This is a genomic window from Pseudomonas sp. RP-B7 (assembly GCF_059803535.1).
Window position 1 is genome coordinate 1 of the sequence record NZ_JAPFHC010000009.1, and the last position, 56,394, is coordinate 56,394.

The window sequence follows — 56,394 nt, forward strand, 5'->3', positions numbered from 1 at the left end:
CGCTTACGATCTCTCGTTAGCGGGAGGCGAATTCTACAGCGTTACACGCTGCTGTCAACACCTCTTTTTCAACTTCCTGAGCGCTTCGATGAACTGAAGCGACCTGCTGCCGAAAACTGCGTAACTCATTGTTTACCAAGGAGTTTTCCGTTTCGACTGCGCCGGAAGTGGGGCGAATTATAGACATCCAGAATCTGCCGTCAACCATTAATTTGGTTTTTCTATCAATTAACCGAAACTGATTAAAAAACCACCAAAACAGCCTCCTGATCCCTTCTATATAGAAGAAGCGACCTAGATAACCCCTGCAGCCCTCAGAGCAGCCACATTGGCGTCCTCCAATCCAAGCACCTCACGCAACACCTGAACCGTATGCTCGCCAAGCAGAGGAGGCGCGCTGCGATACTCCACGGGAGTCTTGGACAATCGGATAGGGCTAGCCACCTGAGGCACCATTCCCGCCAGTGCATGGGGCAACGCCATCGCCAACCCACGCGCCTTGACCTGGGGATCGGCAAACACCTGCGCCAGATCATTGATCGGCCCACATGGCACGCCAACCTGCTCCAACAGCGCCACCCATTCAGCCGTCGTCCTGAACACCGTCGCCTGCCGAATCAACGGAATCAACTGTGCACGGTTGGCCACCCGCATCTTGTTGGAAGAGAAGCGCGGATCATCCGCCCACTGCGGCTGCCCAGCGGCTTCAGCAAACTTTCGAAACTGCCCGTCATTACCCACTGTCAGGATAAAGTCGCCATCGGCAGTAGGAAAATCCTGATACGGCACGATATTCGGATGCGCATTGCCCAAACGCTTCGGCGACACCCCCGTCGTCAGGTAATTCATCGCCTGATTCGCCAGGCATGCCACCTGCACATCCAGCAGCGCCATATCGATATGCTGCCCGCCGCCGTCATGATCCCGATGGGCCAACGCCGCCAGGATCGCCACGGTGGAGTAGAGCCCCGTGAGAATGTCAGTCAACGCCACGCCAACCTTGACAGGCCCGGCCCCATCATCCCCCTCGGGCCGCCCGGTCAGACTCATGAGCCCGCCCAATCCCTGGATCATGAAGTCATAGCCCGCACGCGCCGCATAAGGCCCCGTCTGGCCAAAACCGGTGATCGAGCAATAGATCAACTCCGGATTGATCTCCTTGAGCGCCTCATAGTCCAACCCATACGCAGCCAGACCACCCACCTTGAAGTTCTCGATCAGAATGTCGGACTTGGCTGCGAGGTCACGCACCAGCTTCTGCCCCTCCGGTCGCGTGAAGTCGATCGTCACAGACTCCTTGTTACGATTGGCCGACAGGTAATACGCCGCTTCACTGGTGTTTTCGCCATAGGCATCCTTAAGGAAGGGCGGCCCCCACGCGCGAGTGTCATCCCCACTGCCTGGCCGTTCGACCTTGATGACCTCAGCCCCAAGGTCCGCAAGAATTTGCCCGGACCACGGCCCCGCCAGCACTCGCGACAGATCCAGTACCCGCAGATGCGAAAGCGCGCCCATACCGAACTCCTATTAATAGAACGCTTGAAGACCGGTTTGCGCACGCCCCAGGATCAACGCGTGCACGTCATGGGTGCCTTCATAGGTGTTGACCACTTCCAGGTTGACCAGATGACGCGCCACCCCGAACTCGTCGGAGATACCGTTACCGCCCAACATGTCCCGCGCCATGCGCGCGATGTCCAAGGACTTGCCACACGAATTGCGCTTCATGATCGACGTGATCTCCACCGCCGCCGTCCCTTCATCCTTCATCCGACCCAACCGCAGGCAGCCTTGCAGCGCCAGGGTGATCTCGGTCTGCATGTCGGCCAGCTTTTTCTGGATCAACTGGGTTGCCGCCAACGGTCGTCCAAACTGCTGACGATCCAGCGTGTATTGGCGTGCGGTGTGCCAGCAAAACTCAGCTGCACCCAACGCCCCCCAGGAGATGCCATAACGCGCCGAGTTAAGGCAGGTGAAAGGCCCCTTCAAACCCCGCACGTCCGGAAAGATGTTCTCTTCCGGCACAAACACGTTGTCCATGACAATTTCGCCAGTGATCGAGGCTCGCAGACCCACCTTGCCGTGAATCGCCGGAGCGCTCAGGCCTTTCCAGCCCTTCTCCAATACAAATCCACGAATGTCGCCTGCATCGTCCTTGCCCCACACCACAAACACATCCGCAATAGGGCTGTTGGTGATCCACATCTTCGCGCCCGTCAGGCTGTAGCCGCCTTCCACTTTGCGCGCACGAGTAATCATCGCGCCCGGGTCGGAACCATGATTCGGCTCGGTCAGACCGAAGCAGCCAATCCACTCACCAGAAGCCAGCTTAGGCAGATACTTCTGCTTCTGTGCTTCGGTACCGAACTCATTGATAGGCACCATCACCAGGGACGACTGAACGCTCATCATCGACCGATAGCCGGAGTCGACACGCTCCACCTCACGGGCGATCAATCCATAGCTGACGTAGTTCAAGCCACTGCCACCGTACTGCTCGGGAATCATCGCCCCCAGCAGGCCGGTTTCGCCCATCTCGCGAAAAATGGCCGGGTCGGTCTTCTCATGGCGAAAGGCTTCGAGCACACGCGGCGCCAGCTTGTCCTGGGCGAATTGCTCAGCGCTGTCACGCACCATGCGCTCTTCTTCGGTGAGCTGTTGATCCAGCAGCAGTGGATCGATCCAGTTGAAGCTTGCCTTGCCAGCCATGAATAAGTCCTCGCGAAGATAAATCAGAAGTCGTGGATGGAGCCTAGGCCGGACGAGCGAGGAGGGCAAACGAGGTTTCTGCATAGGCTTGTGCTAATTTCTCACTTCGAAACACTAAATAGCGCCGCCTATGCGTTTTATATGTGAGGACAAGGTACATGCGCAGAAAAATTCCCAGCACCACCGCCCTGGTCAGCTTTGAAGCGGCGGCCCGCCACGAGAGCTTTACCAAGGCTGCGCAAGAGCTCTCCATCACCCAGGGCGCCATCTGCCGACAAATCGCCGGCCTTGAGGAGTTTTTAAGTGTCGAGCTGTTTCGGCGCTCGCGTCGCGGGGTCAAGTTGACGGAAGCGGGCCTGTCCTACAGCCGTCGCGTTGCTACCCAGCTGGACGCGGTGGAGCGCGATACCTTGTCGGTCATGGGCCAGCAGGGCGCCAACGTGATCGAACTGGCCGTCGTCCCTACCTTCGGCACTCAGTGGCTGATACCCCGACTCAAGGACTTTCAGCGCCAACATCCGGAAGTCACGGTCAACCTCACCAACCGCACGCGTCCGTTCCTGTTTGCCGATACCGACTTCGATGCAGCGATCTACTTCGGTGATGCCGATTGGTCCGGTACAGAATCCCACCGATTGATGGGAGAAAACCCTGTCCCCGTGTGCAGCCCACGGCTGCTGGCCAGCCGTACACAATTTGCCCCGCAGGAGATCGCGGAACTGCCCTTGCTACAACAGACCACCCGGCCTTACGCCTGGCGCCAATGGTTCAACGCCCAGCAACTGAACGTGCCCCGCGACATGACAGGCCCCCGATACGAGCTATTCTCAATGCTGTCCCAGGCAGCCATGCATGACATGGGGATCGCGCTGATCCCGCCGTTCCTTATCCAGCGGGAGTTGGATGAACACCAACTCGTGATTGCAAGTCCCGAGGCACTGACCAGTTCAAAGGCCTATTACTTGATGATTCCCGACAGAAAAGTCGAATCGGCCTCGCTGCACGCTTTCAGAGACTGGCTGATTGATCAATCACACCGCTATAGCCCCAGTATTTAAAGGACACGAGGCAATTGCTGACTTTGTAGTCAGCAAAAATCAAATCCTACAGATGTACGTATATGTCGCATTTCAGCAGACTGTACCTGCTGACCAAAGATAAGGCCCAAAGCCATGATTTTCATGGCCTTCAGCGACTCTCACAAGCCAATGCCCGACTATTCACATCAGCGATGGCAAAAGACCCGATAAATGCCTGTAGCCCTTTAAACCTCTGTATTTGAAGAGGTTATTTCAAAGCATTGCGACAATCAGTCACAGGGTGACTTGTAGTTAATTTTTCGTCACCCGTCATAATCCCTTGAAGGCCGTAAAGTTCGCCTGCAAAATGCCGCGCCCCGCTGTCATTTCAGCGGGATCGTGCTGATCGGCCGCCCCAGATGCGCCACTCACGGTGCACTGGCCTTTTTACAAAAAGATCAAAAGCAAAAAGATCATGCAGGAGATTTGACGTGCACATTGGTGTTCCTCTCGAAACCCAGACCGGTGAAACGCGGGTGGCTGCCACCCCGGAAACCATCAAGAAGCTGATCGGCCAGGGCCATAAGGTCACTGTACAAAGCGGTGCCGGCATTAAAGCCAGCATCACTGACAGTGCCTATGAAACGGCAGGCGCAACCATTGGCAGCGCCAACGATGCGTTTGGCGCCGAGCTGATTCTCAAGGTGGTGGCCCCCAGCGACAGCGAACTTGCGCTGATCAAAAGCGGCACCGTGTTGGTGGGCATGCTCAACCCGTTCAGCAACGAAACCATCGCCAAGCTCGCCGAGCGGGGCATCACTGCCTTTGCCCTCGAAGCTGCACCGCGCACCTCGCGCGCCCAGAGTCTCGACGTGCTGTCCTCCCAGGCCAACATCGCCGGTTACAAAGCCGTGCTGCTCGCCGCTCATCACTATCCGCGCTTCATGCCGATGCTGATGACCGCCGCGGGCACCGTCAAAGCCGCTCGCGTGCTGATCCTGGGCGCCGGCGTGGCGGGCTTGCAGGCCATCGCCACGGCGAAACGCCTGGGTGCGGTGATCGAAGCGTCTGACGTACGCCCGGCCGTAAAAGAGCAGATCGAGTCCCTCGGCGCCAAGTTCGTCGATGTGCCCTACGAAACCGATGAAGAGCGCGAATGCGCCGTCGGCGTCGGCGGTTACGCGCGCCCAATGCCAACCAGCTGGATGCAGCGCCAGGCCCTGGCCGTGCACGAACGCGCCAAGCAGGCCGACATCGTGATCACCACCGCACTGATCCCCGGCCGTAAAGCGCCGACCCTGCTCAGCGCCGACACCGTCGCGCAGATGAAACCCGGCTCGGTGGTCATCGACCTCGCGGCCGCCCAGGGTGGCAACTGCCCGCTGACCGTCGCCGACCAAGTGGTAGTGGAGAACGGCGTGATCATCTGCGGCCCGACCAACCTCGCCGGCGCTGTCGCCGCCGACGCGTCAGCCTTGTATGCGCGTAACCTGCTGGACTTCCTGAAGCTGGTCTTCACCAAGGAAGGGCAGTTTGAAATCAACCTCGAAGACGACATCGTCGCCGCGTGCCTGATGTGCCGCGACGGCCAAGTCATCCGCAAAAACGCCTAAGCAGGGATTCAGACGATGGAAGAGCTTATCTCCCCCGGTATCTACAACCTGATCATCTTTGTGCTGGCGATTTATGTCGGTTACCACGTGGTCTGGAACGTCACCCCCGCGCTGCACACACCGTTGATGGCGGTGACCAACGCGATTTCCGCGATCGTGATCGTCGGCGCCATGCTGGCCGCCGCCCTCACCGTGACCCCGCTGGGCAAGACCATGGGCACCCTGGCCGTGGCCCTGGCAGCGGTCAACGTGTTCGGCGGCTTCCTGGTAACCCGCAGGATGCTTGAGATGTTCAAGAAGAAAGCCCCGAAAGTAAAAGAAGAGGCGCCTAAGTAATGAGCATGAATCTGGTAACGACGCTCTACTTGATCGCGTCGATCTGCTTCATCCAGGCCCTCAAAGGCCTGTCGCATCCGACCACGTCGCGTCGCGGCAACCTGTTCGGCATGCTCGGCATGGCGCTGGCGGTGCTTACTACCGTAGGCCTCATCTATAAGCTGGGCGCTGAACTCGCAACAGCCGGTATCGGTTACGTCATTGTTGGCCTGCTGATCGGCGGCACCGCCGGCTCGATCATGGCCAAGCGCGTAGAAATGACCAAGATGCCGGAGCTGGTGGCGTTCATGCACAGCATGATCGGCCTGGCAGCGGTGTTCATCGCGATTGCTGCGGTGGTCGAGCCGCAGTCCCTGGGTATCGTCAAACACCTGGGCGACGCCATCCCTGCGGGCAACCGCCTGGAGCTGTTCCTTGGTGCAGCCATTGGTGCGATTACCTTCTCCGGTTCGGTGATCGCGTTCGGCAAGCTGTCGGGCAAGTACAAGTTCCGCCTGTTCCAGGGCGCACCAGTACAGTTCGGCGGTCAGCACAAGATCAACCTGGTGCTTGGCCTCGCCACCCTGGGCCTGGGCCTGGCGTTCATGTTCACCGGCAACCTCACTGCCTTCGCACTGATGCTGGCCCTGGCGTTCGTGCTGGGTGTGCTGATCATCATCCCGATTGGCGGCGCCGACATGCCGGTGGTGGTGTCGATGCTCAACAGCTACTCCGGCTGGGCAGCAGCAGGTATCGGCTTCTCGCTGAACAACTCGATGCTGATCATCGCTGGCTCCCTGGTGGGCTCCAGCGGTGCGATCCTGTCGTACATCATGTGCAAGGCGATGAACCGTTCCTTCTTTAATGTACTGCTCGGCGGTTTCGGCAATGCGCCGGATGCGGGTGCCGCAGCCGGCGCCAAAGAAGCACGCCCGGTCAAATCCGGCTCGGCCGACGACGCGACCTTCCTGCTGACCAACGCCGACACCGTGATCATCGTTCCAGGCTACGGCCTGGCAGTGGCACGCGCGCAACACGCGCTCAAGGAACTGACCGAAAAACTGACCCACCGCGGCGTGACCGTGAAGTATGCGATCCACCCGGTGGCGGGCCGCATGCCCGGCCATATGAACGTGCTGCTGGCCGAGGCCGAAGTGCCTTACGACCAGGTGTTCGAGATGGAGGACATCAACTCCGAGTTCGGCCAGGCCGACGTGGTGCTGGTGCTGGGCGCGAACGACGTGGTCAACCCGGCCGCCAAGAACGACCCGAACTCGCCGATTGCCGGCATGCCGATCCTGGAAGCGTTCAAGGCCAAGACCATCATCGTCAACAAGCGCTCGATGGCCAGCGGCTATGCCGGCCTGGATAACGAGCTGTTCTATCTGGACAAGACCATGATGGTCTTCGGTGATGCCAAGAAGGTCATCGAAGATATGGTCAAAGCCGTCGAGTAACACTGCTACAGCGCAATACTCAAAACCCCGGCCTCTTGTAGGCTGGGGTTTTTTATTACTGCATGAAACCCGACCAAAGGCTCTAAAACGCTGCCCGGCATTCGACCATGGTAGCGGGCCGAATTTTTTTGAAATCACTAAACTGCGCACCTTGCTTCCGTAGCCTGAGATAAGAATCCATGTACCGTGATCGCATCCGCTTGCCTTCGTTGTTAGACAAGGTCATGAGCGCGGCCGACGCCGCCGCACTGATCGAAGACGGCATGACCGTCGGCATGAGCGGCTTCACCCGCGCCGGTGAAGCCAAGGCTGTGCCCCACGCCCTGGCCGAACGCGCCAAGTCGTCGCCGCTGAAAATCACCCTGATGACCGGCGCCAGCCTGGGCAATGACCTGGACAAGCAACTGACCGAAGCCGGTGTGTTGTCCCGCCGCATGCCATTCCAGGTCGACAGCACGCTGCGCAAGGCGATCAACGCGGGGGAGGTGATGTTCATCGATCAGCACCTGTCGGAAACCGTTGAACAACTGCGCAACAACCAGCTCAAGCTGCCGGACATCGCGGTAATCGAAGCCGTCGCGATCACCGAGCAAGGCCATATCGTGCCGACCACCTCCGTGGGCAACTCCGCCAGCTTCGCGATTTTCGCCAAGCAGGTGATCGTCGAGATCAACCTGGCGCACAACCCCAACCTGGAAGGGCTGCACGACATCTATATCCCAACGTATCGGCCGACCCGCACGCCGATCCCGTTGGTGAAAGTCGACGACCGCATCGGCAGCACCGCAATCCCGATCCCGCCGGAGAAAATCGTCGGCATCGTGATCACCAATCAGGCCGACTCCGCCTCCACCGTAACGCCGCCTGACAGCGACACACAGGGCATCGCCAATCACCTGATCAACTTCCTCAAGCAGGAAGTGGACGCCGGGCGCATGACCAACAAACTCGGCCCGCTGCAGGCCGGGATCGGCAACATCGCCAACGCGGTGATGTGCGGCTTGATCGACTCGCCGTTCGAAGACCTGACCATGTATTCGGAAGTGTTGCAGGACTCCACGTTCGACCTGATCGACGCCGGCAAGCTGAGCTTCGCCTCGGGCAGCTCGATCACCTTGTCCGAGCGGCGCAATGCCGATGTGTTCGGCAACCTGGAACACTACAAGGACAAGCTGGTATTGCGCCCGCAGGAGATTTCCAACCACCCTGAAGTGGTGCGGCGCCTGGGCATCATCGGCATCAATACCGCGCTGGAGTTCGACATCTACGGCAACGTCAACTCCACCCACGTCTGCGGCACGCGGATGATGAACGGCATTGGTGGCTCCGGCGATTTTGCGCGCAATGCGCACCTGGCGATCTTCGTCACCAAGTCGATTGCCAAGGGCGGTGCGATCTCCAGCGTGGTGCCGATGGTCAGCCATGTGGACCATACCGAACATGACGTCGACATCCTGGTGACCGAAGTGGGCCTGGCAGACTTGCGCGGCCTGGCGCCACGCGAACGTGCGCGGGTGATCATCGACAACTGCGTGCACCCGGCGTACCGCGACGCGCTGAACACTTACTTCGATGCCGCCTGCGCCATCGGCGGGCATACCCCGCACATCCTGCGTGAAGCACTGAGCTGGCACATCAACCTGGAAGAAACCGGGCACATGCTCAAGGCGTGATTGATACAGATGCGGGCTGATGCAAACACAGTTTCATCAGCCCGACTCAATCACCCGCACTTCTGTAAAAAACTGTACTGCTGTACTGGTCATTTCCCACCGAAAAATCCCACATCCCTCGTTGAAAATGCCTATTTCGCACTGTTTCAGTGCAGACAGGTACAGTTGCCCCATTTCCGTACAGTACAGCACCCATAAACAGTTAACTGGCCCCTCACAATACAGGTGAACTGTATCTAGAGAGTCTTGCGCCGGAGGAGGATCATTGGCATCAGTTAAACCACTACCTAATCCCGCCACAAGCGGAAGGATGTCATCATGGAACGTACACTCAGTTCCGAACTGTTCTTCGAAGAAAAAGCTGTAAACACCCAGGCCTCCCTGCCTTTGCGCGTTCTCGCCAACCTGATGCTGTGGCAGCGCCGCATCTCCAGCCGCCACCAACTGGCTCGTCTGGATTCGCGTCTGCTGGCTGACGCCGGTATCAGCGAAGCTCAACGCTACGAAGAGCTGAGCAAGCCGTTCTGGCGCTAATTTAGCGCTCGCTGGCCCTGACCTGCCGGGTCCACTGCCAGCAACCTGATTTGTCAAAACAAAGCCCGCCCCGGGAGACCGGAGGCGGGCTTTGTTGTTTCTGGGATTGGGCTTTCTGGCGGCAAAAACAGTAGCCATACACACGGACAGGTACAGTTGAAAAAATATAACAGATAAGCAGTACAATTTGACATCGGTGTATCTGTATCGGTCAAGACGACTCCCCCAACATGGTGTTCCAGGACCTCATGAAAGAAAGGCGCCCACCATGGATACCCAAACCCCCATCTACAAACGCTTGCTCTGCACCCTTGCCAAGTGGGCGCGCCAGGCCCACGAACGGCGCCAGTTGGCGCAACTCGATCCTCGTGAACTGTCGGATCTCGGCATCAGCCCCGCTGATCGAATGACCGAGCTGTCCAAGCCGTTCTGGCGTGACTAGTCGGTCAAGATGCTTTCCGAACGGATAAGCGGCGGCTTAATATCCAGCCACCGCGTGGCGAACTGTGTAGAACAGGCGTCTGATCCCCAATGGCCGCCCTGCGCCACGTTATCCGTTCATCTAAAGGAGTCACCCCATGTCCCGTCTTCGCCTGCTGAGTGCTGCCGCCCTGTTGGCCGTGGCTGCCAACGCCAACGCGACCAGCCTGATCGTGACCACTGACTCGATCGTTGGCGCGCTCAAGGCCACCTCCGACGCCACTTCCGATGCCACCTCGTCCCTGCGTGACAACAAAGTCGTGCGCGCCGCCCGTGACGACGCCGCCAGTTTTGTCGCCAGCGAAGGCGCCATCCGTGGCGTGAAGCTGGAAAGCGCCCTGGCCCAGATCCGCCAACAAGCGCCGCAACTGAACACCGCGACTGACGCCCAACTGGCCCAAGCCATCCTGGCCATCTGACGACACACCGCATGCCTCGGCGCTGGCTCTCGCCGGGGCATTACGCTAGCCTTGACGCTCGTTTTCAGTTGTCGAGTCCCATGGCTTTTTCATACCGCCTTTTAATTGTCCCTGTATTGTTTTCCTCCTGCTGGTCGCCCACGGCTTCGGCCTTTGACGTGACCACCCAGGGCACCGTCGCGAGCGCGTACGCCACCAGCAAGGTGACTTCCGCGCCCTTCGACCGCAAAATCGTGGCCGCCAGGGATGACGCTGCCGCGTTCATCGCCACTGACGGCCAATGGCGGGGAGCACGCCTGGAATCCGCACTGGATTACCTGCGCCGCACCCACCCAAAACTAAACGCCAGCGATCGTGAACTGGCGCAAGCAATTCTCGTCCAATAAACATCTTTGTATTTCGGAGTCACTCCATGCGTAGCCCGCTGATCGCCGCCACCCTAGGCCTACTGTTGTTGGCCGACGTTGCCCAGGCGCATACCTTGGTGGCCACCAGTAACATCATTGTGCGTGCCTCCGGTCGCACCATTGATTTCACCTCGGACACCACCACCTCCATCCGCGACTCCAAAATCGTGCGCGAAGCCCACGATGATGCAGCCAGTTTCGTCGCCAGCAACGGCGAGATTCGCGGCGCACAACTGGAAGCCGCCTTCGATACCCTGCGCACCCGCGTGCCAGAAGCCCGCGACGCCAGCGACCAGACCCTCGCCGAAGCTATCCTCGCGCTGTGAGGCGCCTCGCCGCCTGGCTCCTGGCCGGGACTGTGCTGCTCTGTGCCAGCGCAGCCCAGGCCAGCCTGCAACTGCGGCTCAAGACCGATGGCTTGAGCCCCGCGCAACAGCAGGCCAGCCAGGCATTGCTCGATGAAGCGCTGCGTTCACTGCCGCCGCGCTTCGTCGAACAGTTGGACCGGCAAATCGACGTCGGCTGGACCGACAAGATGCCCGAAAACGCCTACGGCCAGGCGTCGCTGGTGTCCGAACTGGACCTCAACAGCAACCTGCTCGACAGCCTGACCGACGGCAGCGCCGCCACCCAGAAGACCAATCGCCCCCATGGCACCGTGCGCCGGGAAATGCTCGCCACCGTGCTGCATGAACTGACCCACATCTATGACCGTGCACGCCTGTGGTCCAACGACGACCGCGCACTGATCAACCGCTGCAGCCGCCAGAACAAGCTCACCGGCCTGATCGGCCTGCCCGACCAATGCCGTGGCCAGAATGACCGCCGCTTCACCCTCAGCGACGACCCGCGCCTGCTGGACCTCGCCGGCTGGCCGCAATACGTCGGCCGTCGTGGCGAGCGCGAACAGCACAACCGCCAGGTCGCCCGCAGCCCGGACATCTACGAAACCACCAGCCCGCTGGAGTTCGTCGCGGTCAACATGGAGTACTTCCTGCTCGACCCGAGCTACGCCTGCCGTCGCCCCGCGCTGTTTCGTTATTACAAGGAGCACTTCGGCTGGGCGCCGCCGACACAGGACGCCTGCGCGAAGACCTACGCCTTTCTCAACGCCGGCAACGACTTCGCCAAGACCCCGCTGGGCCAGATCGACCCGGAACGCGTCTACGAGATCGACTACCTGCTCGCCGAAGCCAACCAGAACCTGGTCAGCCGTTGGGGCCACAGCATGTTGCGCCTGGTGATCTGTGCGCCTGGCCGCCCGCGCGGTCCGGATTGTCGGCTGGATCTGGATCAGCATCTGGTTTTGTCCTACCGCGCTTTCGTCGGTGACGTACAGCTGTCGAGTTGGGACGGCCTGGTCGGCAAATACCCGTCGCGGCTGTTCGTGCTGCCCCTGGCCCAAGTGATCGACGAGTACACCAAGACCGAACTGCGTGGCCTGGCGTCGGTGCCACTGAAACTCACACGCCAGGAAATCAACGATACCGTCGAGCATGCCGCCGAAATGCACTGGAGCTACGACGGCAGCTACTTCTTCATCTCCAACAACTGTGCGGTCGAAAGCCTGAAACTGTTACGCAGTGGCAGCGCCAACCCCCAACTGACCGGCCTGGACAACATCACCCCCAACGGTTTGCTCGAGGTGTTGAGCGCCCGCGGCCTGGCCGACACCAGCGTGCTCGACGACAAACGCAACGCCTTGCGCCTGGGCTACCACTTCGACTCGTTCCGCGAGCGCTACCAGGCAATGTTCGACGTGCTGCGCAAACACCTGCCGATCAAGCAGACCCAGGTCGAAGACTGGCTATCCCTCAGCGCCGCCGAACGCCGCCCGTGGTTCGACAGCGCCGACCTGCGCACCAGCGCCGCGCTCTTGCTGCTGGAACAAGCGAGCTATCGCAAGCAACTGATGCTCGCACAGGACGAAGTCAAACAACGCTACCTGGGTGCCCGCGAGCTGAAAAACGGCGGCATGGAAAAGGCCAACAACACCCTGCAACAGATCCTCGCCAACAGCGGCTTCCTCAGCCGCCCGGCGGAGCTGCTGGGCAGCACTGGCTACGGCCTGCCGCAACCGTCGGAAGCCAAGCGCCTGGAATCGGAAAGCGCCGAGCGCCAGAAACAGCTGCAATCCCTGACCGGCGACCTGGATAAAGAGGTGAGGGCACTGCTCGATCCGGCCCGGGCCGATGAGATTGCTGCGTGTGAGGCCAACCTCAAGCAGGTGGGTGAGCATCTGAGAGCCCTGCACAAAGCCGCTGGCGGCCTCGAACTACCCTAAGAACTCCAGCCAAACATACTCCAAATGTGGGAGCGGGCTTGCTCGCGAAAGCGCAGTGTCAGTCGATGCATCATCAACTGACGGACTGCATTCGCGAGCAAGCCCGCTCCCACATTTGGATCTGCATAAATCCCAAGATTGTGCCTCTTCCCTTCATCACCTGTTTTCCCGACGAAAGCTGGCTGAAAGCTTTCCCGTCTAGGATCGCCCCCACTGCCGGCAACAGACCGGCTGTTAACAACAACAATGGTGATTCCCGATGTCCGCCCGTACCCGCCTGTTCGCCCCGACTCCACCCGTACGCCTCGTGCCTTTCGTTCTGCGCTGAGCCCCACCCGGTTCGCCATTCCCTAGCCGCGCTACGCCTGGAGTATTCCTATGCTGACTTTCCTTGGCTTTGCCATGGTCATCACGTTCATGTTCCTGATCATGACCAAGCGCCTGTCCGCGCTGATCGCCCTGATCATCGTGCCGATCCTGTTCGCCCTGTTCGGCGGTTTCGCACCCGAGATCGGCCCGATGATGCTTGCGGGCATCACCAAGCTGGCGCCGACCGGCGTGATGCTGATGTTCGCGATTCTCTACTTTGCCCTGATGATCGACTCCGGCCTGTTCGACCCGGCGGTGCGCAAGATCCTCAAAATGGTCAAGGGCGACCCGCTCAAAGTCTCGGTCGGCACCGCCGTACTGGCCCTGGTCGTGTCCCTCGACGGTGACGGTGCCACCACCTACATGATCTGCGTGGCCGCCATGCTGCCGCTGTACCAGCGCATCGGCATGAGCCCGCGGATCATGGCCGGCCTGATCATCCTCGCCGGTGGCGTGATGAACATGACGCCTTGGGGCGGCCCGACCGCCCGTGCCGCCAGTGCACTGCATGTAGACCCGTCGGATATTTTCGTTCCCATGATCCCGGCGATGGCCGCCGGCGTGGTCGCGATCCTGGTGATTGCCTACATGTACGGCAAGCGCGAACGTGCCCGCCTGGGTGAACTGCACCTGCAAGGCGACGAAATCGACCACAGCGAGATCAGCGTGTCGCAATACCCGGACGCCCGCCGTCCGAAACTGATCTGGTTCAACGGCGCGCTGACCTTCGCCCTGATGTGCACCCTGATCGCGGGCCTGTTGCCGCTGCCGGTGCTGTTCATGGTGGCGTTCAGTATCGCGATGATCGTCAACTATCCGTGCCTGCAGCAGCAGAAAGACCGCGTCGCCGCTCATGCCGGTAGCGTTCTGGCAGTGGTCGGGCTGATCTTCGCAGCAGGCATCTTCACTGGCATCCTGTCGGGCACCGGCATGGTCGATGCCATGTCCAAGAGCTTGCTGGCAGTCATCCCTGACGCGCTGGGCCCTTACCTGGCGGTGATCACCGCGCTGGTGAGCATGCCATTCACCTTCTTCATGTCCAACGATGCGTTCTACTACGGCGTACTGCCAGTACTCGCCGAAGCCGCCAGCCACTACGGCATCACTGCCGTGGAAATGGCCCGCGCCTCGATCGTTGGCCAGCCGGTGCACTTGCTCAGCCCGTTGGTGCCATCGACTTACCTGCTGGTGGCCCTGGCCGGTATCGAGTTCGGCGATCACCAACGCTTCACCCTCAAGTGGGCAGTGCTGGTATGCCTGTGCATAATGTTCGCCGCATTGCTGATGGGGATTTTTCCGCTGTTCAGCACTCTATAATCGTTCAACCCAACTGCGCCGGCCCTAAGCCGGCGCGGTCTAACACACGCGCAAAGGAATACACATGGAATGGCTGACCAATCCGGAAATCTGGATTGCCTTCTTCACCCTGACGGCTCTCGAGATCGTCCTGGGCATCGATAACATCATCATGATTTCGATCTTGGTCAGCCGCATGCCCAAGCACATGCAGGCGCGCACCCGGATTTTCGGCCTGGCCCTGGCTATGGTCACCCGGATCCTGTTGCTGCTTTCGATCACCTGGGTCATGCGACTGACCGCCGATCTATTTGTGGTCTTCGGCCAAGGCATTTCCGGTCGCGACCTGATCCTGTTCTTCGGTGGCCTGTTCCTGCTGTGGAAAAGCTCCCAGGAGATGTACCACGCGCTGGAAGGCGAAGACGAAACCCACGACGAGCCGAAGGGCGCCGGTGGCAAGTTCATCTACACCATCATCCAGATCGCCATCATCGACATCGTGTTCTCCCTGGACTCGGTGATCACTGCGGTCGGCATGGTCTCCCATGTACCGGTCATGGTCGCTGCGATCGTCGTTGCGGTACTGGTGATGATGCTGGCCGCCGGCACCATTAGCGACTTCATCGACAAGCACCCGTCGCTGAAAATGCTCGCGCTGTCGTTCCTGCTGGTAGTGGGTACGGTACTGATCGCCGAAGCCTTCGATGTGCATGTGCCAAAAGGCTACGTCTACTTCGCCATGGCGTTCTCGCTGGCAGTGGAAGCGGTGAACATCAAGATGCGCACCGCCATCGCGAAAAAGAAGAAACAGCAGGACCCAGTGAAACTGCGCAAAGACATTCCGGGTCAATAAACCCGAGCCAGTCAAAAAAGGGGCTTTATGAGCCCCTTTTTTTGTCTGCAAAAAGCTGATTTCATGACAGTTTTGTTTCAATCACCATTTCAGCTATGCGATGCTGGCGCGCACGCCATTAGCCAACTACAGCTTAACTACAAGACGTAGAGCGGCACGCGGCAACTTTCCTACGCTTCTCTTGAAGCGCACCTACACGGGGGGCCGAGCATGCTGACCTTGCTCAATCTGCTTTCCGCCGTGACCCTGCTGATCTGGGGCACGCATATCGTCCGAACCGGCATCCTGCGGGTTTACGGTTCCAACCTGCGCCAAGTCATCGGGCAGAACATGTCCAAGCGCTGGCTGGCGTTTGTCGCCGGTATCCTGGTGACCGCCATGGTGCAGAGCAGCAACGCCACGGCAATGCTGGTGACCTCATTCGTCGGCCAAGGGTTGATGGGGCTGATGCCCGCCCTGGCCACCATGCTTGGCGCCGATGTCGGAACGGCGCTGATGGCGCGGGTGCTGACCTTTGACTTGTCCTGGCTCTCGCCGCTGCTGATTTTTCTTGGAGTGATTTTCTTCCTGTCGCGCAAACAGACGCGGGCAGGGCAGTTGGGTCGCGTTGGCATCGGCCTGGGCCTGATCGTGTTGGCGCTGCAATTGATCGTCGAAGCCGCCGGTCCGATTACCCACGCCCAGGGCGTCAAAGTCATCTTCGCCTCGCTGACCGGCGACATCCTGCTGGATGCCTTGGTCGGCGCCTTGTTCGCGATGATTTCCTACTCCAGCCTGGCCGCCGTCCTACTCACCGCGACCCTGGCCGGCGCCGGCGTGATCAGCCTGCACGTGGCCATCGGCCTGGTGATCGGCGCCAACATCGGCAGCGGCGTACTGGCCTTCCTCGGTACCAGCATGCAAAACGCCGCCGGGCGCCAGGTGGCGCTGGGCAGCCTGCTGTACAAATTGATCGGCCTGCTGCTGATCATCCCGGTACTCGACCCTCTCGTACGCTGGATGGATGGCCTGGACTACGGCGTCCAAGGCATGGTCATCACCTTCCACCTGCTCTACAACGTCAGCCGCTGCCTGATCCTGCTGCCGACCATCGGCCCGATGGCACGCCTGTGCGCCTGGTTGCTGCCCGAACGGGAAGAGCTCAACGGCAAGGCCAAGCCGCGCCACCTCGACCTTGCCGCCCTGGCCACGCCAAGCCTGGCCCTGGCCAACGCCGCCCGCGAGACCCTGCGCCTGGGCGACCTGATCGACAACATGCTGACCTCAATGCAGGAAGTACTGCGCGGCAAACAAACCGCTATCACCCAGGAGATGCGTAGCCTCAGCGATGACGTCGAAGCGCTGTACAGCGCGATCAAACTCTACCTGGCGCAAATGCCCCGCGAAGACCTCAGCGAGCAGGACAGCCGGCGCTGGGCCGAGATCATCGAGTTGTCGATCAACCTCAAGCTGGCGGGCGACCTGATCGAACGCATGCTGCGCAAAGTCCAGCAGCAGAAGACCTCCCAGCGTCGCCAGTTCTCCGAAGTCGGCCTGGAAGAACTGTCCGACCTGCACAGCCAACTGATCGCCAACCTGCGCCTGGGCCTGTCGGTGTTCCTCAGTGCCGATCCGGAAAGTGCTCGCCAATTGCTGCGCGAGAAACGCCGCTTTCGCGCCCAGGAACGGCGCCTGGCCCACGCCCATGTCAGCCGTTTGCAGCGCAAGATCGTACAGAGCCTGGAGACCAGTTCCCTGCACCTGGAGCTGATTGCCGACATGAAACGCCTCAACTCGTTGTTTTGCAGCAGCGCCTATGTCGTGTTGGAAACGTCCGAGACCGGCGCGCTCTCTGCCGAAGATATTGCCGACATCACACATTCGCCCTGAACGTACGATGGCCCGCGAAGTCAGTTAAAACTGACCTCACTCGCCAGGAAGCTTGTTATGCGTCGCCTGTTATTTATCTGCCTGCTCATGGGCTCTGCCCACGCCTACGCCTTTGACCGCCTGCAAGTGGAGGGCTACACCTTGCCCAACGGCCTGCAGTTGCTGCTCAAGCCGGGCACCGAGCGTGGGCATGTGGCGATCCGCCTGGTGGTCGGTGTGGGCCTGGATGACTTCCCCTGCGAGGAAAAGGAACTGCCGCACCTGCTCGAACACTTGCTGTTCAGCGGCATCGACGGCGGCGGCGAAGGCGACCTGGAAGACCGCATGCAAGCCCTCGGCGGCGAGTGGAACGCCTACACCAGCAACGCCGATACCACCTTCGTGATCGAAGCCCCGGCGCAAAACCAGCGCAAGGTCCTCGACCTGCTGCTGGCGATCATCACCCGCACCGAACTGACCGAGGCCAATATCAATGCGGCCAAGCAAGTGGTGGAACGCGAAGACGGCGGCCATTACTCGCACCTGCAACGTCTGCTCGACCGCCAGGACCTCGGCCATACCGCCAGCAACCAACTGGCCGTCGAACTGGGGCTCAAATGCGCGGAACGCGCCGAAGTCGGCCAGCTGACCCGCGATCAGTTGGAAACACTGCGTAAACACTGGTACGCACCCAACAACATGACCCTGATCATCGTCGGCGACCTCGACAAACTCCTACCCGCCTACCTGGAACGCACCTACGGCCAACTCGACCCGGTCGACCCCAGCGAACACCCCGAGCTGCCGCAGATCCAGCACGCCGCCGCCAACCACCGCGAACTGATCCACGGCTGGGTCGGCAACAGCGCCAAGCTGCACTGGCTGTTCCCCGAGCCGGTACTGGACCAGCAGCACGACGATACCTACGACCTGCTCAAGGACTATCTCGACTGGGCGCTGTACCGCCAGCTGCGCCTCAAACACACCTTGTCCTACGGCCCCTGGAGCGAACGCGAAGTGCTCGGCGGCGTCGGTTTCCTCAGCCTGAATGCCGACCTGGAGCGGGAAAACCTCCCCCAAGCCGAACAGGTGCTGAAAAACCTGCAGGCACAACTGCTAAAGGATGGCCTCGACCCCGCCGTATTCGCCCGCGTGCAACACGCCGCCATTGCCCGACAGGCCTGGGCCGTGCAGGGCAACAGCGCCCTGGCCGATTACTACTGGAGCGCGGCGGGCGACTATAACAACGGCCACTTCAGCGACCCGGTCAAACGCATCAAGGCCGTGAGCCTGGACCAGGCCAACGGCGCCATGCGCCAAGTGTTCAAACAGCCGGGCTACTGGCGCATCGAAAAACCGCTGCTGAGCTACAACATGCTGAACTGGATCGGCGCCGGGTTGCTCGGGCTGATTGCCATTGTATTGATCAGCGTGCGGGTTTATCGCAAACGGATCGCGTAATCGGGCACCGGACCCAGGACTAAGACGTTATTCTGTCTGGGATTTTTCCTACAAAGACTGCGAACCGCCGAATGCAAAACCTGACCCGCTTGATCACCCGCATCCTCGAACTGATGAAGCGCTACCCAGGGGTGATTGCACTCGGCGGCTTTATCTCGGGTGTGTGCAGCTTCATTCTGGTGGATCGCCAGCAGGGCATGGCCAGTTGGATCGCGGTGATCATGCTGGTGAGCTGGTTGTGGCTGATGCTGGAGAACAGCTTTACCCAGCTGTTCACCAAGGTCTTCAAGCGGGAAATCCCCGAGCCGCTGCTGCGCTACGCGACCCAGATGATCCACCAGGAAAGCCTGTTCTTCGTATTGCCATTCTTTTTCGTCACCACTGCCTGGAACAGCGGCCAATCGGTGTTCACCGGCCTGCTCGGCGCGGCAGCGCTGGTGTCGATCGTCGACCCGCTGTACTACAAGTGGCTGGCACCCAAGCGCTCGTTGTTCCTCGCGCTGCACACCCTGACCCTGTTTGCCGCGCTGCTCACCGCGTTGCCGATCATCCTGCACCTGACCACCGCCGAAAGTTACAAGCTCGCCCTGGGCGTCGCCATGGCGTTGTCGATCCCAAGCCTGGCGGTGAGCCTGCCGCTGCGCAGCCTCAAGGGCTGGGGGATGCTTCTGGGGGTCACTGCCACGATTGGTTGCGCGGGCTGGTTCCTACGCAGTTGGGTACCGCCGGCCACCCTGTGGATGACAGAAGTGGCCATCAGCACCCAACTGCAAGACCGCACGCCCGGCGATGACCTCAAGCAAGTCAGCCTCGCCCAACTGCGCAGCGACGGGCTCTACGCCTACACCGCGATCAACGCCCCGCGTGGCCTGGACGAGCGGATCTACCACGTGTGGAAATTCAATGGCAAAGAGGTCGACCGCATCGCCCTGGACATCCACGGCGGCCGCAAGGAAGGCTATCGCGCCTGGACCCACAAGCAGAATTTCCCCGGCGATGCCGTCGGCCGCTGGCAGGTGCAAGTGCTGACCGAAGACGGCCAAGTGATCGGCGTACTGCGGTTCAAAGTCGTCGACGCAGCACAAACGGACAACCCAAAGTAGGTAGGTTCGTGCTATTACGTAGGAATTGTGGATAGCCAAACAAGCTCGGAGCTTATGACCAGTAGTACCACGGCCGGCGCAGCCCATCTCGATACCTCCTCCACTCCGCCGTTACTCAAGATTACGGGGGACTGGACGCTTGCCCACTACGCAAACCTGAAAAAGCTGTCGGACAAGCTCGACGGCCAATACGACGCCGGCGCACGCATCGACCTTAACGGCCTCGGCGCCCTGGACACCGCCGGTGCGTCGTTGCTGGTGGAACTGCTGGGCCCCACCCGTATCGAGCAATCCGCCGAACAGACCGATTGCAGCCTGTCTGCCGCCGACCGCGCACTGCTCAAGACCGTCTACCGCTCCCTCAATGACTTCTGCGTACCCGATAAAGCCCCAGAAGAAGCCACCGGCATCCAGGTGCTGGCACGCATTGGCCGGGCGGTGGACAAGGTCTGGATCGACAGCAAGCAATTGCTCGGCTTTATCGGCCTGATCCTGGAGACCTTGGCCCGCGGCATTTTCCGGCCCAAGCGCTGGCGCATCACGCCGATGGTCGCGCATATCGAACAGACCGGCCTGGATGCCGCGCCCATCGTCGCCTTGCTCACCTTCCTGGTCGGCGCCGTGGTGGCGTTCCTCGGTGCGACGGTGCTCAAAAGCTTTGGCGCAACGATATTCACCGTGGACCTGGTGGCGTTTTCTTTCCTACGGGAATTCGGCGTATTGCTGACTGCAATCCTGATCGCCGGCCGCACCGCCAGTGCCTTTACCGCACAAATCGGCTCGATGAAGGCCAACGAAGAAATCGACGCGATCCGCACCCTCGGCCTGGACCCCATGGAGTTGCTGGTGCTGCCACGCGTGCTGGCACTGCTGGTGTCGCTGCCGATGCTGACGTTTCTGGCGATGCTGTCAGGGATAGTCGGCGGCGGCGTGGTGTGTGCCGTGGCGCTGGATATTTCCCCGGCGATGTTTCTCTCGCTGCTCAAATCCGACATTGGCGTACAGCATTTCCTGGTGGGCATGGTGAAAGCGCCGATCTTCGCGTTCCTGATCGCAGCCATCGGCTGCCTGGAAGGCTTCAAGGTCAGCGGCAGTGCCGAGTCGGTCGGCGCCCACACCACCTCCAGCGTGGTGCAATCGATCTTTGTGGTGATTGTGCTGGATGCGGTCGCCGCGCTGTTCTTCATGGAGATGAGCTGGTGAGTCGCCTGCACCGAGCGCCCAGTGAGGCGGTGATTGAAGTGCGCGGGCTGTGCAATCGCTTTGGCAGCCAGAGCGTGCACGAGAACCTCGACCTGGATTTGTACAAGGGCGAGATCCTCGCGGTGGTTGGCGGTTCCGGCAGCGGCAAGTCGGTGCTGTTGCGCAGCATCGTCGGCTTGCGGCGGCCCAGTGAAGGCGAAGTGCGGGTGTTCGGCAAGAACCTGCCGAGCCTGGCGGAGCATGAACGTTCGTTGGTGGAACGGCGCTTCGGCGTGCTGTTCCAGAAGGGCGCGCTGTTTTCCTCGTTGACCGTCACCGAGAACGTCGCCCTGCCGTTGATCGAACACGCCGGCCTCAGCCGCCGTGACGCCGAGCACTTGGCAGCGGTCAAGCTCGCACTGGCCGGGCTGCCCCTGTCAGCGGCCGACAAATACCCGGCGTCGCTGTCCGGCGGCATGATCAAGCGCGCCGCCCTGGCACGTGCGTTGGCCCTGGACCCGGACATCCTGTTCCTTGACGAACCCACCGCCGGCCTCGACCCGATTGGCGCGGCACAATTCGACCAACTGATCCTGACCCTGCGCGATGCGCTGGGCCTGAGTGTGTTCCTGGTCACCCACGACCTGGACACGCTGTACACCATCACCGACCGCGTGGCGGTGTTGGCGCAAAAGAAAGTGCTGGTGGCGGATGCCATCGATGTCGTCTCGGAAACCGATGACGCCTGGATTCACGAATATTTCCACGGCCCCCGGGGCCGTGCGGCATTGGATGCCGCTCAACCGCTCAACGAGGTATGACATGGAAACCCGCGCCCATCATGTGATGATCGGTCTGTTCAGCGTGATCGTAGTGGTCGGCGCGATGCTGTTTGGCCTGTGGCTGGCCAAGTCCAGCATCGACAGCGCCTTCCAGGATTACGAAGTGGTGTTCAACGAGGCCGTCAGCGGCCTGTCCCAAGGCAGTTCGGTGCAGTACAGCGGGATCAAGGTCGGCGACGTGATCAGCCTGCGCCTGGACCCCAAGGACCCACGCCGCGTCCTCGCGCGCATCCGCCTGGCCGGGCAGACGCCGATCAAGGAAGACACCCAGGCCAAACTGGCACTGACCGGCATCACCGGCACCTCGATCATCCAGCTCAGCGGCGGCACGCCACAAAGCCCGGTGCTCAAGGGCAAGAACGGCAACCTGCCGGAAATCATCGCCTCTCCATCGCCGATCGCGCGCTTGCTCAACAACAGCAACGACCTGATGAGCAGCATCAACCTGCTGCTACATAACGCCAATGCGCTGTTCTCCCGGGAGAACGTCGAGCGCCTGACCACTACCCTGGACAACTTGCAGCAAACCACCGGCGCCATCGCCGACCAGCGCGGCGACATCAAAGTGGTGATGCAGCAACTGATGCAGGTGAGCAAGCAAGCCAGCGGCGCCCTGGAACAAACCACGGTGTTGATGCGCAACGCCAACGGCCTACTCAACGATCAAGGTAAGCAGGCGTTCAGCAGTGCCGAGCAGGCGATGAAATCCCTGGAAAAAAGCACCGCCACCATCAACACCTTGCTGACCGACAACAAGGACTCGGTGAACAGCGGCATGCAGGGCCTCAACGAACTGGCGCCGGCCGTGCGCGAACTGCGCGAAACCCTCGGCTCGCTGCGCGCCATCTCCCGCCGCCTGGAAGCCAACCCCAGTGGCTACCTGCTGGGCAGCGACAAGAACAAGGAGTTCACGCCATGAAGCGTGCTTATCAACTGATCGCCCCTGTAGCCCTGGCCCTGGTGAGCGCGTGCTCGATCCTGCCCAAGCCTGACCCATCGGACGTGTACCGCCTGGCGGCAGCCCCAGCGGCGACCCAAGGCACGCCAGTGGCCTGGTCATTGCGCGTGACCAAGCCCCAGACCAGCGAATTTCTCGACAGCCCACGTATTGCCGTGGTGCCCAATGGCGACCTGATCAGCAGCTATGCCAATTCGCGCTGGAGCGATCCGTCGCCGGTGCTGCTGCGCAATCGCCTGCTGGACGGGTTCCAGCGCGATGGGCGGGTAACGTTGCTGAGTACCGACGAGACCAATCTGCAAGCCGACTACGAGCTGGGCGGGCAATTGCAGGCGTTCCAGAGTGAATACCGCGGCAATGCCGTGGAGGTGGTGATCCGCCTCGACGCACGATTGGTGCGCGGCAGTGATCAGCGGATTATTGCCAGCCGGCGGTTTGAAGTGAGGCAGCCGGTGAATGACACCAAAGTGCCGGCGGTGGTGGCCGGGTTTGGGCTGGCGGGTGATCAGTTGAACAAGCAGGTGGTGGAATGGGTGGTGCAGCAGGGCAATACAGCGCCGAAACGCTGAGGGCCTCTTCGCGGGCAAGCCCGCTCCCACATTTTTGATTTGTGAATACAGTCAAATATGGGAGCTGGCTTGCCTGCGATCGCGATCTCAGCCTCAGCCTCAGCCAAAGAACCAGTAGCACACCGCGATAGCCGCAACGACACCCGCTAACTCAGCCAGCAACGCACAGCCCACGGCGTGCCGCGCCCGCTGAATCCCCACCGAGCCAAAGTACACCGCCAACACGTAGAAGGTGGTCTCGGTACTGCCCTGGATCGTCGCCGCGACCAGCGCCGGGAAACTGTCCACGCCCTGGGTCTGCATGGTCTCGATCAGCATCGCCCGTGCAGCACTGCCGGAGAACGGCTTGACCATCGCGGTCGGCAAGGCATCCACGAAGCGCGTGTCCATGCCGGTCCAGGCCACCAGGTGGCGAATCCCTTCCAGGCCGAACTCCAGCGCCCCCGAGGCGCGCAACACACCGACCGCACACAACATCGCCACCAGGTACGGCAGCAGGTTCTTGGCCACGTCGAAACCTTCTTTGGCGCCTTCGACAAACGCTTCGTACACCTTGACCTTACGCAGCGCACCGATGATCAGGAACAGCATGATCAAGCCAAACAAGGTGAGGTTGCCAAGGATCGACGACAGGCTGGCCAGCGCAGTAGCGGACAGGGTCGCCAGCAACGCCATGAAGCCACCCAGCACCAACGCGCCGGGAATCAGGTAGGCCAGCACCACAGGGTCCCACAGGCGCAGGCGCTGCATGATCGCCACCGACAGCAGGCCGACCAGGGTCGAGGCGCTGGTGGCCAGCAGGATCGGCAGGAACACCAGCGTCGGATCAGCGGCGCCTTGCTGGGCGCGGTACATGAAGATGGTCACCGGCAACAGCGTCAGCGAGGACGCATTGAGCACCAGGAACAGGATCTGCGCGTTGCTTGCAGTGCTGGGGATGGGGTTGAGCTCTTGCAGCGCCTTCATGGCCTTGAGGCCGATGGGCGTGGCGGCGTTGTCCAGGCCCAGGCCGTTGGCGGCGAAGTTGAGGGTGATCAAGCCGATGGCGGGGTGGCCGGCGGGCACTTCCGGCATCAAGCGACGGAACAGCGGGCCAAGGGCCTTGGCCAGCCAATCGACGATCCCGGCTTTTTCCGCGATACGCAGGAAGCCCAGCCACAAGGTCAGGGTGCCGAACAGCAGCACCATGACTTCCACCGACAGTTTGGCCATGGCGAAAATGCTTTCGACCATTGCCGAAAATATCCCGGCGTTGCCGCCCACCAGCCACTGCACCAGCGCTGACACCATTGCCACGACAAAGAAGCCAAGCCACAGGCCATTGAGCATCAGTTAAATCCCCCGAATGATGGGCCGAATGATAACGGGGCTGGCAGAAACGACAAACCCCGGATTTCCCGGGGTTTGTCTCACAGCGCTCGCGCTATCAGCTGCGAGTCGCCTGGGCAGCCGGAGCCGCGTCCTTGCTGCGCCAGTGCGGCAGGGAATTCCAGTAGCGCTCGCCTTTGGCGTCGTCGTACATGCCTTCCCAACGCGCGATGACCAACACGGCCAGGGCGTTGCCGATCACGTTCAGGGCGGTACGCGCCATGTCCATGATGCGGTCGACACCGGCGATGAACGCCAGGCCTTCCAGCGGGATACCCACGCTGCCCAAGGTCGCCAGCAGCACCACGAAGGACACGCCCGGCACACCGGCGATGCCTTTGGAGGTGACCATCAGGGTCAGTACCAGCATCAGTTGCTGGCCGACCGACAGGTCGATGCCATACAGCTGGGCGATAAAGATCGCCGCGATGCTCTGGTACAGGGTCGAACCGTCGAGGTTGAACGAGTAGCCGGTCGGCACCACGAAGCTGCAGATCGCTTTTGGCGCGCCGTAGGCTTCCATCTTCTCGATCACACGCGGCAGTACCGTCTCGGAGCTGGCGGTGGAGTAGGCCAGCACCAGCTCATCCTTGAAGATGCGCATCAGCTTGATCACCGAGAAGCCGAACAGGCGGGCGATCAGGCCGAGGATTACAAAGGCGAAGAACAGGATGGCGACGTAAACCAGGATCACCAGCTTGGCCAGCGGCAGCAGCGAGGCGAAGCCGAAGTTGGCGACAGTCACCGCGATCAGTGCGAATACGCCGATAGGCGCGTACTTCATGATCATGTGGGTGACTTTGAACATGCTCTCGGACACGCCCTGGAACATGGTCACCAGCGGCTCGCGCAGTTCAGGCTTGAGGCTCGACAGGCCCAGGCCGAACAGCACCGAGAAGAAGATGATCGGCAGCATTTCGCCACGGGCGACGGCGGCGAAGATGTTCGACGGGATCAGATTGAGGATGGTCTGGATGAACGCATGCTCGTGCTGCACTTCGGCAGCCGTGGCCTGGTATTTGGAAATATCGACCGTACCCAGGGTACTCATGTCGATGCCGGCACCCGGATGGAACACGTTGGCCAGCAGCAGCCCGACCACGATGGCGATGGTCGTGACAATTTCGAAGTAAAGGATGGTTTTGACGCCGATACGCCCGAGCTTCTTCGCGTCACCGACACCGGCAATGCCGACGATCAGCGAGGAAATCACAATCGGGATCACGATCATCTTGATCAGGCGAATAAAGATATCGCCCGCTGGCTGCAACACATTGCTGATCCACCAGGCCTTTTCAGCACTGAAATGGTTGAGCACTGCACCGATCGCGATCCCCAATACCAAACCGATGAGGATCTGCCAGGCGAGGCTTAGCTTTGCCTTCTTCATGTCATTACCCTTACTTCAAGTGAACTCAAGGCAAATGCGCCAGCCGCAACGCTCGAAAGCGAAAAAGTGTGAGCATCTGCCTCCATGAAAGGTCACCGCAGCGTGGCCGAAATGGCTTACTGGCAGGCGAAAAAAGGCGCAACTATTCCGATGCAAGGGAGCGGCGTCTAATGCCGTAAACGCCTACCCTATGCCGAATCGGCATGGCTTTTTTTCATAATAACTGTCCGAACGGTCAGTTCAAATGCGACAAATTGCCCGTTGAATATGCCGTGAACCTGCCAAACCCGGCTCGCTCAGAGATTCAGGACAACTTGGAAGGGATGGCAGAAATACCTGGGATTACGCGGGTGCCATGTCAGAAATGACCTATGGCACCAAGCAAATTTTATCGATAGATGGTCACGCCGACACACCAAGTAATGGTTGGAGTCGGGCGAAAAGGAAATTTGCGACTACGAGCGGCATGAGAGGCAGGGGATGAACGTCACAAGCCCGTCGCAAGTTCAGCAAGCCGTGAGCTTGTGAACCTGCGTCGACGCTTTGCAACCTGACTCGGCTCGCCAGACAGGGTCTAGTACCAATTCGGATCTTTCTTCAACTGCTCCATCAACAGCTTCTGCATGCCTTCGTCCGGCTTACCGATAAAACGGTAGTCGGCGTGCCGCGTTGGCGACTTGTCCGCCGGCAAACCGGCCGGGACTTCCACCAACAGGGCGTAGGCATCTTCCTTGTCGAGGCTGAAGGCAACGATCAGACGCTTCTTCAGACAAGTGTCGGCCGTTTCGCAGAGCGGCCCGACCAGGTATTTGTCCCCGTCTTCCTGCACGGCATTCATTTGCTCGGCCGTGCCCGACAGGTTCAGCACCCACTCCGGCAGACGCTCTTCTTTCTTCACCACGCCTTGCCAGGTTTCGCGGTATTGCGGGTCCGCCGCGAGCAATTCGTTGGCGCGGGATTGGCCGTCATTGGCGGCCATCACCAAGCCGCTACCGCCCAAGAGCAGGGCGGCAGCCAGGGTTTTAAAGGACAAAGTGGTCATTTTCAGCCTCGGCCGCGACGACCAAAGAAGAACGAAGCGATGAACATCACCAGGAAGACAACAAACAGGATCTTGGCGATCCCCGTGGCGGTGCCCGCGATACCACCGAAGCCCAGGACTGCAGCCACAATGGCGATGATCAGAAACGTGATTGCCCAACTCAACATGGTGATTCTCCTTACGCTTTTATAGAGGTCGTGCGGTACGGACGCTCAAGGTGAGCGAGCGTATGTATTGCCTAAAACACCCAACGCTCTTGGGTAGGCAGCTCGCCAGGGGTCGAATCCTGGTCAGCCACTCTCAATTGGGGTGCGGTTACACCGGCGGAAACGCTGCTGATGGAACTGAAATGGGTCTGCGTCATGAGCGGACGCTCGAAGTGCGGGGCTTGTTGCTGACTCTGCTGCCAATGCTGCATCTGCTGTCCGCCAATCAGCGTGACCATCAGGGCCAGGCTGGCAAACAGACCTTGCTGCAAGCGCAGTGGCGATACATGCAATTGGCTGAGGCTTTGGCGAGTCATGCTGATGTTCTCCCGCATTCTGATTATTCGTTGGGAGAGGTATTGCAGGGCGCATGCCAGTTTTTTTACAAAATAAAACTCAATAAAATCAATGAGTTAGATATACGACAAGGCTGGTTGGCACAGCATCCTGCACGATGCCCCCAAGGGAGCCGTGCGAATTGCACGATCACCAGCGGTCGGATCAATGGATAGAAAGCTGTCGGTGAGTTGCCGAAGTGGCAAGACGGCATGAAAACGCCATCAGGCAGGGCTTTGTAGGAAGCAGCGCAGATACCTGCACGGCACCTCCTTTTATCGATCAGAATAAACCATGCAACTTGCCCGATTATTCCGGGACTAATCACCATCATTCATAGTTAAGGAGCGCGGGACAGATGGAATCAGCCAAGGAACTTCAAGGCCGCATTCTTTTAGTGGATGACGAATCCGCGATCCTCCGCACCTTCCGTTATTGCCTGGAAGATGAAGGCTACACCGTCGCCACTGCCAACAGCGCCGCCCAGGCCGACACCCTGATGCAACGCCAGGTGTTCGATCTGTGCTTCCTCGACCTGCGCCTGGGTGAAGACAACGGCCTCGATGTGCTGGCCCAAATGCGCATCCAGGCGCCATGGATGCGCGTGGTGATCGTCACCGCGCATTCCGCCGTGGATACTGCCGTGGATGCGATCCAGGCAGGCGCGGCGGACTATCTGGTCAAACCGTGCAGCCCGGACCAGTTGCGCCTGGCCACAGCCAAACAACTGGAAGTGCGCCAATTGTCCGCGCGCCTGGAAGCGCTGGAAGGCGCAGTGCGCCAGCCCAAAGACGGCCTCGATTCCCATAGCCCGGCCATGATGGTCGTGCTGGAAACCGCGCGCCAAGTCGCCGGGACCGACGCCAATATCCTGATCCTCGGCGAGTCCGGCACGGGTAAAGGTGAATTGGCCCGGGCCATCCACGGCTGGAGCAAACGCGCGAAGAAATCCTGCGTGACCATCAACTGCCCGTCGCTGACGGCGGAGCTGATGGAAAGCGAATTGTTCGGCCACAGCCGCGGCGCATTCACCGGCGCGAGTGAAAGCACATTGGGGCGGGTTAACCAGGCCGACGGTGGCACGCTGTTTCTCGACGAGATCGGCGATTTTCCGCTCACGTTGCAACCAAAATTATTGCGATTCATCCAGGACAAGGAATACGAGCGCGTCGGCGACCCGGTCACCCGCCGCGCCGATGTGCGCATCCTCGCCGCCACCAACCTGAACCTGGAAGACATGGTGCGCGACGGCCGCTTCCGTGAGGACCTGCTGTACCGCCTCAACGTTATCACCTTGCACCTGCCGCCATTGCGCGAGCGCAGCGAAGACATCCTGACCCTGGCCGACCGCTTCCTGGCGCGCTTCGTCAAGGAATACGCGCGTCCGGCACGCGGCTTCAGCGACGAAGCACGCGAAGCACTGCTCAACTATCGCTGGCCGGGCAATATCCGTGAGCTGCGCAACGTTGTGGAGCGTGCGAGCATCATCTGCCCGCAGGAGAAGGTCGAGATCAGCCACCTCGGCATGGCCGAGCAACCAACCAACAATGCCCCGCGCATCGGCGCGGCACTGAGCCTGGACGAGCTGGAAAAGGCCCACATCGGCGCTGTGCTGGCCACCAGCGACACCCTGGACCAAGCGGCCCGCACCCTCGGCATCGACGCGTCGACCCTGTACCGCAAACGCAAACAGTACAACCTGTGAGCTGCACCTTATGAAGTTAGCGATGAAGCTGCGTACTCGCTTGTTCCTGAGTATCTCAGCGCTGATCACCGTCGCCCTGCTGGGCTTGATCCTCGGCCTGGTCAGCGTCATGCAAATGGCCAAGACCCAGGAGTCGCTGATCCGCAGCAACTTCATCACCCTGGACCTGGGCCTCAAGCTGCGCCAGAGCCTTGGCGACCAACTGATCATGATGCTGGAGCAGCGTCCCGACCCCGTGGCCCTGCAAGCGTCGAAGCAGCACTACTTCGAGCTGCTGGACCAGGGCGTCGCCCACGAACAGCGCAACGGACAAGGCACGGGCTTCGTCCAGGCCCGGAGCGATTACCAGAATCTGCTGGACGCGTTTGACCAGTTCCAGCAAGCCTCGCCACCACCGGGCAGCAAGGAAAAACTCACCGAAACCTTCAATGTGCTGCGCAACGGCCTGATCGTCGAACACAAGCAGGCCCTTGAAAACATCAGCACCAGTGAACACAAATCCCGCGAGCGCGCCTTGCTCATCGCCGGCCTGCTGGGGCTGGTGGGGCTGGCGGTGCTGATCATCGGTTTTGTCACCGCCCACGGTATCGCCCGGCGATTTGGCGGACCGATTGAAGCGCTGGCCAAGGCGGCGGACAAGATCGGTCAGGGTGATTTCGAGGTGACACTGCCGATTTCCTCAGCAGCCGAGATGAACCAGCTGACACGGCGTTTCGGCATCATGGCCGAGGCGTTGCGCCAGCACCAGGCAACCAATGTCGACGAACTGCTCGCCGGCCAGCAGCGTTTGCAGGCGGTACTCGACAGCATTGACGACGGCCTGCTGATGATCGACCGCCAAGGCCGTCTGGAGCACCTCAACCCGGTGGCACAGCGCCAACTGGGTTGGGATGAGGAACGCCTCGGCCAGGGCCTGGGTGAAGCCTTGATGCGCCCCGAGCTGGATGAACAACTGCAATTGGTGCTGCGCGGTGGCAACCTGGAGCGCGCACCGGATGACCTGGAAGTGGAAGTCGAGGGTGAACTGCGCCTGCTGACCTATAGCCTCACGCCGGTGAGCCATACCCAGGGGCATATCCTTGGCGCGGTCATGGTGCTGCATGACGTCACTGAGCAGCGCGCCTTCGAACGCGTGCGCAGCGAGTTTGTGTTGCGTGCCTCCCATGAGCTGCGCACTCCGGTGACCGGCATGCACATGGCTTTCGGGCTATTTCGCGAGCGCGCGAAATTTCCGGCGGAGTCCCGCGAAGCGGACCTGCTGGATACGGTCAACGAAGAAATGCAGCGCCTGATGCAGTTGATCAACGACTTGCTCAACTTCTCGCGCTACCAGAACGGCCTGCAAAAACTCACCTTGGGGCCGTGCGACGTGACCGATCTGCTGGAACACGCCCGTGGACGGTTCACCGAACCGGCCAATGCTCAAAAAATCGAACTGCTGGTAGAAGCCCAACCCGACCTGCCACGCCTGTACGCCGACCAGCCGCAACTGGAGCGTGTACTCGACAACCTACTGGCCAACGCCCTGCGCCATACCGCCGAAGGTGGGCAGATTCGCCTACAGGCGCGACGCCATGGGGAGCGAGTGATTATCAGCGTCGAGGATAACGGCGAGGGGATCGCCTATGGCCAGCAAGGGCGCATTTTCGAGCCGTTCGTGCAGGTCGGCCGCAAGAAAGGCGGTGCCGGCCTGGGGCTGGCGCTGTGCAAGGAGATCGTGCAACTGCACGGTGGCCGCATGGGTGTGTATTCGCGGCCGGGGCAGGGGACGCAGTTCTATATGGCACTGCCGCTGTAGCCGGTGGCGAGGGGGTTGGCCACAGCAAGCTCCCTCGCCACAAGAAGCTGCATTGCCGCAGCAAACCCGCTCGCCACGGATTAGCGGCGGTTCAGCGCCCGCAGGATCGCGGCACTCTCGGCATCGGGAGTGCCATCAAACAACGCCGGACGGAAGTGCATCTGGAACGCTGCGATCACATGGCGCGTGGCCACGTCCAGCTCGCCGGTCTGCGGTGTCTGGTAGCCCAGGCGTGCCAGCTCCTGCTGGAACCAGATGATGCTTGGCAGCTCAGCGGCATATTGCACCTGGAACCGCGCTACCGCCTGGGCGTCCGGCCATACCCCCAGGCCCTGCTCAGCCAGGCGCTTCCACGGGAACAGCGGGCCCGGGTCCAGTTTGCGCAGCGGGGCAATGTCGCTGTGACCGATGATGTTCTTCGGGTCGATGCCGTTGCGCTTGCTGATGTCCTTGAGCAACACCACCAGCGACTGCACCTGCGCTTCGGAATACGGGTACCACACGCGCCCCGTCGGCGTGTCGCGATAGCCTGGGTTGACGATTTCGATGCCGATGGAGCTGGAGTTGAGCCAGGTGCGCCCCATCCACTCGCTTTCCCCGGCGTGCCAGGCGCGCTGGCTCTCATCCACCAGCTTGTAGATCCTGCCTGAGGCGTCATCGCCGATCAGATAATGGCTGCTGACCTGGCCGTGGGTCAGCAGCGCCAGGGAACGCTCAAGGTCGGTGGAGGTGTAGTGGACGATCACGAACTGCACGCGGTTGTCGTGGTTCGAAGAGGGATGGCTGGTGTCCAGGCGCGGGCCACTGGCGCAGCCGGCGATCAGGAGAAACACAAAGGCGATGGATAAGGATTTCATGGCAGAAGGCAGTACGCTGAAGACGATAATGCAACAGTGTAACGTACCGACTGCAACCAGACGGTCAAATCACAAAATGGAACATCTTTTACGCCGCCTGCACTTGGTTGCGTCCCGCCGCCTTGGCCCGGTACAACGCTGCATCGGCGCGCTTGAGCGCCAGGTCACTGCGCTCACCTGGCAGGAACTGCGCCACGCCCATGGATACCGTGATCGTCACCGGCTCGCCTTTGAAGTGGAACGGGCACGCCTCGATGGCCGCGCGCAACACCTCGCCAGCCGCCAGCGCGTCCGTCAGCGATGAGTTGGGCATCAGCAACACAAACTCTTCACCGCCAAACCGCGCGATAAAATCGCTCGAGCGCAGACGCTTGCGCAGCACATTGGCGATGATTTTCAGCACTTTGTCGCCGGCCAAATGGCCGTAACCGTCGTTGATCCGCTTGAAGTGATCCAGGTCGAGCATGGCCAGCGACAGGCTGTTGCCCTGCTGGTGCCAGGCATTGACCTCATGGTCGAGGCGTTCACTCCAGGCCGCACGGTTGGGCAGCCCGGTGAGCGGGTCGATCAGGGCTTTCTGGCGTTGCACCTCCAGGTGCTCGCGATAGCCCTGGGCTTCCTGTTCCATGCTCGCAACACGCTCGGCGAGGCCTTTCAAACGCGCCGCGACCTCCTGCTCACGCTGGTCGCGCTGCTGCTGGTGCTGGTCCATGGTGCCGAGCAAGCCTTCAAGATGGCTTTCCAGCACGTGCTTGAGACTGTCGAGGTCGGCCGCGTCCTGGACGCTGCTTTGCAGGCCATCGACTTGTTCGCGGATCTGCGTATCCAGCTCGCGGGCAGCGTCGCGGCTGTCTGCATGACCATCGCTGGCCACTTGCAGATGCCCCTGGAACGCTTCGAGGCGTTCGTTGAGCTGCTTGAGATAAGCCTCGAACTCGTGCTGGCCGCTGTCGGTGATCGCCAGCATCAACACCGCCAGGTCATCGAGGATTGGCAGCAGTTCGTACCAGTTCAAGCCATGGGCAAGGCGTTCACGCATGGCTTCGGCCTGGGGCCGGTGGCGTTCGGGTAGCGACAGGTCCTCGAGCAGGCCGAGCAGGGTGTCTTCGATATGTTTGGCCACGGAGCTGTAGGACGGCTCGGGCGAATCGGGCAGGGCGTAAATACCGTCCGATTGCAGCTCGTCGGGGTCGGCACGCTCGAGCACCGGCGGCAGCGACAGGCTGCCGATGACGGTGAGCGCCGGGGTATCGACGGGCACCGATGGCGCTTGGACAAAGGTGGCGAGTGCGCTCTGCGGGGCAGCCTCTTCGGGCGCAGGCGTCTTGGGCTCTGGCACCGCGGCAGCGGGTAGCGGTGCTGCGGCTGCAACCGCTGGGCTGGCGACTGCCTGCACAGGGGCGGGCGGCAATGGCGCGGGCTCGGGTGCAGCCGGCGCAAGTGGCGCAAAAGCCCGCAGCGCCTCGGCCAACTCATCAGACTGCGCGGGCTGCTCGGGCACGGTCACGGGCACGGGCTTGGCGGCGGCAGGCTGCGGCTGCGGCTGCGGCTGCGGCTGCGGCTGCGGCTGCGGCGCGGCAACCGGCACAGGCTCACTCACCTGCGCCTCACTGGCAACCTCCTTGCCACCAAACAAACGTTGCAACAGTCCTGGCCCCGGGCGTGGGGTTTCGCCATCCGGCTCCAGGTTTTCCAGCGCCTGCCCTTGCAGGCTGCTCAACTCGCTGAGCAGCAACGGGATCTCGCGGGCCTGGCTCACACGGCCGTCCAATTGCTTGGCGAAGGTCTTCAGCGGGCGCGCGACCTCACGGGGCAGTGGCAGTTTCTGCAACTGCGCGACCAGGGAGGCCAACGCGGTACTCATCTGGTCGACACGGGTTTCGCGGCGCTGCTCGGAATCCAGCACGGCCTTTTCCAGGCGCGGCAACAGGGCAGCGAGGGCGGCGTCCATGTCGTCGGTGCGCACCACGTCGCGCATTTCCTTCATGCATTGGTCGACCGCACGGTCGGTCCCTTCAGCCGCCAGCGTGCTGCGCACCAGCCCTCGACGCAACAAGTCGAGGCGAGCGGCCCAACGACGCTCGAGCTTTTCTTGTTGTTCGATGCTTAGCAGGTATTTTTCTTTCCAGCGCTGGGCGTCGTCGCTCATGCAAGGGGTCCGCGGGGGCCAGGGCTCAACGCGGGCAATGCATCAGCCGTGAGCGAACCCGGCAGACGAATCTCTACCGCGACCGGCAGGTGATCGGAGATGGGCTGCGCCAGTACCTGCACGCTTTCGAGCGTGAGGGTCGGGCTGAGCAGGATATGGTCCAGACAACGTTGCGGGCGCCAGCTGGGAAACGTGGCTTCGACTTGCGGCGCCAGTAGCCCGAGGTCCCGCAGCGGGGAATTGTTCAGCAAGTCGCTGGCGTGGGTGTTCATGTCCCCCATCAGCACTTGGTGTTTGTAATTGCCGATCAGCTCGCGGATGTAGGCCAGTTGCATCGTGCGGGTGCGTGCGCCCAGCGCCAGATGCATCATCACCACTACCAGGGCTTCAGGGCCTTCGCCGAAGCGCACGAGGATCGCGCCACGGCCCTTGGGGCCAGGCAGCGGGTGATCTTCGATCGCCCACGGCCTCAAGCGGCTGAGCACGCCATTGCTGTGCTGCGCCAGGCGCCCGAGGTTGCGATTGAGTTGTTGATACCAGTACGGGAACGCCCCGAGCTGGGCCAGGTGTTCAACCTGGTTGATGTAGCCGGAGCGCAGGCTGCCGCCGTCAGCTTCCTGCAAGGCGACCAAGTCGAAGTCGCTCAGCAGGTTGCCGATTTTCTGCAGGTTGCCGGCGCGCCCATTATGGGGCAGCAGGTGCTGCCAGCCACGGGTGAGGTAGTGCCGGTACTTCTCGGTACTGATACCTACCTGGATATTGAAGCTGAGCAGGCGCAGCCGGCTGTCTGCCGGCAGGCCCGTGGATTCCAGGTGATGCTCGTTGACCTGCGGATCATGCAGGCCAACAACGCGTTCAGTACCCCAGCGGCGCATGGCGAGCCCCTTACTTGGCTGCGCGCTCTTTGGCGATCAGCTGGTCGGCGACATTGAGGACAGCTTCAGGACCACCGGCAGTACCCAGGTCAAAGCGGTATTTGCCGTTGACGATCAGGGTCGGTACACCTTGCACGCCATACTTCTGCGCCAGTTCTTTGGCTTGTTTGATCTGGCCCTGGATGGCGAAGGAGTTGAAGGTAGCCAGGAACTTGTCCTTGTCGACACCTTGGGTGGCGACGAAATCAGCCATTTCGTCTGACTTGGTCAGGCGCTTGCCTTGTTTCTGGATGGCATCGAATACCGCGTTGTGGACCTTGTGCTCCACGCCCATGGCTTCCAGGGTCAGGAACAATTGGCCGTGGGCATCCCATGGGCCGCCGAACATGGCCGGAATGCGTTTGAAATTTACGTCTGAAGGCAGTTTTTCGGCCCATGGATTGATGGTCGGCTCAAAAGCGTAGCAATGCGGGCAGCCGTACCAGAACAGCTCCACCACTTCGATCTTGCCAGGTACCGAAACAGGTACGGGGTTGGTCAATTCAACATAGGTTTTACCGGCTTCAAGCGGCACATCGGCAGCTTGCGCGGTCATGCCGAAGAGGCTGGCAGTGATGAGAGCGGCGCTGAGGATCAGATTACGCATGCTTTACTCCTGGACAAATAAAGTCGCCTCACGCGACCTTTGTTGTGACAGGTCTACGCGGACATGAGTTCGTTAGTGTAACGGCACCGGCCACAAAAAAGGGCGGCCTGGGCCACCCTTTTTATGCTTGCATCGACGGATTAATCGAGCGTTAACGTAGCGCCTGGATCAGTGCAGGCCCTGGATGTACTGCGACACCGCTTCGATGTCCTTGTTGCTCAGCTTGCCGGCGATACTTTGCATGATTTTGGTGTCGCCATCGTTGACGCGATTACCTTCACGGAAGTCCGTCAGCTGTTTGGCAACGTACTGTGCATGCTGCCCACTCAAGTGCGGGAAGCCTGCAGCGGCGAGGCCTGCGCCATTGGGCGAGTGGCAACCGATGCACGAAGGCATGCCTTTTTCCAGGTTGCCGCCGCGGAACAGTTCTTCGCCACGGGCGACCTGCTTCGGATCGGCCGCTCCCACGCTGCCTTTCTGGCTGGCAAAATATGCCGCAATGTCTGCCAGGTCCTGATCGCTGAGGTTGGTCAGCAAGCCGGTCATTTCCAGCACCGTGCGCTTGCCATCCTTGATGTCGTGCATCTGCTTGGTCAGGTAGCGTTCACCCTGGCCGGCCAGTTTAGGGAAGTTCGGCGCCGGGCTGTTGCCATCCGGTCCGTGGCAAGCACCACACACGGCGGCTTTCGCCTGGCCCGCTGTAGCGTCGCCTGCAGCATGGGCAACACCAGTGATGCCCAGGGTCAACAGCAGACTCACGATCAGTTTGTTCATCAGCTAATCCAACTACGGCTAAGGGGTTTAAGAGTTATCTACCGGGTTTACTCACCATCAAATGAATGACGGCCTGGTAATCCTCAGTACTGCAGTCCATGCACAAACCACGCGGCGGCATTGCCTTGAAACCCTGGGTCACGTGCTGCACCAGCGTGTCCATGCCCTGCGCCAGTCTTGGCGCCCAGGCTGCCTGATCACCCCGTTTGGGGGCGTTGGGCAGTTGGCCGGCATGGCAAGCCACGCAAACTCGGTTGTACACCGCCTCCGGATCCTGTGTAGCCTGAGCGCCGTAAAGCGGAACCAGGACACCAAAAGCGAGCAACCATCTGGTCATACGTCGACCATTTCAGGGCTTGAGAGCGTTTTGCGTTCTAATGCGCAATAAAGGTCTATCGCTCCCGTGAACCTCATCCTTCGCTGGGACAAAGCACACACAAAATCTGCGGCATTATATACTGGCGCTACTGAAACGGAAACGACACCGCTTGCCGCACCCTTTCTCGGCATCGCCCACATCGGAAACCTCATGCAACTCAAGAATCCCATCCTCGGTCTGTGCCAACAGTCCACGTTCATGCTCAGCGCCGCCAAAGTTGACCAATGCCCCGATGACGAAGGCTTTGAAGTTGCCTTTGCCGGCCGTTCCAACGCCGGTAAATCCAGCGCGCTGAACACCCTGACCCACGCCAGCCTGGCACGTACGTCGAAAACCCCGGGGCGCACGCAACTTCTCAATTTCTTCAAGCTAGACGATGATCGGCGTCTGGTCGACCTGCCGGGCTACGGTTACGCGAAAGTACCTATCCCGTTGAAGCTGCACTGGCAGCGTCACCTGGAGGCTTACCTGGGTGGCCGCGAGAGTTTGAAGGGTCTGATCCTGATGATGGACATCCGTCATCCAATGACCGACTTCGACCTGTTGATGCTCGACTGGGCCGTGGCCAGCGGCATGCCGATGCATATCCTGCTGACCAAGGCCGACAAGCTGACCTATGGCGCAGCCAAGAACACCCTGCTCAAAGTGCAGGCGGAAATCCGCAAGGGTTGGGGTGACGCGATCACTATCCAGCTGTTCTCGGCGCCTAAACGCATGGGCCTGGAAGAGGCCTACACCGTGCTGGCCGGCTGGATGGAATTGGCCGACAAAGGCGCTGAAATCGCCGAGTAACTTTCCTGCGGGCAAAAAAAACCCCGGACTTCGTATGGGGAGGGGAAGTTCGGGGTTCAAGTTCCGGACCGCTAGGGCGGGGTCCAGATATCTGCCAACACTTAACACAACATAGGAGCATTGAAGGGCTTCACCACCCATTCAGTAACTCTGAGTGGCACTTCACGGGTTAAGTTCCGGCCGGTGCGAAAAACTATTGGAAATAACTAACGGCAATATCTGATCTAAAGCACTCTGCCACCACGGCTTGTGGTGGCAAGGCCGTGCAAATCAGTGCGCTTCGTCCCAGTTATTGCCCACACCCACCTCTACCAGCAGCGGCACATCCAACTGCGCCGCAGCACTCATGTGCTGGCGAATTTTCTCGCTGACTTCGGCGACCAGATCCTCACGCACCTCCAGTACCAATTCATCGTGCACCTGCAGGATTACCTTGGCATCCAGGCCCGAGTCGGCCAGCCAGTTGTCTACCAGCACCATGGCTTTCTTGATGATGTCAGCGGCCGTGCCCTGCATCGGCGCGTTGATCGCCGTGCGTTCCGCCGCGGCACGCTCCTGGGGTTTGTTGGAGTTGATGTCCGGCAAATACAAGCGGCGGCCGAAGAAGGTCTCGACATAGCCTTGGTCGGCAGCCTGGGCGCGGGTGCGCTCCATGTACTCGCGAACCCCGGGGTAGCGGGCGAAGTACACGTCGATGTAAGCCTTGGCGGTCTTGGTATCCACACCAATGTCCTTGCCGAGCTTCTGCGCCCCCATCCCATAGATCAGGCCGAAGTTGATCGCCTTGGCGCTGCGGCGCTGGTCGGACGTGACCTCACCCAGCTCAACCTTGAACACTTCGGCCGCAGTGGCCGTGTGCACGTCCAGGTTATCGCGGAAGGCATTCATCAAGCCTTCGTCCTTGGACAGGTGCGCCATGATCCGCAGTTCGATCTGCGAGTAGTCCGCCGCCAGCAGCTTGTAGCCTTTTGGCGCGACAAACGCCTGACGAATCCGACGCCCTTCAGCAGTACGCACCGGGATGTTCTGCAGGTTCGGATCGCTGGACGACAACCGCCCGGTCGCCGCCACTGCCTGGTGGTAGGACGTGTGGATACGCCCGGTACGCGGGTTGATCTGCTCTGGCAGGCGATCGGTGTAAGTGCTTTTCAGCTTGCTCATGCTGCGGTACTGCATCAGCACCTTGGGCAGCGGGTAGTCATCTTCGGCCAGCTTGGCCAGCACTTCCTCGGCGGTAGACGCCTGACCCTTGCTGGTCTTTTTCAGCACAGGCAAACCGAGCTTTTCGTACAGAATGGCCCCGAGCTGCTTGGGTGAACCAAGGTTGAACTCCTCGCCAGCGATCTCGAACGCCTGGCGCTCCAGCTCAACCATCTTGTTACCCAGCTCAATGCTCTGGACGCCAAGCAAATCCGCATCCACCAGCGCGCCCTGGCGCTCGATACGCGCCAGTACCGGCACCAGCGGCATCTCGATGTCGGTCAGCACGCTGGCGAGGCTCGGGATGGCGGTGAGTTGGGCGTGCAGCGCCTGGTGCAGGCGCAAGGTCACGTCAGCATCTTCAGCCGCGTAGGGGCCTGCCTGCTCAAGTGCGATCTGGTCGAACGTCAGCTGCTTGGCCCCCTTGCCGGCGATGTCCTGGAAGCTGACGGTGTCGTAGTCCAGGTACTTCTTGGCCAGGCTGTCCATGTCGTGCCGGGTCGCAGTGGAGTTCAGCACGTAGGATTCGAGCATGGTGTCGAAGGCGATGCCACGCACGGTGATACCGTGGGCCGGGTCACCGCCAATGGCGCAGTTGGCCAGGATATTCATGTCGAACTTGGCGTGCTGGCCGACCTTGAGCTTGGTCGGATCTTCCAATAGCGGCTTGAGAGCCAGCAACACGGTGTCGCGATCCAGTTGCTCAGGCACACCGATGTAGGAGTGAGTCAGCGGGATGTAGGCTGCTTCATGGGACTGAACAGCGAAGGAAACCCCGACCAGTTGCGCCTGCTGGGCGTCGATACCGGTGGTTTCGGTGTCAAAAGCGAACAACTTCGCGTCATTGAGTTTTTTCAGCCAGAGATCGAACGTGGCCTGGTCGCGGATGGTGGTGTAGGACGCTTGCAGCGGCGCAGCGGGAACCTCCTCGACCACTTCATCTCCGGCAACAGGTGCGGCCTTGAGCTCGACACGCTTGGCATCACGCTGAATATCGTCGTACCAGCTCTTGAACTCCAGCAGCGCGTACAGCTCCAGCAGCTTGTCGCGGTCCGGCTCGTTCAGGTGCAGGTCATCCAGGCCCACGTCCAGAGGCACATCGCACTTGATCGTCGCCAACTGGTGGGAAAGAAACGCCATCTCCCGATGCTCTTCGAGCTTGGCCGGCAGGGTCTTGGCACCCCGGATCGGCAGGCTCGGCACGATGTCCAGCTGCTCATAAAGCTCTTTGATCCCGCCATTCACGCCCACCAGCAAGCCGGAAGCGGTCTTCGGACCTATACCCGGAACGCCCGGGATGTTGTCGGACGAGTCGCCCATCAACGCCAGATAATCGATGATCTGCTCCGGAGCGACGCCAAATTTCTCCTTTACGCCGTCGATGTCCATCGAACTACCGGTCATGGTGTTGACCAAGGTAATGTGCCCGTCGACCAGTTGAGCCATGTCTTTGTCGCCGGTAGAAATCACCACCGGCCGGTCGGCAGCCGCACTGCTGCGAGCCAGGGTGCCGATCACGTCATCGGCCTCGACGCCTTCGACACACAGCAACGGGAAGCCCAGGGCGATCACACTCTGGTGCAGCGGCTCGATCTGCACACGCATGTCATCGGGCATGCTCGGGCGGTTGGCCTTGTATTCGGCGTACATGTCGTCGCGAAAGGTCCCACCCTTGGCGTCGAACACCACTGCGAATGGGCTGCCCGGGTACTGCTTGCGCAGGCTTTTGAGCATGTTCAACACGCCCTTGACCGCACCGGTCGGCAGGCCTTTGGAGGTGGTCAGCGGTGGCAACGCGTGGAAGGCGCGGTACAGATATGAAGAACCGTCCACCAGGACGAGGGGGGCTTGGCTCATGAGCAGGATCAACCTTTTCGGCGGGTCAGGCGCTAGAATAGCCGGACCAATGACGACAAAGGGACAAGGTTATCATGCGTACAGCGAATCGCTTGTTGTTGACCGGCTTGATTGCACTCCTGCCGCTGGCCGCCACGGCAGCCGACAGCGCCCCCGGTGGTGACCCTGAGGTCACGATCCGCACCGAAGGCGACAAGACCATCCAGGAATACCGCCAAAATGGCTTCCTGTACGCGATCAAGGTAACGCCCAAGGGCGCGCCTCCGTATTTCCTGGTGCGCGCGGACGGAACCGATGCGAACTTCATCCGCTCTGACCAGCCGGATATGCTGATCCCGTCATGGAAGATTTTCGAATGGAAATGATTTCTTAACTTAAATTGGCGCCGCGCACCGCGGCGCCCGTACTGGCAGTTTTAACCATGTCTGTGTTCACCCCCCTGGCTCGGCCCGAGCTGGAAACCTTTCTCGCCCCTTACGGGCTCGGCCGCCTGCTAGATTTCCAGGGAATTGCCGCCGGTAGCGAAAACACCAACTTCTTTATCAGCCTGGAACAGGGCGAGTTCGTCCTGACCCTGGTTGAACGTGGCCCCGTCGCCGAAATGCCGTTCTTCATCGAACTGCTCGACGTGCTCCACGACGCCGATCTGCCCGTACCTTACGCCCTGCGCACCACCGACGGCGTGGCCCTGCGCGAGCTGAAAGGCAAACCGGCGCTGCTGCAACCGCGCCTGGCCGGCAAGCACATCAAGGACGCCAACGCGCAACATTGCGCCCAGGTCGGCGACCTGCTCGGCCATCTGCACCTGGCCACCCAGGGCGACAAAGTACTGGAGCGTAAAACCGATCGCGGCCTGGATTGGATGCTCAGTGAAGGTGCGCAACTTATTTCACACCTGGAAGCAGCACCGCAGCGCCTGCTGCAAGACGCACTGGACGAGATCGAAGCCCACAAGGCGCAGATCCTCGCCCTGCCGCGCGCGAACATTCATGCGGACCTGTTTCGCGATAACGCCATGTTCGAAGGCACGCATCTGACAGGCCTGATCGACTTCTACAACGCCTGCTCCGGCCCGATGCTGTACGACGTGGCGATCGCCTTGAACGACTGGTGTTCGGACGAGGACGGCGTGATAGATGGGCAACGCGCCCGTGCATTGCTGGGTGCCTACGCGGGGCTGCGGCCATTCACGGCGAAGGAAGCCGAATTGTGGCCGACGATGTTGCGAGTGGCATGCGTGCGGTTCTGGCTGTCACGCCTGATCGCGGCTGAGTCGTTTGCGGGTCAGGATGTGTTGATTCATGACCCGGCGGAGTTCGAACACCGCCTGGCGCAACGCCAGCAGGTCACGATACAACTGCCGTTCGCCCTCTAAGGGCTCAACTCGGTCAAGAAAATGTGGGAGCGGGCTTGCTCGCGAAGGCGGTGTGTCAGTCAGTACATCTGGCACTGAAACACCGCCTTCGCGGGCAAGCCCGCTCCCACAGTTGATTGGTGTTGATGGATAGTGAGTGTTCGGCTGGAGATCGCCCAGGCACTGCCATCCCCTGGTGGAGATATTGCCCTCCTCCATAGATCTCCCACATGGGCCTTGTGTTGACTGTCAGAGCGACTCCAGGCAACCCGCCAGATCATTCCCCAACTTCTCCAGCACCTGCTCATATCCCTGAGCCGTAGCCGGCGTGTACCCACCCAACGCATCCAACTCCGCCAACTTCACCGGCAGGCCAGTCACCAGCGTTTCCGCCAACCGCGGACGCAACGGCGGCTCACTGAACACGCAGGTCTTGCCCACTTCCTGCAGGCGCGTACGCATCGCCGCTACGTGCTGGGCGCCGGGTTGTACTTCGGCGGCAACGCTGAACACGCCGGTGTGCTTGAGCCCGTAGGCATCTTCGAAGTAATCGAAGGCTTCATGGAAAACGAAGTAAGGCTTGTCGCCAATCGACGCCAGACGCGCTTTCAAACGTGCATCCAACGCATCCAGACGCTCATTGAAGGCCTTGACGTTGCTCTGGTAACGCGCCGCATTCGCCGGGTCGGCAGCGGCCAGGTCCGACGCCATTCGTGCAGCAATCACACGCGCATTCACGGTGGACAGCCACAAGTGCGCATCCAGGCTGCCTGGACGGTGATCATGGTCGTGCTCGTCGGCTTCATCGGCGTGGGAGTGGCTATCTTCGGCGAAACGACGCAATTTCATGCCTGGAAGATCCTGCACCGCAACCGTCGGCGCTGTACGACCTTTGAGCACGCGAGGCAGGAAGCTCTCCATATCCGGTCCGATCCAATACAGCAGGTCCACCGACTGCACGCGCCGTACGTCGGATGGACGCAGCGCGTAGTTATGCGGCGACGCCCCCGGCGGCAACAACACCTCCGGAACCGCCACGCCGTCCTGCACAGCGGCGGCGATCAACTGCAGCGGCTTGATGCTGGTCAGCACTTTGACCTCGGCCTGGGCGGCACCCGAGATAAACAAACTGGTGATGAATACGACAAAAACAGGAAAAAGTCGGGACACGATGACCACTCAATGGCGTAGGAACGGGTAACATAATAACGTCTCTATCAAATATCTGTCGCCGCTCATGCCTATAACACCGCTTGCCAGCCGTCCCCACGACCACTCTCACTGCGTACACACCGCGCTGTCGGAAGCCGACACCCTGTGTGCGCAGAAGGGTTTGCGCCTGACCGCCCTGCGTCGCCGCGTGCTGGAACTGGTGTGGCAGAGCCACAAGCCGCTGGGCGCCTATGACATTCTTGGCGTGCTCAGCGAGCAGGACGGCCGCCGCGCCGCGCCGCCAACCGTGTACCGCGCGCTGGATTTCCTGCTGGAAAACGGCCTGGTGCACCGCATCGCTTCGCTCAACGCGTTTGTCGGCTGCAACCACCCGGAACACGCGCACCAGGGCCAGTTCCTGATCTGCCGCGAATGCCACGCCGCCATCGAGCTTGAGCAAAAAAGCATCAGCGACGCCATCATCAAAAGCTCTGCCGACGTAGGCTTCAAAGTCGAAGGGCAAACGGTCGAAGTCGTCGGCCTGTGCTCGGGCTGCCAGGGGGCTTGATGAGCAATGCGTTAATCCGCCTGGAGCAGGTCGGTGTCACGTTCGCCGGGCAAAACGTGCTGGACAACATCGCACTGAGCGTCGAACCGGGGCAGATCGTCACTCTGATCGGCCCCAACGGCGCCGGCAAGACCACCCTGGTACGCGCCGTGCTCGGCCTGCTCAAACCCGACACGGGCAGCGTGTGGCGCAAGCCCAAGCTGCGTGTCGGCTATATGCCGCAAAAACTGCACGTCGACCCGACGCTGCCACTGTCTGTGCTGCGCTTCCTGCGCCTGGTCCCCGGTGTCGACCGCGCTCGCGCCCAGGCCGCGCTCAAGGAAGTCGGCGCCGAGCAGGTGATCGACAGCCCGGTACAAAGCATCTCCGGCGGCGAAATGCAGCGCGTGCTGCTGGCCCGCGCCCTGTTGCGCGAACCGGAACTGCTGGTGCTGGATGAACCGGTACAAGGTGTGGACGTCGCCGGACAGGCCGAGCTGTACAGCCTGATCACCCGGCTGCGCGACCGCCATGGCTGCGGCGTGCTGATGGTTTCCCACGACCTGCACCTGGTGATGAGCACCACCGATCAGGTGGTATGCCTCAATCGCCACGTGTGCTGCTCCGGCCACCCGGAACAAGTCAGTGGCGACCCGGCGTTCGTCGAGCTGTTCGGCAAGAACGCGCAAAGCCTGGCGATCTACCATCACCATCACGACCACGCCCACGATTTACATGGCGAAGTCGTCGACGACCCCGCGACACCTCACACCCACGTTCATGGAGATAGCTGCAAGCATGGCTGATTTTCTGCTTTACGCCCTGCTGGCAGGCTTGGCTTTGGCGTTGGTGGCGGGCCCGCTGGGCTCGTTCGTCGTCTGGCGGCGCATGGCCTATTTTGGCGACACGTTGTCCCACGCCGCGCTCCTGGGCGTGGCCATGGGCTTCCTGCTGGATGTCAGCCCGACCATCGCTGTCACCGTCGGCTGCCTGCTGCTGGCGGTGCTGCTGGTGACCCTGCAACAGCGCCAGCCGCTGGCGTCCGACACCCTGCTCGGCATCCTCGCGCCCAGCACCTTGTCCCTGGGGCTGGTGGTGCTGAGTTTCATGCACGAAGTGCGCATCGACCTGATGGCCTACCTGTTCGGCGACCTGCTGGCCATCAGCACCACCGACCTGGGCTGGATCCTCGGCGGCAGCGCGGCCGTGTTGGTGTTGCTGCTGGCCCTGTGGCGGCCGCTGCTGGCGATCACCGTGCATGAAGAGTTGGCCACGGTGGAAGGTTTGCCCGTGCCGGCCCTGCGCATGACCCTGATGTTGTTGATCGCGGTGGTGATTGCTGTCGCGATGAAGATTGTCGGCGTATTGTTGATCACATCGCTGTTGATCATTCCCGCCGCCGCCGCCCAGCGCCATGCCCGTTCACCGGAGCAGATGGCGATTGGCGCCAGCCTGCTGGGGATGCTCGCGGTATGCGGGGGCCTGGCGTTGTCCTGGTTCAAGGACACGCCGGCCGGGCCGTCGATTGTGGTCACGGCCGCCGCGCTGTTTCTGCTGAGTTTTGTCCTGCCCCGTCGAGGGGTGTAGACTTGCTCGCTTTTTGCGCAAATAGAGAGTCGCAGGAATGAAGCCGTTCACCTCCCGTTATCTGCTCCTTGCCGCATTTTCCTTGCTGCTGGGCGCCTGTCAAAGCACACCGCCCGCCGCCCCCGAGGCCCCGGACGCTCGCGCTGCGGCCATCGCGCAGCTGGAGCAAAACCTCGCCAGCAGTGAGCTGGCCACCGCCGAAGACCAGCTTGCGGCGCTGCAAGCGCAGTCGCCCAACGACCCGGCGCTGGAGTCCTACCAGCGCCAATTGGCCGAAGCCTACCTGCAGCGCAGCCAGATCGTGCTGCAAAAAGGTGACGTCAACGCCGCCGCCACTGCCCTCAGCCGCGCCCGCGCACTGATGCCCAAGGCCCCGGCGCTGACCGGCGGCGTGAACAGCGCCATCAGCCACGCCCGCAAGGCCGAGCTGGATAAAGCCGAAGCCGCGCTGAAAGCCGCCGAAGCCAAGCCCCAGGCCAAGGTCATCGACCCGGCGGCCGAGAGCACCACCGTGGCGCTGAACCTCACGGACATCCAGGCGTTGCGTCATCAGCTCGATGCCATCGCCACCGACGTGGTGAATTATCAGTGCGACGTGAGCCTCCAGGTGCCGCGCACCCAGGATTACCCTTGGCTGGCCACGCTGCTGACCAAGCGGGTCAAACGCATGGATTCGGCGTATGACCTGAAGATCCACCGGCAGATCCTGAAGAAGATCCCGGCGCAGGTTGTGTTGATTCCGCGCAAGACGGAATAAAGCAATCGCGGGCAAGCCCGCCCCCACACTTGAGTGTATCCACAACTCAAAATGTGGGAGCGGGCTTGCCCGCGATAGCTATCCAACCAACAACAGATGACTTAAGCCGGAATCGCCTTAGCCTTCGGCTCCCGATCCCACACCCGATGCTGCGCAATTGCGGCGACAAAGGCCTTCAACGCCTTGGCATCGCCACCCACGATCAATCCCGCATCCACCTCCAGCTTCAACAACTCCAGCAACTGCTTGGCCTCACCCACCACTGCAATCGCCTTCAAGTGCTTATAAGCCTCCAACAGGTAATGCAGCGCCACGCCGTCTTCGCTCAGGGCTTTCACCGATTTGGCGCCGCCCGGCACAAACACCGCGTCAAAGGCCACCGACGGCAAGCCCTCCATGGATGCGTCCACCGCAAGGCTCTTGCCATCCGCCGTGGTCACCGGCGCCGAGGTCGGCCCGAGCAACTTGGCATGGGCACCTTCCTCCTTCAGCACCTTTTTCAGCGCCGCAATTGCCGCGCCGTCCACACCGTCCGCGGCCAGGATCGCCACCTTGCGCGTTTTGATGTCACCCGACAGCAGGTTCGCCTGGCTCAAGGCCGGCGAGCGTGACAACGAAGTCTTGCGCTCCGGCACCGTACCTGTTTTCGGCACCGGCAAGCCAAGGTTCTGCGCCACACGCTTGGCCAGTTCCAGGTCGATATTGGCGAGGATCTCATTCACCTGGCGCACACGAATGAATTCACGCTCCACCTTGCCCAGCTCAAAGCTGTAGGCCGAAATGATGTGTTCCTGCTCATGCTTGCTCATGCTGCGGAAAAACAGGCGCGCCTGAGAAAAATGATCGCCAAACGACTCGCTGCGCTCACGCACCTTATGGGCATCGATGCGCTCGTGATAAGACTCGAAACCACCGTTCTGCGCCGCAGGCGGGGTTTCCTTGGGCCAGCCGCCATCAATGGAGTTGGGCTCGTACGCCGCACGCCCCTTATCGATGGTGGTCCGGTGCATGGCATCACGCTGGCCGTTATGCAGCGGCGTTACCGGGCGATTGATGGGTAACTCATGAAAATTCGGGCCACCCAGACGGCTGATCTGAGTATCGGTGTAGGAAAACAGGCGCCCCTGCAGCAGCGGATCATTGGAGAAGTCGATCCCCGGCACGATATGGCCTGGGCAGAAGGCAACCTGCTCGACCTCGGCAAAGAAGTTGTCCGGGTTACGGTTCAGCACCATTTTGCCCAACGGAGTAATCGGCACCAATTCTTCGGGGATCAGCTTGGTCGGATCGAGAATGTCGAAATCGAACGCATGCTCCTTATCCTCGGGAATCACCTGCACGCCCAGCTCCCACTCGGGATAATCGCCCATCTCAATGGCTTCCCAGAGATCGCGACGGTGGTAGTCGGTATCTTTACCGGCGAGCTTTTGCGCTTCGTCCCACACCAACGAGCAGGTGCCGGCCGTAGGCCGCCAGTGGAACTTAACGAAGTTGGACTGCCCCTGCGCGTTGATAAAGCGAAAGGTATGTACACCAAAGCCCTGCATGGCCCGCAGGCTTTTTGGGATCGCCCGGTCGGACATTGCCCAAATCACCATGTGCGCCGACTCCGGCTGCAGCGACACAAAGTCCCAGAACGTATCGTGAGCCGAACCACCTGTAGGAATCTCGTTATGGGGCTCGGGCTTCACGGCGTGAACAAAGTCGGGAAACTTGATCGCATCCTGGATGAAAAACACCGGCATGTTATTGCCCACCAAGTCGAAGTTGCCTTCCTCGGTGAAGAACTTGACGGCAAAGCCACGCACATCGCGAACCGTGTCGCCGGAGCCGCGCGGGCCCTGCACCGTGGAAAAGCGCAGGAATACCGGGGTTTTATGGCCAGGGTCGCGTAGGAAACCGGCCTTGGTCAGTGCCGAATGGTTTTCATAGGTCTGGAAATAGCCATGGGCGCCGGTACCACGCGCATGCACGATGCGTTCGGGGATGCGCTCATGGTCAAAATGCGTGATCTTTTCCCGCATGATGAAGTCTTCGAGCAACGAAGGCCCGCGCGCGCCGACCTTCAGGCTGTTCTGGTTGTCCGAAATCTTCACGCCCTGGTTGGTACGCAGCGCTTGGCCGGTGGCGTCGGAGCGGAACGTTTCCAAAGCCTCTAGTTTGGCGTTGGTGTTCTTGCGGTCCAGGGTGTCGGTTCCGGCGAGTTCGCTCTGGGGCTTTTTCGTACTCATCAGTCAAAACTCCTTATTCAGACCCAGGCACGGCACCCGGGAAGTCGCGTTACCTAAGTAGTGACTGATGAGGTTTTGGGCCGTTCCTTTTTTATGACCTTTGATCGCGTTATTGCCAAATCACTGGTTGATTGCGAAATAAATGCTAAGAAACGCTGGACGGACAGGCTAAAATGCGCGCCCGGCTAACCGCTGATCCCTATTTCATGCGCCCCACAAGGTTCGCTACGTGATCGAGTTTCAAAACGTCCATAAAACCTACCGCGTCGCCGGTAGGGAGATCCCCGCTCTGCACCCCACCAGCCTGCGTGTCGAAAACGGCCAGGTGTTTGGCCTGATCGGCCACTCCGGCGCGGGAAAAAGTACCCTTCTGCGTCTGATCAACCGCCTGGAACAACCCAGCGGCGGTCAGATCACGGTTGATGGTGAAGAAGTCACCGCGCTGGACGCCAACGGCCTGCGCCGTTTCCGCCAGCAGGTCGGGATGATCTTCCAACACTTCAACCTGCTTGCATCCAAGACCGTCGCCGACAACGTGGCACTGCCGCTGACCCTGGCCGGCGAATTGTCGCGCAAGGACATCGACCTGCGCGTCGCCGAACTGCTCGCCCGTGTCGGCCTGTCGGACCACGCCAAGAAATACCCGGCGCAGTTGTCCGGCGGCCAGAAGCAGCGCGTCGGCATCGCCCGCGCCCTGGCGACCAAGCCCAAGATCCTGTTGTGCGACGAAGCCACCAGCGCCCTCGACCCGCAGACCACCGCTTCGGTCCTGCAACTGCTGGCCGAGATCAACCGCGAGCTGAAGCTGACCATCGTGCTGATCACCCATGAAATGGACGTGATCCGCCGCGTCTGCGACCAGGTGGCCGTGATGGATGCCGGCGTGATCGTCGAGCAAGGCACGGTGGCCGATGTGTTCCTGCATCCCAAGCACCCGACCACCAAACGCTTCGTGCAAGAGTCCGAGCAGGTCGACGAAAACGAGCAACGCGACGACTTCGCCCACGTCCCAGGCCGCATCGTGCGCCTGACGTTCCAGGGCGATGCGACCTACGCGCCGCTGCTGGGCACCGTCGCCCGCGAAACGGGTGTGGACTACAGCATCCTCGCCGGTCGTATCGACCGCATCAAAGACATCCCCTACGGGCAACTGACTCTGGCCATTACCGGCGGCGACATGGAAGCGGCATTTGCCCGCTTTGTTGCGGCGGATGTCCACATGGAGGTTCTGCGCTAATGGACGTATTACTGCATTATTTCGACAACGTTGACTGGGCCGACATCTGGGTCGCCACGGGCGACACCATGCTGATGCTCAGCACTTCGCTGTTCTTCACCGTAGTGGTAGGCCTGCCGCTGGGCATCCTGCTGTTCCTGTTCAGCCCCCGCCAGTTGCTGGAGCAGAAAGCCACCTATGGCGTGCTGGCCTTCGTGGTCAACGCCATACGCTCGCTGCCATTTATCATCCTGCTGATTGTGATGATTCCGACAACGATCTTCATTACCGGCACCTCGCTGGGTGTAGCCGGCGCGATTCCACCGCTGGTGGTCGGCGCTTCGACATTCTTCGCAAGACTGGTGGAAACCGCTTTGCGCGAAGTCGATCGCGGCATCATCGAGGCGACCCAAGCCATGGGCGCCACCACTCGCCAGATCATCACCAAGGCGCTTCTGCCAGAGGCGAAGCCAGGCATCATTGCCGCAATCACCGTGACCGCTATTGCCCTGGTGGGCTATACCGCCATGGCGGGCGTAGTGGGCGCCGGCGGGCTCGGGGACCTGGCGATACGCTATGGTTACCAACGCTTCCAGGACGACGTCATGGTCGTCACCGTGGTGATGTTGATTGTGCTTGTACAAATTCTGCAGACCATCGGCGACAAGCTGGTGACACATTACTCTCGAAAATAACGGCCATTGCCGACTATCAGTCGGCAGATGCCCGAACAAGGAGCTTGCTGGATGAAAAAACTACTGGTTGCTTTCGCTGCGGTCGCCGCGTTTTCCGCCCACGCCGAGACCATCAAGGTCGCCGCCTCGCCGGTGCCGCACGCGGAAATCCTCGAATTCGTGAAACCTGCCCTGGCCAAAGAAGGCGTGGACTTGCAGGTCAAGGTCTTCACCGACTACGTGCAGCCCAACGTACAGGTGGCTGAAAAGCGCCTGGACGCCAACTTCTTCCAGCACCAGCCGTACCTGGACGAGTTCAACAAAACCAAGGGCACTCACCTGGTGAGCGTCGGCGCCGTGCACCTGGAACCCCTGGGCGCGTACTCCAGCAAGTACAAGACCCTGGCCGAGCTGCCTGACGGCGCCAACGTGGTAATCCCGAACGACGCCACCAACGGCGGCCGCGCGCTGTTGCTGCTGGCCAAGCACGACCTGATCACCTTGAAGGAGCCGAACAACATCCTGTCGACCATCAAGGACATCACCGCCAACCCGAAACACCTGAAGTTCCGCGAACTGGAAGCCGCCACCCTGCCGCGCGTGCTGACCCAGGTCGACCTGGCGCTGATCAACACCAACTACGCCCTGGAAGCCAAGCTGGACCCGTCCAAGGACGCCCTGGTCATCGAAGGCAGCGACTCGCCTTACGTGAACATCCTGGTGACCCGCGAAGACAACAAGGATTCGGATGCAGTGAAGAAGCTGGTCGCAGCACTGCACACGCCTGAAGTGAAGAAATTCATCGAAGAGAAGTACAAAGGCGCGATCAAGCCGGCGTTCTGATCCAACCCGATCTCCCAGACACCGGAGATCAAAAAATGTGGGAGCGGGCTTGCTTGCGAATGCGGCGTATCAGTCGATGAAGATATTGACTGACCCACTGCATTCGCAAGCAAGCCCGCTCCCACATTTGCTATGTATTGCTAGCCAGATCTGCGTACGACTTAGTTGCGCTGCAACAACACCGGCAACTGCACCACCAGCTTCTGATTATTCAACGGCGCCCGGATAAACCCACGCTGCATCCCATCCGGCCCGATCAGCGCCAGGTTGCCGCTGTGATCCACCGTGTAGTTCGGCTTGCTGGTGTCCGCCGGAATGAACGGGATGCTCACCGCATTCGACACCTTCTGCACCTCCTCGACATTCGCGCCGGTCAGGCCGACAAACTGTGGGTCGAAGTAGCCCAGGTATTGCTTGAGCTGGGTCGGCGTGTCGCGGTGCGGGTCGACGCTGACCAGGATCACCTGCAACTTGTCCACCGCCTCCTTGGGCAGCTCACTTTTGATCTGGCGCAGTTGGGCCAGGGTGGTCGGGCAGATGTCCGGGCAGAAGGTGTAACCGAAGAACAGCAGGCTCCACTTGCCCTTCAATTCATTGACCGATACAGGCTGGCCGTCCTGGTTTGTCATGCTCACCGCCGGCAGTTGGCGGCTCTGGGGCAGCAGGATGATGCCAGCATCGATCAGCGCAGTAGGGTCGCCCTGGCCTTTGCCGTTGAGCACTTTATTAACGGTCAGGCCCATGATCAACGCGACGATGGCCACCAGGATAAAGACGGTTTTTTGAGTTCGGGTCATAGGTTCAACAATAGGTAGTGGTCTAGGAGCAAGGCGATAAACAGCAGCAGCAAGTACCAGATAGAGTACTTGAAGGTGTTGATCGCCGCGTGCGGCCGACCGCCACGGTACAACACCAGGGCCCAATGCAGAAAGCGCCCACCCAATACCAGCGCGCAGGCGAGGTACAGCAGGCCGCTCATATGGATGACGTAGGGCATCAGGCTCACCGCCAGCAGGGCGAAGGTGTAGAGCAGGATATGCACCTTGGTGTAGTGCTCGCCGTGAGTGACCGGCAGCATGGGAATGTCGGCCTTGGCGTACTCCTCCTTGCGATGGATAGCCAGGGCCCAGAAGTGCGGCGGGGTCCAGGCGAAGATGATCAGCACCAGCAACAACGGCTCGGCGCTGACATGCCCGGTGACAGCCACCCAGCCCAGCAACGGCGGCGCCGCCCCCGCGAGACCGCCGATCACAATGTTCTGTGGCGTCGCACGCTTGAGAAAACCGGTGTAGATCACGGCGTAGCCCAACAGCGAAGCCAGCGTCAGCCACGCCGCCAGTGGGTTGGTGAACGCCAGCAACAGCGCCAACCCGGCCACCGCCAGCAACAATGCAAAGGCCAGCGCCGCCAAGGGCGACACACGCCCCTCTGCCAGCGGTCGTTTATGGGTGCGCGCCATCACGGCATCGATACGCCGGTCCACCACATGGTTGACCGCCGCCGCACCGCCCGCACACAGGGCGATCCCCAGGTTGCCGAATACCAGCACCGTCCACGGCACCCCGGCGCGGGTCGCAAGGAACATCCCCACCAGCGAGGTGATGAGCATCAGCACCACCACTTTCGGCTTGGTCAGCTCCAGGTAGTCACGCCAGATTGCCCGCCCGCGGTGCGCGCCGATCAAGGTCGCCATGGCATCTCTCCTTTAAGGGTGATGAGGCCCGAGACATGTTTGCGCGGGATGAAACGCCAGCCGAACGGCAACTGGTTGCGCACACGGACCAGGCTGGTGCGCGCGTGATAATTGACCAGCACCAGGCTCAGCAACAGCGCGGCACCGCCCGCGTTATGGGCCACCGCGACCGGCAGCGGCAGATGGAAATACACGTTGCTCAAGCCCAGACAGATTTGTGCGCCCAGGGCGCTCAGCAGCAGGCCCGCCAGGCGGCTCATGCCCACCGCACGCAGTTGCCAGGCCAGGCCCAACAGCACCAGGGTAACCACGACCGCGCCGATGCGGTGAGTCAGATGAATCGCCGTGCGCGCCTCGCTATCCAACTGCCCACCCAGGTAGTTGGGCCCAATGTGCTGGGTAAGATGAAAGCCGTTGGCAAAATCCGCCGCCGGCCACCACTGGCCATGGCAGGTCGGCAGATCGATACAGGCCACTGCGGCATAGTTGGAACTGACCCAGCCGCCCAGGGCAATCTGGCCGATCACCAGCACCAACCCGGCCGTCGCCCAATATTGCAGGCGCTTGGGCACGATCAGCGCGGGCAACACCCCGGACAAACGCAGCGTCAGCAGAAACAACAGGCTCAACGTGGCAAACCCACCCAACAGATGCCCCGTGACCACCTGCGGCCACAGTTTCAACGTGACCGTCCACATGCCAAACGCCGCCTGGGCGAACACCACCGCCAGCAGGAACAGCGGCAGTTTCACCGGCTGGCCCGGATCGCGCCGGTGGCTCCACGAGCGCGCCGCCAGCACCACGATCAACAGCCCCAGGGTGCCGGCGAAGTAGCGATGGATCATCTCGCTCCAGCCCTTGTCCGCCTCGACCGGCGTGTCGGGAAAGTGCAACTCGGCATGGGCCAGCTGGGTTTCGCTTTGCGGCACGCTGATAAAACCGTAGCAACCCGGCCAATCCGGGCAACCGAGCCCGGCGTGGGTCAGGCGGGTATATGCGCCCAGCAGCACGACAATCAGCGCCAGCAGGGTGGCAAACAACGCGAGGCGAAATCCTGGTTTGGCCATGACGATGCCCTTATCCGATATTCGACAGTTTCAACAGGTGGCGCAGGTCGTTGAGCAAGTCCTTGCCCTTGACCGTGGCGTCGTAACGCAACACCAGGTTGCCGTGGGGATCGACAATCCATAGCTGCGCATCACCCGGCGCGGCGGCGCCTTTGGTAAAGGCCGACAGGTCCAGCGAGTAGCGTTGCAGCTGCGGGTATTCGGCTTTCAGCTTGGCTTCGTAGTCGACACTCACCGGTTGCGCACTGGCCAAGGCATGGCTGGCACGGGACGCATCACGCCCCAGGCTGATTTGCAGCTGGCGCGCCAGATACACAAGCTGCTGGCAATCAGCAGCGCAGGCAGCGGGGGCGGTGACCAGCAGTTGCCAGCGCTGTTCATCGGCCTGCACGCCGATGTCGGCGCGAGTCTGGCCGTTGCCGATCATCTCGCCGTGATAGCTGCGACTGTCCGGCACCCAGAACTGCAGCTTGTACATGAAAGTGGCCAGCGCCATCGGGCCGATCACCATCATCAAGATCAGGATCAGTTGCCAGCGGCCTTTGCGGCGGTCCGGCGCCTCAGACATGTCTGGTGGATTCATGGCCGCTCCCATGGGACTTCTCCTTTGTGTTGTGCCAGCCGAGATAGAGGTAAAGCGCCAGCAGTGCGCACGCCATGGCGAACCACTGCACGGCGTAGCCGAGGTGTTTTTCTGGGCCCATGGCGACTACGGCCCAAGAGGTGTCGTACGTACCAAGGCCGGCTTCTGCACGCAGTTCGTAGGCAAAGCCGCTGCGATCCAACTCGGCCCACAACACGGCAGGGTGCAGGGCGGTGAGCAAACGCGGCCATTGCGCGGTCGCGGGGTCGGCATGCAGTTGGAAGGTCTCGCCGGGGGCGACATACACCCAGGCGTCAAGGTTCACCGGCTGGTCCGGGGTGGTGAAGGCGGGCGGGGTGCGGCGGTCCGGCCAGGGCAGCCAGCCGCGATTGAGCAACAGCCATAGGCCACTGGCCCTGTCGTGGAAAGGTTGCAACAGCTCGACACCGGCCTTGCCGTCACGCATGCGGTTGTCGAGCAGCACGCTGTGCTCGGCATCGAATTGGCCGCGCAGGCGCACGCGGCGGAAAGCCGGATCAGCCATATCCACCAGCTGCGCGCTGCTGATCGGCTCAGCCGCACGCCGCTCGGCGTAGCTGTCCACCAACAGCTGTTTTTCATGACCACGGGACAGCTGCCAAAACCCCAATCCCACCATCAACGGCAGCAGCACCAGCACCACCAACGTGGGGGCGATCCCTGGATGAAAGCGTTTCCTGGCGCTGGCTATACTTGTTTTCATTGCCCGCCTCCCCCTTGAACCCCAGGAGCCCGACCATGCTCAAAGCAGCCATTGCCCTGATGCTGATCGCAACTGTCGTGAGCCTGTTCAGTGGTCTGTTCTTCCTGGTCAAGGACGAGGGCCACTCCAATCGCCTCGTCACCGCCCTGACCGTGCGTGTGGTGCTGGCCGTGATCACCCTGGCGCTGATCACCTGGGGCTTCTTCAGTGGCCAGTTGGTTTCTCACGCGCCGTGGTAATTCACCTCACAGCACATAGACAAAGAAAAACAACCCGATCCAGACCACATCCACAAAGTGCCAATACCAACTGGCCGCCTCGAAACCGAACTGGTGCTCGGCATTGAAGTGCCCCTTGAGGATGCGCATCAGCATCACAAACAAAATGATCGTCCCGATGGTCACGTGGGCGCCATGAAAGCCTGTGAGCATGAAGAACGTTGCGCCGTACACCCCAGAGCCCAGCGTGAGGCCCAGTTCTTTATAGGCGTGGATGTATTCCTCGGCCTGGAAGCCCAGAAACGCCCAGCCCAGCAACACGGTTAGCGCCAGCCAGATTTTCAGCGCGCCGCGATGGCCCTTGCGCAGGGCGTGGTGGGCGATGGTGATGGTCACACTGGAGCTGACCAGCAGGATGGTGTTGACCAACGGCAGCCCCCACGGACTGATCGTGCCCTCGGGCGCGGGATGCAGTTTTGGATCAGGGTTGTTGAGCAACGGCCAGGCAAACTCGAAATTCGGCCACAGCATGTGCGCAATGCCCTTTGAGCCTTCGCCCGCCAACCAGGGCGCCGACATGTGCCGCACATAAAACAGCGCACCGAAGAACGCGATGAAGAACATCACTTCGGAAAAGATGAACCAGGTCATGCCCCAGCGGAACGAGCGGTCCATCTGTGGGCTGTACAAACCGGCGCGGCTTTCCTTGATCACCGCCCCGAACCAGCCGAACAGCATGTAGGCCAGCAGTAGACCGCCGACGAAGAAGATCCACGGGCCGTGGGATTCCGGGCGTGCAGCCTTGAGATCGTTGAACCACACACCCAGGCCGTACACGGTGACCAACATGCCAAACGTGGCAATTATCGGCCATTTGCTTTGTGCTGGTACGTAGTACGTATCATGAGTCGACATGTATTCGCTCTCCTGATTGAGGGGGCAAACAGTAGCTAGCCCCCGGTGTG

56 protein-coding genes (1 of these 56 only partly in view) are annotated in these 56,394 nt (G+C 60.9%); 33 read left to right on the forward strand and 23 right to left on the reverse strand.

From position 1 onward, the window contains the following. Positions 1-294 precede the first annotated feature (294 nt). Together OPU96_RS10635 and OPU96_RS10640 are read right to left on the reverse strand one after the other, a co-directional pair. Positions 295-1,515, reverse strand: a complete 1,221-nt coding sequence (locus OPU96_RS10635) for a CaiB/BaiF CoA transferase family protein (protein ID WP_305391818.1) — start codon at positions 1,513-1,515, stop codon at positions 295-297. Positions 1,516-1,527: 12 nt separating this feature from the next. Next, a complete protein-coding gene (locus OPU96_RS10640) occupies positions 1,528-2,709 on the reverse strand; it encodes an acyl-CoA dehydrogenase (protein ID WP_010207882.1) in 1,182 nt (393 codons plus the stop codon). 158 nt (positions 2,710-2,867) lie between these two features. On the opposite strand from OPU96_RS10640, the gene OPU96_RS10645 reads away from it, so the two are divergent. From OPU96_RS10645 to OPU96_RS10740, 20 genes are all read left to right on the forward strand, one after another. Further along, positions 2,868-3,767, forward strand: a complete 900-nt coding sequence (locus tag OPU96_RS10645) for a LysR family transcriptional regulator (RefSeq protein WP_226454816.1) — start codon at positions 2,868-2,870, stop codon at positions 3,765-3,767. 452 nt (positions 3,768-4,219) lie between these two features. Then, positions 4,220-5,341, forward strand: coding sequence for a Re/Si-specific NAD(P)(+) transhydrogenase subunit alpha (locus tag OPU96_RS10650; protein ID WP_192298231.1), 1,122 nt, complete (start codon positions 4,220-4,222; stop codon positions 5,339-5,341). A gap of 15 nt (positions 5,342-5,356) precedes the next feature. Continuing rightward, complete coding sequence (locus OPU96_RS10655) at positions 5,357-5,677, forward strand: NAD(P) transhydrogenase subunit alpha part 2 (RefSeq protein WP_003187417.1); 321 nt, start codon at positions 5,357-5,359, stop codon at positions 5,675-5,677. Continuing rightward, the gene (locus OPU96_RS10660; protein ID WP_305391816.1) at positions 5,677-7,113 is read left to right on the forward strand and encodes an NAD(P)(+) transhydrogenase (Re/Si-specific) subunit beta; all 1,437 of its coding nucleotides are present in this window, start codon (positions 5,677-5,679) and stop codon (positions 7,111-7,113) included. The genes OPU96_RS10655 and OPU96_RS10660 overlap by 1 nt, the downstream gene beginning before the upstream one ends. Before the next feature lie 179 nt (positions 7,114-7,292). Next, entirely contained in the window at positions 7,293-8,786 is a 1,494-nt protein-coding gene (gene scpC / locus OPU96_RS10665; RefSeq protein ID WP_192298229.1) for a succinyl-CoA:acetate CoA-transferase ScpC, read from the forward strand. Between the two features lie 318 nt (positions 8,787-9,104). Then, on the forward strand, positions 9,105-9,320 hold the full coding sequence (locus OPU96_RS10670) for a DUF1127 domain-containing protein (RefSeq protein WP_003187413.1): 216 nt from the start codon (positions 9,105-9,107) through the stop codon (positions 9,318-9,320). 268 nt (positions 9,321-9,588) lie between these two features. Then, positions 9,589-9,762 carry a DUF1127 domain-containing protein gene (locus OPU96_RS10675; RefSeq protein ID WP_498559065.1) on the forward strand — a complete coding sequence of 58 codons (174 nt, stop codon included), beginning with the start codon at positions 9,589-9,591 and terminating at the stop codon, positions 9,760-9,762. A 136-nt stretch (positions 9,763-9,898) separates the two neighbouring features. Next, complete coding sequence (locus tag OPU96_RS10680) at positions 9,899-10,219, forward strand: DUF2388 domain-containing protein (protein ID WP_192298227.1); 321 nt, start codon at positions 9,899-9,901, stop codon at positions 10,217-10,219. An 80-nt stretch (positions 10,220-10,299) separates the two neighbouring features. After that, positions 10,300-10,605: a DUF2388 domain-containing protein gene (locus tag OPU96_RS10685; protein ID WP_192298226.1), complete on the forward strand. Its 306-nt coding sequence runs from the start codon at positions 10,300-10,302 to the stop codon at positions 10,603-10,605. 26 nt (positions 10,606-10,631) lie between these two features. Next, positions 10,632-10,952: a DUF2388 domain-containing protein gene (locus tag OPU96_RS10690; protein ID WP_192298225.1), complete on the forward strand. Its 321-nt coding sequence runs from the start codon at positions 10,632-10,634 to the stop codon at positions 10,950-10,952. After that, entirely contained in the window at positions 10,949-12,910 is a 1,962-nt protein-coding gene (locus OPU96_RS10695; RefSeq protein WP_192298224.1) for a DUF7844 domain-containing protein, read from the forward strand. The genes OPU96_RS10690 and OPU96_RS10695 overlap by 4 nt, the downstream gene beginning before the upstream one ends. 378 nt (positions 12,911-13,288) lie before the next feature. Then, positions 13,289-14,596, forward strand: coding sequence for a CitMHS family transporter (locus OPU96_RS10700; RefSeq protein ID WP_192298223.1), 1,308 nt, complete (start codon positions 13,289-13,291; stop codon positions 14,594-14,596). Between the two features lie 64 nt (positions 14,597-14,660). Beyond that, a complete protein-coding gene (locus tag OPU96_RS10705) occupies positions 14,661-15,428 on the forward strand; it encodes a TerC family protein (protein ID WP_192298222.1) in 768 nt (255 codons plus the stop codon). A 210-nt stretch (positions 15,429-15,638) separates the two neighbouring features. Further along, a complete protein-coding gene (locus OPU96_RS10710; RefSeq protein WP_192298221.1) occupies positions 15,639-17,297 on the forward strand; it encodes a Na/Pi cotransporter family protein in 1,659 nt (552 codons plus the stop codon). Between the two features lie 57 nt (positions 17,298-17,354). Further along, complete coding sequence (locus OPU96_RS10715) at positions 17,355-18,737, forward strand: M16 family metallopeptidase (protein ID WP_498559066.1); 1,383 nt, start codon at positions 17,355-17,357, stop codon at positions 18,735-18,737. A 71-nt stretch (positions 18,738-18,808) separates the two neighbouring features. Then, positions 18,809-19,840, forward strand: a complete 1,032-nt coding sequence (locus OPU96_RS10720; RefSeq protein WP_498559067.1) for a DUF5924 family protein — start codon at positions 18,809-18,811, stop codon at positions 19,838-19,840. 54 nt (positions 19,841-19,894) lie between these two features. Beyond that, on the forward strand, positions 19,895-21,043 hold the full coding sequence (locus tag OPU96_RS10725) for an ABC transporter permease (protein WP_192298218.1): 1,149 nt from the start codon (positions 19,895-19,897) through the stop codon (positions 21,041-21,043). Beyond that, positions 21,040-21,843, forward strand: coding sequence for an ABC transporter ATP-binding protein (locus OPU96_RS10730; protein ID WP_370694875.1), 804 nt, complete (start codon positions 21,040-21,042; stop codon positions 21,841-21,843). Before OPU96_RS10725 ends, OPU96_RS10730 begins: the two co-directional genes overlap by 4 nt. Before the next feature lies 1 nt (position 21,844). Then, positions 21,845-22,783, forward strand: a complete 939-nt coding sequence (locus OPU96_RS10735; protein ID WP_192298217.1) for an MlaD family protein — start codon at positions 21,845-21,847, stop codon at positions 22,781-22,783. Beyond that, positions 22,780-23,391 (forward strand): ABC-type transport auxiliary lipoprotein family protein, encoded by a 612-nt coding sequence (locus OPU96_RS10740; protein WP_192298216.1) that lies wholly within the window; start codon positions 22,780-22,782, stop codon positions 23,389-23,391. Before OPU96_RS10735 ends, OPU96_RS10740 begins: the two co-directional genes overlap by 4 nt. Positions 23,392-23,490: 99 nt before the next feature. Here the strand turns inward: OPU96_RS10740 and OPU96_RS10745 are convergent, their stop codons facing one another. The 5 genes from OPU96_RS10745 to OPU96_RS10765 form a co-directional block, all read right to left on the reverse strand. Further along, complete coding sequence (locus OPU96_RS10745; protein WP_226454809.1) at positions 23,491-24,720, reverse strand: nucleoside recognition domain-containing protein; 1,230 nt, start codon at positions 24,718-24,720, stop codon at positions 23,491-23,493. A gap of 97 nt (positions 24,721-24,817) precedes the next feature. Further along, positions 24,818-26,149, reverse strand: a complete 1,332-nt coding sequence (gene gltP / locus OPU96_RS10750) for a glutamate/aspartate:proton symporter GltP (protein ID WP_226454808.1) — start codon at positions 26,147-26,149, stop codon at positions 24,818-24,820. Between the two features lie 574 nt (positions 26,150-26,723). Next, positions 26,724-27,191 (reverse strand): inhibitor of vertebrate lysozyme family protein, encoded by a 468-nt coding sequence (locus OPU96_RS10755; RefSeq protein WP_192298213.1) that lies wholly within the window; start codon positions 27,189-27,191, stop codon positions 26,724-26,726. A gap of 2 nt (positions 27,192-27,193) precedes the next feature. Continuing rightward, the gene (locus OPU96_RS10760; protein ID WP_003170804.1) at positions 27,194-27,358 is read right to left on the reverse strand and encodes a DUF1328 domain-containing protein; all 165 of its coding nucleotides are present in this window, start codon (positions 27,356-27,358) and stop codon (positions 27,194-27,196) included. Between the two features lie 71 nt (positions 27,359-27,429). Continuing rightward, positions 27,430-27,714: a hypothetical protein gene (locus tag OPU96_RS10765; protein ID WP_226454807.1), complete on the reverse strand. Its 285-nt coding sequence runs from the start codon at positions 27,712-27,714 to the stop codon at positions 27,430-27,432. A gap of 377 nt (positions 27,715-28,091) precedes the next feature. On the opposite strand from OPU96_RS10765, the gene algB reads away from it, so the two are divergent. Beyond that, positions 28,092-29,438, forward strand: coding sequence for a sigma-54-dependent response regulator transcription factor AlgB (algB, locus tag OPU96_RS10770; RefSeq protein ID WP_192298211.1), 1,347 nt, complete (start codon positions 28,092-28,094; stop codon positions 29,436-29,438). Between the two features lie 10 nt (positions 29,439-29,448). Then, positions 29,449-31,236 carry an ATP-binding protein gene (locus OPU96_RS10775; RefSeq protein ID WP_226454806.1) on the forward strand — a complete coding sequence of 596 codons (1,788 nt, stop codon included), beginning with the start codon at positions 29,449-29,451 and terminating at the stop codon, positions 31,234-31,236. 80 nt (positions 31,237-31,316) lie between these two features. Here OPU96_RS10775 and OPU96_RS10780 read toward each other — a convergent pair whose 3' ends face one another. The 6 genes from OPU96_RS10780 to OPU96_RS10805 form a co-directional block, all read right to left on the reverse strand. Then, the gene (locus OPU96_RS10780; RefSeq protein WP_192298209.1) at positions 31,317-32,093 is read right to left on the reverse strand and encodes an N-acetylmuramoyl-L-alanine amidase; all 777 of its coding nucleotides are present in this window, start codon (positions 32,091-32,093) and stop codon (positions 31,317-31,319) included. Between the two features lie 88 nt (positions 32,094-32,181). Next, positions 32,182-34,242 (reverse strand): GGDEF domain-containing protein, encoded by a 2,061-nt coding sequence (locus OPU96_RS10785; protein WP_498559068.1) that lies wholly within the window; start codon positions 34,240-34,242, stop codon positions 32,182-32,184. Continuing rightward, on the reverse strand, positions 34,239-35,117 hold the full coding sequence (locus tag OPU96_RS10790; protein ID WP_192298207.1) for an endonuclease/exonuclease/phosphatase family protein: 879 nt from the start codon (positions 35,115-35,117) through the stop codon (positions 34,239-34,241). Before OPU96_RS10790 ends, OPU96_RS10785 begins: the two co-directional genes overlap by 4 nt. Before the next feature lie 10 nt (positions 35,118-35,127). Beyond that, positions 35,128-35,763 (reverse strand): thiol:disulfide interchange protein DsbA, encoded by a 636-nt coding sequence (gene dsbA, locus OPU96_RS10795; RefSeq protein WP_226454803.1) that lies wholly within the window; start codon positions 35,761-35,763, stop codon positions 35,128-35,130. A 168-nt stretch (positions 35,764-35,931) separates the two neighbouring features. Continuing rightward, complete coding sequence (locus OPU96_RS10800; RefSeq protein WP_226454802.1) at positions 35,932-36,537, reverse strand: c-type cytochrome; 606 nt, start codon at positions 36,535-36,537, stop codon at positions 35,932-35,934. A gap of 34 nt (positions 36,538-36,571) precedes the next feature. Further along, positions 36,572-36,874 carry a c-type cytochrome gene (locus OPU96_RS10805; protein WP_192298204.1) on the reverse strand — a complete coding sequence of 101 codons (303 nt, stop codon included), beginning with the start codon at positions 36,872-36,874 and terminating at the stop codon, positions 36,572-36,574. A 192-nt stretch (positions 36,875-37,066) separates the two neighbouring features. Here OPU96_RS10805 and yihA point away from each other — a divergent pair, with 192 nt between their 5' ends. After that, positions 37,067-37,708: a ribosome biogenesis GTP-binding protein YihA/YsxC gene (gene yihA, locus OPU96_RS10810; RefSeq protein WP_192298203.1), complete on the forward strand. Its 642-nt coding sequence runs from the start codon at positions 37,067-37,069 to the stop codon at positions 37,706-37,708. Positions 37,709-37,978: 270 nt separating this feature from the next. Here the strand turns inward: yihA and polA are convergent, their stop codons facing one another. Then, the gene (polA, locus tag OPU96_RS10815) at positions 37,979-40,765 is read right to left on the reverse strand and encodes a DNA polymerase I (RefSeq protein ID WP_226454800.1); all 2,787 of its coding nucleotides are present in this window, start codon (positions 40,763-40,765) and stop codon (positions 37,979-37,981) included. 74 nt (positions 40,766-40,839) lie between these two features. Between polA and OPU96_RS10820 the strand changes: the two genes are divergently transcribed. Beyond that, positions 40,840-41,130, forward strand: a complete 291-nt coding sequence (locus OPU96_RS10820) for a DUF2782 domain-containing protein (RefSeq protein ID WP_017734691.1) — start codon at positions 40,840-40,842, stop codon at positions 41,128-41,130. 56 nt (positions 41,131-41,186) lie between these two features. Continuing rightward, entirely contained in the window at positions 41,187-42,140 is a 954-nt protein-coding gene (locus OPU96_RS10825) for a homoserine kinase (protein WP_463984043.1), read from the forward strand. A gap of 228 nt (positions 42,141-42,368) precedes the next feature. Here OPU96_RS10825 and OPU96_RS10830 read toward each other — a convergent pair whose 3' ends face one another. Then, entirely contained in the window at positions 42,369-43,298 is a 930-nt protein-coding gene (locus OPU96_RS10830) for a zinc ABC transporter substrate-binding protein (protein ID WP_226454798.1), read from the reverse strand. A 58-nt stretch (positions 43,299-43,356) separates the two neighbouring features. Here OPU96_RS10830 and OPU96_RS10835 point away from each other — a divergent pair, with 58 nt between their 5' ends. From OPU96_RS10835 to OPU96_RS10850, 4 genes are read left to right on the forward strand one after another with little or no spacing between them, the layout of a single operon-like run. Further along, positions 43,357-43,839, forward strand: a complete 483-nt coding sequence (locus OPU96_RS10835) for a Fur family transcriptional regulator (RefSeq protein ID WP_192298199.1) — start codon at positions 43,357-43,359, stop codon at positions 43,837-43,839. Beyond that, complete coding sequence (znuC, locus tag OPU96_RS10840; RefSeq protein ID WP_192298198.1) at positions 43,839-44,624, forward strand: zinc ABC transporter ATP-binding protein ZnuC; 786 nt, start codon at positions 43,839-43,841, stop codon at positions 44,622-44,624. Before OPU96_RS10835 ends, znuC begins: the two co-directional genes overlap by 1 nt. After that, positions 44,617-45,405: a zinc ABC transporter permease subunit ZnuB gene (znuB, locus tag OPU96_RS10845; RefSeq protein ID WP_192298197.1), complete on the forward strand. Its 789-nt coding sequence runs from the start codon at positions 44,617-44,619 to the stop codon at positions 45,403-45,405. Before znuC ends, znuB begins: the two co-directional genes overlap by 8 nt. Positions 45,406-45,442: 37 nt before the next feature. Continuing rightward, a complete protein-coding gene (locus OPU96_RS10850) occupies positions 45,443-46,162 on the forward strand; it encodes a PA5502 family lipoprotein (protein ID WP_226454797.1) in 720 nt (239 codons plus the stop codon). Between the two features lie 101 nt (positions 46,163-46,263). Here OPU96_RS10850 and katE read toward each other — a convergent pair whose 3' ends face one another. After that, positions 46,264-48,393 carry a catalase HPII gene (gene katE, locus OPU96_RS10855; RefSeq protein WP_226454796.1) on the reverse strand — a complete coding sequence of 710 codons (2,130 nt, stop codon included), beginning with the start codon at positions 48,391-48,393 and terminating at the stop codon, positions 46,264-46,266. Positions 48,394-48,622: 229 nt separating this feature from the next. On the opposite strand from katE, the gene OPU96_RS10860 reads away from it, so the two are divergent. The 3 genes from OPU96_RS10860 to OPU96_RS10870 are packed head-to-tail and all read left to right on the forward strand — an operon-like array spanning position 48,623 to position 51,126. Next, complete coding sequence (locus tag OPU96_RS10860; protein WP_192298194.1) at positions 48,623-49,630, forward strand: methionine ABC transporter ATP-binding protein; 1,008 nt, start codon at positions 48,623-48,625, stop codon at positions 49,628-49,630. Further along, the gene (locus OPU96_RS10865; protein ID WP_226454795.1) at positions 49,630-50,304 is read left to right on the forward strand and encodes a methionine ABC transporter permease; all 675 of its coding nucleotides are present in this window, start codon (positions 49,630-49,632) and stop codon (positions 50,302-50,304) included. The genes OPU96_RS10860 and OPU96_RS10865 overlap by 1 nt, the downstream gene beginning before the upstream one ends. 51 nt (positions 50,305-50,355) lie before the next feature. Then, positions 50,356-51,126: a MetQ/NlpA family ABC transporter substrate-binding protein gene (locus OPU96_RS10870; RefSeq protein ID WP_498559069.1), complete on the forward strand. Its 771-nt coding sequence runs from the start codon at positions 50,356-50,358 to the stop codon at positions 51,124-51,126. Positions 51,127-51,287: 161 nt separating this feature from the next. Here OPU96_RS10870 and OPU96_RS10875 read toward each other — a convergent pair whose 3' ends face one another. From OPU96_RS10875 to OPU96_RS10895, 5 genes are read right to left on the reverse strand one after another with little or no spacing between them, the layout of a single operon-like run. Continuing rightward, positions 51,288-51,923 (reverse strand): SCO family protein, encoded by a 636-nt coding sequence (locus OPU96_RS10875; RefSeq protein WP_192298191.1) that lies wholly within the window; start codon positions 51,921-51,923, stop codon positions 51,288-51,290. Next, on the reverse strand, positions 51,920-52,819 hold the full coding sequence (gene cyoE, locus OPU96_RS10880) for a heme o synthase (protein ID WP_192298190.1): 900 nt from the start codon (positions 52,817-52,819) through the stop codon (positions 51,920-51,922). Before cyoE ends, OPU96_RS10875 begins: the two co-directional genes overlap by 4 nt. Continuing rightward, entirely contained in the window at positions 52,807-53,886 is a 1,080-nt protein-coding gene (locus tag OPU96_RS10885) for a COX15/CtaA family protein (protein WP_192298189.1), read from the reverse strand. Before OPU96_RS10885 ends, cyoE begins: the two co-directional genes overlap by 13 nt. A gap of 10 nt (positions 53,887-53,896) precedes the next feature. Then, the gene (locus OPU96_RS10890) at positions 53,897-54,481 is read right to left on the reverse strand and encodes a PA_0111/PP_0108 family redox-active disulfide protein (RefSeq protein ID WP_226454794.1); all 585 of its coding nucleotides are present in this window, start codon (positions 54,479-54,481) and stop codon (positions 53,897-53,899) included. Continuing rightward, entirely contained in the window at positions 54,447-55,211 is a 765-nt protein-coding gene (locus tag OPU96_RS10895; RefSeq protein WP_498559070.1) for an SURF1 family protein, read from the reverse strand. The genes OPU96_RS10890 and OPU96_RS10895 overlap by 35 nt, the downstream gene beginning before the upstream one ends. A gap of 35 nt (positions 55,212-55,246) precedes the next feature. Between OPU96_RS10895 and OPU96_RS10900 the strand changes: the two genes are divergently transcribed. Continuing rightward, positions 55,247-55,450 carry a twin transmembrane helix small protein gene (locus tag OPU96_RS10900; protein WP_017528731.1) on the forward strand — a complete coding sequence of 68 codons (204 nt, stop codon included), beginning with the start codon at positions 55,247-55,249 and terminating at the stop codon, positions 55,448-55,450. Positions 55,451-55,456: 6 nt separating this feature from the next. On the opposite strand, the gene OPU96_RS10905 is transcribed toward OPU96_RS10900, so the two are convergent. Together OPU96_RS10905 and OPU96_RS10910 are read right to left on the reverse strand one after the other, a co-directional pair. Further along, entirely contained in the window at positions 55,457-56,344 is an 888-nt protein-coding gene (locus OPU96_RS10905; RefSeq protein ID WP_192298186.1) for a cytochrome c oxidase subunit 3, read from the reverse strand. Between the two features lie 35 nt (positions 56,345-56,379). Then, positions 56,380-56,394, reverse strand: partial view of a cytochrome c oxidase assembly protein gene (locus OPU96_RS10910; RefSeq protein WP_192298185.1) — the final stretch only. It continues 537 nt past the right edge of the window; the window shows 15 of its 552 coding nt (coding positions 538-552); its start codon lies off the right edge, out of view; it ends in the stop codon at positions 56,380-56,382.

Excerpts from the sequence above, each read along its gene's own strand:
- OPU96_RS10635 (WP_305391818.1), bottom strand. The coding sequence starts at position 1,515 with ATGGGCGCGCTTTCGCATCTGCGGGTACTGGATCTGTCGCGAGTGCTG.
- OPU96_RS10640 (WP_010207882.1), bottom strand. The coding sequence starts at position 2,709 with ATGGCTGGCAAGGCAAGCTTCAACTGGATCGATCCACTGCTGCTGGAT.
- OPU96_RS10645 (WP_226454816.1), top strand. The coding sequence starts at position 2,868 with ATGCGCAGAAAAATTCCCAGCACCACCGCCCTGGTCAGCTTTGAAGCG.
- OPU96_RS10655 (WP_003187417.1), top strand. The coding sequence starts at position 5,357 with ATGGAAGAGCTTATCTCCCCCGGTATCTACAACCTGATCATCTTTGTG.
- OPU96_RS10660 (WP_305391816.1), top strand. The coding sequence starts at position 5,677 with ATGAGCATGAATCTGGTAACGACGCTCTACTTGATCGCGTCGATCTGC.
- scpC (WP_192298229.1), top strand. The coding sequence starts at position 7,293 with ATGTACCGTGATCGCATCCGCTTGCCTTCGTTGTTAGACAAGGTCATG.
- OPU96_RS10670 (WP_003187413.1), top strand. The coding sequence starts at position 9,105 with ATGGAACGTACACTCAGTTCCGAACTGTTCTTCGAAGAAAAAGCTGTA.
- OPU96_RS10675 (WP_498559065.1), top strand. The coding sequence starts at position 9,589 with ATGGATACCCAAACCCCCATCTACAAACGCTTGCTCTGCACCCTTGCC.
- OPU96_RS10680 (WP_192298227.1), top strand. The coding sequence starts at position 9,899 with ATGTCCCGTCTTCGCCTGCTGAGTGCTGCCGCCCTGTTGGCCGTGGCT.
- OPU96_RS10685 (WP_192298226.1), top strand. The coding sequence starts at position 10,300 with ATGGCTTTTTCATACCGCCTTTTAATTGTCCCTGTATTGTTTTCCTCC.
- OPU96_RS10690 (WP_192298225.1), top strand. The coding sequence starts at position 10,632 with ATGCGTAGCCCGCTGATCGCCGCCACCCTAGGCCTACTGTTGTTGGCC.
- OPU96_RS10700 (WP_192298223.1), top strand. The coding sequence starts at position 13,289 with ATGCTGACTTTCCTTGGCTTTGCCATGGTCATCACGTTCATGTTCCTG.
- OPU96_RS10705 (WP_192298222.1), top strand. The coding sequence starts at position 14,661 with ATGGAATGGCTGACCAATCCGGAAATCTGGATTGCCTTCTTCACCCTG.
- OPU96_RS10710 (WP_192298221.1), top strand. The coding sequence starts at position 15,639 with ATGCTGACCTTGCTCAATCTGCTTTCCGCCGTGACCCTGCTGATCTGG.
- OPU96_RS10715 (WP_498559066.1), top strand. The coding sequence starts at position 17,355 with ATGCGTCGCCTGTTATTTATCTGCCTGCTCATGGGCTCTGCCCACGCC.
- OPU96_RS10720 (WP_498559067.1), top strand. The coding sequence starts at position 18,809 with ATGCAAAACCTGACCCGCTTGATCACCCGCATCCTCGAACTGATGAAG.
- OPU96_RS10725 (WP_192298218.1), top strand. The coding sequence starts at position 19,895 with ATGACCAGTAGTACCACGGCCGGCGCAGCCCATCTCGATACCTCCTCC.
- OPU96_RS10735 (WP_192298217.1), top strand. The coding sequence starts at position 21,845 with ATGGAAACCCGCGCCCATCATGTGATGATCGGTCTGTTCAGCGTGATC.
- OPU96_RS10740 (WP_192298216.1), top strand. The coding sequence starts at position 22,780 with ATGAAGCGTGCTTATCAACTGATCGCCCCTGTAGCCCTGGCCCTGGTG.
- OPU96_RS10745 (WP_226454809.1), bottom strand. The coding sequence starts at position 24,720 with ATGCTCAATGGCCTGTGGCTTGGCTTCTTTGTCGTGGCAATGGTGTCA.
- gltP (WP_226454808.1), bottom strand. The coding sequence starts at position 26,149 with ATGAAGAAGGCAAAGCTAAGCCTCGCCTGGCAGATCCTCATCGGTTTG.
- OPU96_RS10755 (WP_192298213.1), bottom strand. The coding sequence starts at position 27,191 with ATGACCACTTTGTCCTTTAAAACCCTGGCTGCCGCCCTGCTCTTGGGC.
- OPU96_RS10760 (WP_003170804.1), bottom strand. The coding sequence starts at position 27,358 with ATGTTGAGTTGGGCAATCACGTTTCTGATCATCGCCATTGTGGCTGCA.
- OPU96_RS10765 (WP_226454807.1), bottom strand. The coding sequence starts at position 27,714 with ATGACTCGCCAAAGCCTCAGCCAATTGCATGTATCGCCACTGCGCTTG.
- algB (WP_192298211.1), top strand. The coding sequence starts at position 28,092 with ATGGAATCAGCCAAGGAACTTCAAGGCCGCATTCTTTTAGTGGATGAC.
- OPU96_RS10775 (WP_226454806.1), top strand. The coding sequence starts at position 29,449 with ATGAAGTTAGCGATGAAGCTGCGTACTCGCTTGTTCCTGAGTATCTCA.
- OPU96_RS10780 (WP_192298209.1), bottom strand. The coding sequence starts at position 32,093 with ATGAAATCCTTATCCATCGCCTTTGTGTTTCTCCTGATCGCCGGCTGC.
- OPU96_RS10785 (WP_498559068.1), bottom strand. The coding sequence starts at position 34,242 with ATGAGCGACGACGCCCAGCGCTGGAAAGAAAAATACCTGCTAAGCATC.
- OPU96_RS10790 (WP_192298207.1), bottom strand. The coding sequence starts at position 35,117 with ATGCGCCGCTGGGGTACTGAACGCGTTGTTGGCCTGCATGATCCGCAG.
- dsbA (WP_226454803.1), bottom strand. The coding sequence starts at position 35,763 with ATGCGTAATCTGATCCTCAGCGCCGCTCTCATCACTGCCAGCCTCTTC.
- OPU96_RS10800 (WP_226454802.1), bottom strand. The coding sequence starts at position 36,537 with ATGAACAAACTGATCGTGAGTCTGCTGTTGACCCTGGGCATCACTGGT.
- OPU96_RS10805 (WP_192298204.1), bottom strand. The coding sequence starts at position 36,874 with ATGACCAGATGGTTGCTCGCTTTTGGTGTCCTGGTTCCGCTTTACGGC.
- yihA (WP_192298203.1), top strand. The coding sequence starts at position 37,067 with ATGCAACTCAAGAATCCCATCCTCGGTCTGTGCCAACAGTCCACGTTC.
- polA (WP_226454800.1), bottom strand. The coding sequence starts at position 40,765 with ATGAGCCAAGCCCCCCTCGTCCTGGTGGACGGTTCTTCATATCTGTAC.
- OPU96_RS10820 (WP_017734691.1), top strand. The coding sequence starts at position 40,840 with ATGCGTACAGCGAATCGCTTGTTGTTGACCGGCTTGATTGCACTCCTG.
- OPU96_RS10825 (WP_463984043.1), top strand. The coding sequence starts at position 41,187 with ATGTCTGTGTTCACCCCCCTGGCTCGGCCCGAGCTGGAAACCTTTCTC.
- OPU96_RS10835 (WP_192298199.1), top strand. The coding sequence starts at position 43,357 with ATGCCTATAACACCGCTTGCCAGCCGTCCCCACGACCACTCTCACTGC.
- znuC (WP_192298198.1), top strand. The coding sequence starts at position 43,839 with ATGAGCAATGCGTTAATCCGCCTGGAGCAGGTCGGTGTCACGTTCGCC.
- znuB (WP_192298197.1), top strand. The coding sequence starts at position 44,617 with ATGGCTGATTTTCTGCTTTACGCCCTGCTGGCAGGCTTGGCTTTGGCG.
- OPU96_RS10850 (WP_226454797.1), top strand. The coding sequence starts at position 45,443 with ATGAAGCCGTTCACCTCCCGTTATCTGCTCCTTGCCGCATTTTCCTTG.
- katE (WP_226454796.1), bottom strand. The coding sequence starts at position 48,393 with ATGAGTACGAAAAAGCCCCAGAGCGAACTCGCCGGAACCGACACCCTG.
- OPU96_RS10865 (WP_226454795.1), top strand. The coding sequence starts at position 49,630 with ATGGACGTATTACTGCATTATTTCGACAACGTTGACTGGGCCGACATC.
- OPU96_RS10870 (WP_498559069.1), top strand. The coding sequence starts at position 50,356 with ATGAAAAAACTACTGGTTGCTTTCGCTGCGGTCGCCGCGTTTTCCGCC.
- OPU96_RS10875 (WP_192298191.1), bottom strand. The coding sequence starts at position 51,923 with ATGACCCGAACTCAAAAAACCGTCTTTATCCTGGTGGCCATCGTCGCG.
- cyoE (WP_192298190.1), bottom strand. The coding sequence starts at position 52,819 with ATGGCGACCTTGATCGGCGCGCACCGCGGGCGGGCAATCTGGCGTGAC.
- OPU96_RS10885 (WP_192298189.1), bottom strand. The coding sequence starts at position 53,886 with ATGGCCAAACCAGGATTTCGCCTCGCGTTGTTTGCCACCCTGCTGGCG.
- OPU96_RS10890 (WP_226454794.1), bottom strand. The coding sequence starts at position 54,481 with ATGGGAGCGGCCATGAATCCACCAGACATGTCTGAGGCGCCGGACCGC.
- OPU96_RS10895 (WP_498559070.1), bottom strand. The coding sequence starts at position 55,211 with ATGAAAACAAGTATAGCCAGCGCCAGGAAACGCTTTCATCCAGGGATC.
- OPU96_RS10900 (WP_017528731.1), top strand. The coding sequence starts at position 55,247 with ATGCTCAAAGCAGCCATTGCCCTGATGCTGATCGCAACTGTCGTGAGC.
- OPU96_RS10905 (WP_192298186.1), bottom strand. The coding sequence starts at position 56,344 with ATGTCGACTCATGATACGTACTACGTACCAGCACAAAGCAAATGGCCG.